Here is a 56718-nt window from a genome sequence, read left to right as displayed (position 1 = left end):
ACATCCCCGGCATCCCGCAGAACATGCTGAAGTTCAACGCTTCCGTGACCATTATGGAAGGACTCACCGCCGGCACCGAGATCATCTACAACAGCGGACAGTATCTGCGCGGCGACGAAGCCAATCTGACCGCGCCGCTGGAGGACTACACCATCGTAATGCTGCACGGCGAGTACCGTTACGACGAGCACTTCTCGATGTTCTTCCGCGTCAACAACCTGTTCGACGCGCAGTACCAGACGTTCGGCATGTACGGCAATCCTCAGGAAGTGCTGGGGCCTGACTACACCAACAACCGCTTCGTCGGGCCGGGTTCGCCCAGGGCGGCCTGGGCCGGCGTCAAGCTGGCGTTCTGAAGGAAAACCGGCGGGAGGCCGGTATAATCCCCGGAGAACCACATCTCCCCGGAATCGGCATGGACTCGATCACGCTGGCGACACCCGACGACTGGCATCTGCACCTGCGCGACGGCGCGGCCATGGCGGACATAGTGGACCATAGCGCCCGTCAGTTCGGCCGGGCGGTCGTCATGCCCAACCTGAAACCGCCGGTGACGACGGTGGCGGCCGCGTTGGAATACCGTGGCCGCATCCTGGCGGCCCTGCCCGAAAATGCGCGCTTCGAGCCGCTGATGGCGCTTTATCTGACGGATGCCACGCCGGCCGACGAGATCCGGCGCGCGGCCGAAACGCCGGAGATCATCGGATTCAAGCTCTACCCGGCCGGCGCCACCACCCACTCCGAGGCCGGAGTCACCGGTATCGAAAAGGTCCACCGGGCGCTCGAAGCCCTGGAACGGCATGGCGTACCGCTGCTCATCCACGGCGAAGTCACCGACGCGGAAGTCGACATTTTCGACCGGGAAGCGCGTTTCATCGAATCGGTTCTGGAACCGCTGGTCAGGGGCTTCCCGGAATTGCGCATCGTCCTGGAACACGTGACGACGAAGGAGGGCGTGGAGTTCGTGCAGAGCCGCGGTCCCCGCGTCGGAGCCACCATCACGGCCCACCATCTGCTGTACAACCGCAACGCCTTGCTGGCCGGCGGCATCCGTCCCCACCATTACTGCCTGCCGGTGCTCAAGCGCGAATCCCATCGGCGGGCGCTGGTGGCGGCTGCGACCAGCGGCGACGCCCACTTCTTCCTCGGCACCGACAGCGCCCCCCACCCCAGGCCGCAAAAGGAGAGCGCCTGCGGCTGCGCCGGCTGCTACACGGCGTTGACGGCCATGGAGCTCTACGCCATCGCGTTCGAGCGGGCGGGCGCGCTGCACATGCTCGAGCGGTTCGCCAGCCACAACGGCGCCGATTTCTACGGGCGCCCCAGGAACCGCGGAACCCTTACCCTGCACCGGACGCCGTGGCAGATTCCGGACGCGCTGCCGTTCGGAGCGGAAAGCCTGGTTCCTGCCATGGCCGGAGAACCCCTCGCCTGGCGGGCATCTCGCCACACGGGCTAACAACCGGCCATGAAAAAGCCCGCTTCGTGAGCGGGCTTTTTCATGCAACTGCGGAAAAAACCGTCAGGGTGAAGCCGGCTCTGCCTTTTCCTTCTCTTTGGCTTCGTTGGCGCGGTCTTCGATGCCCTGCAGCTCCAATTCCATCTCCACGCCTTCGCCGCCGCCGAAATCCTCTTCGAGCGGTGGATTGCCATCGTGAATCAGATAGTTCCGCTGCTGGAAATAGGCGTTTCGGATGAACTCGTAACGGTCCACCGAAGCCTCGTCGGCGATCTTGGTCGCGCTCAGCATGTCGGCCCGGACGTCCACGTACCGCCCGGCTCCGGCACCCCAGGGAACCGCTGCCGGCGTGACGTAGTTGATGGGGTTGGCCGCGGTATCGCCGGCGAAGCCGACCACGCCGCGCGGCGAACCCGGCCCGATGACGGGCAGCACGAGATACGGACCGGAAGGCACGCCCCAGATCGCCAAGGTCTGATCGAAGTCCTCGTAGTGTTTGGGCAGATCGAGCTTGTCTGCCACGTCGATGAATCCCGCCATGCCGATCGTCGAGTTGACGATGAAGCGCCCCAAATCCTGTCCCGTCTGCAGCAGTTTGAACTGGAGCAGATCATTCGCAATCACCGAAACGTCGTCGACATTACTGAAAAAATTCGTGACCCCCTTGTCGACGAATTTGGGAGCGGCCCATTGATAGCCCTTTGCCACGGGCTTCATGAAGTAGTCGTCCAGTCCGTCGTTGAAGGACTGCACGCCGCGGTTCCACCCCTCCCAAGGGTCACGCGAATCGACATGCGTCTGGGGAGTGCCCGCCTTGACCGGCTCCTCCTGTTTGACGTTATCCGACGCACAGCCGGCCGCCCCCGCCGCGACTAGAAAGACCAGCACAAGCCGGTCGGGCATGATTCGAGAATTTTCCATACTGTTCTTATACCCTTGATCTCGTGATTCCAGGGGAGCTTGACGCGTGTGCGTATTCTAAACGCTATGCCGCAATCCGCAATGCAATCGGCCCCGAAATCGCCTTACAATGGGTGCTAATGCACCGCAAACCCGCGATCGGCACTCTTTATGACTTCCCGCAAATCCCCCCTGGCCAGGCGCTTCCGGAGTTACCTGCCGGTCGTCGTGGACGTCGAGACCTCCGGTTTCGATCCGCATGCCAACGCCCTCCTCGAAATCGCCGCCGTCCACCTGGACATGGATGAATCGGGAAATCTTCACCCCGTCCGCACCCATCAGTTGCATGTGAAGCCTTTCGAAGGCGCCAAGCTGGATGAGGCCGCGCTGAGCTTCAACAAGATCAATCCATTTCATCCCTTCCGGTTCGCGGTGGACGAACGCGATGCGCTGTCGCAGATTTTCGACGCCATCCAGCAATCCATCCGGCAGCACGGCTGCACACGGGCGATCCTCGTGGGCCACAACCCGGCTTTCGACATCGCCTTCCTCAACGCCGCATCGAGCCGCGCCAGGATCAAGAAGAATCCCTTCCACCCCTTCAGCACGTTCGATACCGCGACCCTGGGCGGCCTCGCCTACGGCCAGACCGTCCTGGCGCGAGCGGCGCAAGCGGCGGGGCTCAGCTGGGACCATCAGGAAGCCCATTCGGCGGCCTACGACGCCAACCAGACCGCTCGCCTCTTTTGCACCATCGTCAACCGCTGGAAGCGGATGACCGAACTCCTGCCGCCGGAATGACCGTCCGGGTTCAGGCTTGCCGCTCCCCGGCCTTTTTTGCTCCGGCAAGCAGTTTCTGCAGTTCGCCGCTCTCGTAAAGCTCCATCATGATGTCGCTGCCGCCGACCAGTTCGCCGCCGATGAACAACTGAGGAAAAGTCGGCCAGTTGGAAACCAGCTTCAGGTTCTCACGAATGCCGGGCGCCTCGAAAACGTTGACGAAGGCGTACTCCGCTCCGCACTTGTCGAGAATCTGCACAGCCCGTCCGGAAAATCCGCACTGCGGGAAATCCGGCGTTCCCTTCATGTACAGGATGACGGGATTGTCTGCGATCTGGCGCTTGATACTTTCGATCACGTCCACGGTTTGCCTCTTCATTTGCTCCGGGTGAAATTTTTTGATTGTTCGATACCGAACCCAGGACGTCAAGCGGAATGGCCGAGTGGCCGACACCGGCCGGCCTGGCTGAAACGGCCTGCCGTATCGGGTCGATGAAGTTCTTGTGCTGCTCCTTCTTTTCCGTTAACCTTCCTCCCCTCCTAGGCAGTCTGGCTCGACTGCCTTTTGTTTTTTTCGGGTTTTTCCGCACATCGATGACGAGCAACATCATGCCGACTTACGCCCGGCAACCCGTGACGTTCACCCAAGGTGAGGGCGCATGGCTTTTCGACACCGAAGGCAAGCGTTACCTCGACGCCGTTTCCGGCGTCGCCGTTTGCAGCCTGGGCCACGCCCATCCGGCAGTGGCGAAGGCTTTGTGCGATCAGGCCGGGCGGCTGGTCCACAGCTCCAACCTGTACCGCATCGGGCTGCAGGAAGAACTGGCCGGACGCCTCTGCGGCCTGAGCGGAATGGACAACGCCTTCTTTTGCAACTCGGGCGCCGAGGCCAATGAGGCCGCGATCAAGATCGCGCGGCGTTACGGACATCACCGCGGCATCGACGATCCGAAGATCGTCGTCATGGATGGAAGTTTCCACGGCCGCACGCTGGCAACGCTGAGCGCCACCGGCAACCCGAAGGTCCAGGAAGGATTTGCGCCCCTGGTCGGCGGCTTCGTGCGCCTGCCCTACGGCGACGCGGAGGCCGTCGCCGCCGTCGACGATCCCGACGTCGTCGCCGTTCTGGTCGAACCGGTGCAGGGCGAAGGCGGGGTCCGCATTCCACCTCACGGTTACCTGGCGCGTCTCAAGTCGCTGTGCGAGCGCCGCGGCTGGCTGCTGATGCTCGATGAAGTTCAAACGGGCATGGGCCGGACCGGCCGGATGTTCGGCCACCAGCATGCCGCAATCGTCCCGGACGTGATGGCGCTGGCGAAGGCGCTCGGCAATGGCGTGCCGATCGGCGCGTGTCTTGCGCGCGGCGTCGCCGCGGAAATGCTCACGCCCGGCAAGCACGGCTCCACCTTCGGCGGCAATCCGCTGGCCTGCGCCGCGGCCCTGGCGGTGATGGACACCCTGGAACAGCAGGCCTTGGTGACGCGGGCGGAGAGCCTTGGCCAGCGGTTGCTGGGCGGCCTCCTGGCCCGCCTTGGCGAACATCCCGGCGTAACCGAAATCCGGGGCCTGGGCCTCATGATCGGTATCGAATTCGAGCGGCCCTGTACCGAGCTCGTCGGGATCGCCCTGGAGCAGGGCTTGCTCATCAACGTCACCGCGGAGCGGACCGTGCGTCTGCTCCCGCCCCTGATACTGACGGACGCCCAGGCCGACGACCTGGTGGAGCGATTGAGTTCCATCGTGGAAAGCCATCTCGGCACCGTTGGTTGATATCACCGATCCAGCAGATTCGCCATGAAACCGCGTCACCTCGTCACCTTGCGCGACCTCAGTTCCGCCGAATTCCGGGAGCTGATCGCCCGCGCGATCGAACTCAAGGCACGGAAAGAAACCTACGAACCCCTGAAAAACAAGGTCCTGGGGATGGTGTTCGAAAAATCCTCGACCCGTACCCGGGTGTCGTTCGAAGTCGGCATGGCCCAGTTCGGCGGCAGTTCCATCTTCCTGTCCCCGCGTGACACGCAGCTCGGACGCGGCGAGCCGATCGAGGATTCGGCACGGGTGCTGTCCCGCATGGTGGACTGCGTCATGCTCCGCACCCATTCGCACCGCACGGTGGAAATCTTCGCCGAGTACTCCAGGGTACCCGTCATCAACGGGCTCACCGACCGTTTCCATCCCTGCCAGCTTCTGGCGGACATGCAGACTTATTTCGAACACCGCGGGGACATCGCCGGCAAAACCGTCGCCTGGATCGGCGACGGCAACAATATGTGCCAAACCTACGTCCACGCCGCCGAACTGCTGGATTTCGAATTGCGCATCGCCTGCCCTCCGGGCTACGAACCCGAGACCGATCTGGTCGAAGCGGCGGGAAAGCGCGTCGAGGTCGGCCAGGACGTCAGAACCGCGGTGGCCGGCGTCGATCTGGTCGTGACCGACGTCTGGGCCAGCATGGGACAGGAGAGCGAGCAGGCCGAGCGCACCGGCGCGTTCCAGAGCTACCAGGTGGATTCCTCCATCATGGCCCTGGCGCGCCCCGACGCGCTGTTCATGCACTGCCTCCCCGCCCATCGCGGCGAGGAAGTTTCCGCCGAGGTGCTGGAAGGTCCGCAGAGCGTGGTCTGGGACGAAGCCGAAAATCGGCTGCACGCCCAGAAAGCTTTGCTGGAATTTCTGCTGGCGGCTTGAAGCGGGTCCAGGCCGCGTTGGTGAATCCGCAGTCGGCGTTATAATCGGTATCCATTGCCGGGATACGGCGTGTCCCGCCATCCCTAACCGCATTCGTCCGTTTTTTTCATTGGTATTTCGGCCCGAGATGAAAAGAACCCTAGCCTGCCTTCTGCTTGCCGCGGCTTCGGGAGCGAGCGCCGCACCGGAACGCGGCCGTGTGCCGGCCGAGTCCGCCCCGCCGCCGGCCCAGGCCCCGAAACCGCGCGGCGCCCAGGTCGTTCTCCTGAAGGACTTCAACGAGGTAAAGCAGAAAAACCTCGAGCTCAAGCAGAAACTCGCCGAACTCGAAAACCAGCGCAAATCGCTCGAAGCCGAGCTCGCCGACCTGCGGTCCGGCCGGGAGGCGGCGGAATCGAACTCCCGCAATCTCGGCTCGGAAAACGAGCGTCTGACGGAGGAACTGGCCTCGATCCGACAGACCGCGGCCAACGCCCTTCAGATCGAAGCGGAACGCAACCATCTACGCGAAACGCTGGCGACAGTCGAGCGCGATCTCGAAGCCAAGCGCCTGGAAAACCAGGCGCTGGCGGAGGACGCCCGGCAACGCTGGTTCCTGATCGGCGCCGGCGTGCTGGCCGGCGGCTTCGTGCTGGGCCTGATCGTTCCACAGCTCGGCTGGCGCAAACGCAGCAGCTGGGACTCGTTCTGACGTCTCTCATCCTCGCCATCCAGGGCGAACCGGACATTCCCGAAGGAAACGCAACATGACCGACAAGCACCCCCGTCCCTTTTCGTCCCAGGTCGTCGACGGCATGGAGCGCGCGCCGAGCCGCGCCATGCTGCACGCCGTCGGCTTCGGCGATGCCGATTTCGCCAAGCCGCAGATCGGCATCGCCTCCACCTGGGCGATGGTGACGCCGTGCAACATGCACATCAACAAGCTGGCCGAGGATGCGGCGCGCGGCGTCGACGGCAGCGGCGGCAAAGCGGTGATCTTCAACACCATCACCATCTCGGACGGCATCTCCATGGGCACCGAGGGCATGAAATATTCCCTGGTGTCGCGCGAAGTGATCGCCGATTCGATCGAAACCGTGGTCGGCTGCCAGGGTTATGACGGCGTGGTCGCCATCGGCGGCTGCGACAAGAACATGCCCGGCTGCATGATCGCCCTGGCCCGCCTGAATCGTCCGGCGGTGTTCGTCTACGGCGGCACCATCCTGCCCGGCTGCCACGGCGGCAAGAAGCTGGACGTGGTGTCGGTGTTCGAGGCGGTAGGCGCCCGTGCCAACAACCGCATCGACGACGCCGAACTGCACGCCATCGAGTCCAACGCCATCCCCGGCCCGGGCTCCTGCGGCGGCATGTACACCGCCAACACCATGGCCTCCGCCATCGAGGCGCTGGGGATGAGCCTGCCGGGGAGTTCGGCCCAGGTAGCGATTTCCAGGGATAAGGAGGTGGATTGCGAACGCGCCGGCATGCAGGTGCTCAAGCTCCTGGACCTGGGGCTCAAGCCCCGCGACATCATGACCAAGCCGGCGTTCGAAAACGCCATCACCGTGGTGATCGCCCTGGGCGGCTCCACCAACGCGGTGCTGCATCTGCTGGCCATGGCCAACGCCTGCGGCGTCGACCTGAAGCTCGACGATTTCACCCGCATCGGCCGGAAGGTGCCGATGCTGGCCGACCTGAAACCCAGCGGCAGATACTCCATGGCCGAACTGGTGGAAATCGGCGGCATTCAGCCGTTGATGAAGGAATTGCTCAAAGCCGGCCTGCTGCATGGCGACTGCATCACCGTGACCGGCAAGACCCTGGCGGAGAACCTGGCCGAAGCGCCCGACTACCCGCCCGGACAGGACATGATCCGGCCGCTGGACAACCCCATCAAGAAGGACAGCCATCTGGTGATCCTCAGGGGCAACCTGGCGCCGGCAGGCGCGGTCGCCAAGATCACCGGGAAGGAAGGACTGAGCTTCACCGGCACCGCCCGCGTGTTCGACTGCGAGGAACAGGCGCTCAAGGCCATCCTCGACGGCACGGTGGTGAAGGGCGACGTCATCGTCATCCGCTACGAAGGTCCCAAGGGCGGACCCGGCATGCGCGAGATGCTCTCGCCCACCTCGGCGGTCATGGGCAAGGGCCTGGGCAAGGAGGTCGCGCTCATCACCGACGGCCGCTTCTCCGGCGGCACCCACGGCTTCGTGGTCGGCCACATCACGCCGGAAGCCTACACCGGCGGGCCGCTGGCGGTCGTCCGGGACGGCGACACCATCACCATCGACGCCGAGACCCGCGAACTGACCCTGCACGTCGCCGACGACGAAATCGGACGGCGCCTGGCGCAGTGGAGCCAGCCGGCGCCGCGCTATACCAAAGGCGTGCTGGCCAAGTACGCCAAGCTGGTGGGCTCGGCCTCGGAAGGCGCCGTCACCGACAACGATCTCTAGCCTCGCACGGCAACCATGGCCCGGCGCCTGCCGCCCCTGTGCGAGATGATCCGGGCGCTGATCGCCCGGCCCTCGGTCAGTTGCACCGACCCACGCTTCGACCAGTCCAACCGGGCCGTGGTCGACCTGCTGGCCGAATGGGCCGAAGCGCTGGACTTCCGCGTCGCAATCCAGCCTCTGGAGCACGGCAAGGCCAACCTGATCGCCAGCCTCGGGCCGGCGGAAGGCGGCGAAGGTCTGGCGCTATCCGGCCATACCGACACGGTGCCCTGCGATCCCGACCGCTGGCACAGCGACCCGTTCACGGCGATCGAGAAGGAAGGGCGGATCTACGGGCTCGGCAGCGCCGACATGAAGTCCTTCTTCGCCCTGGCGCTGGCCGCCGCGAGTGAAATCGATCCCACCGCACTGCGAAGGCCCCTGCTGCTGGTCGCCACGGCGGACGAGGAGAGTTCCATGGCCGGCGCCAAGGCGCTCCTGCCGGAACAGCTCGCGCCGGCCCGCTGCTGCGTGATCGGGGAGCCTACCGGCCTCAAGCCCATCCGCATGCACAAGGGCGTCATGATGGAATCGATCCGCGTCCGCGGCCAGGCCGGGCACTCCAGCGATCCCTCCCTGGGTGCGAACGCCATCGAGGGCATGCACCGGGTGATTTCCGAACTGCTGGCCATCCGCGAGGAGTTGCAAGAGCGCTACCGCAATCCGGCCTTCGCCGTGCCGGTGCCGACCCTGAACCTCGGCGCCATCCACGGCGGCGACAACCCCAACCGCATCTGCGGCCATTGCGAACTGAGCATCGACCTGCGGCCTTTGCCCGGCATGGACATCGAGGATCTCCGCAGCCTGCTGAAGCGACGGCTGGGACAGGCCCTGCTTGCTTCGCCCCGGCTCGAGCTTTCCGTCGAATCCCTGTTCGGCGGCGTGCCGGCTTTCGAAACCCGGGCGGACGCCGGGCTGGTGCGCTGCTGCGAGCATCTGAGCCACGCCCGGGCCGGCGCGGTTTCCTTCGGTACCGAGGCCCCCTTCCTTTCCCGGCTCGGCGTGGAAACCGTGGTCCTGGGCGCCGGCCACATCGAGCAAGCCCATCAGCCCGACGAATACCTGCCGCTGGAACACGTCGAGCCGGCGACGGCGATTCTCCGCGGCCTCATCGAGCGCTACTGCATCGCGCCGGTTCCTGCGCCCTGACGGAGGACGCCTCGGGATGAATTCAGGCATCGCCCCCCAGACCTTCGTACGCTGGTTCCGCGGCGCCGCCCCTTACATCCATGCGCACCGGAACCGCACCTTCGTCGTCAGTTTCGGCGGCGAAGCCCTTACCGAGGGGCGCTTCGCCGAACTGGTCCACGACTTCGCCCTGCTCCACAGCTTAGGGATCAAGCTGGTGCTGGTGCACGGCACCCGCCCTCAGGTGGAGCGGCGCCTGCGTGGCCGCGGCGCGGAACTGCGCTACCACCGGGGCCTGCGGATCACGGACGCGGCCGCGCTGGAATGCGTGCAGGAGGCCGCCGGCGCCGTGCGGGTGGAGATCGAGGCCTTGCTGTCGATGGGCGCCGCCAATTCACCCATGGCCGGAGCGCGGATCCGGGTCGCTTCGGGCAACTTCGTGGTCGCCAAGCCCTTGGGCGTACGCGACGGCGTGGATTTCGGCTATACCGGCGACGTGCGCCGCGTCGACGCCGGCGCGATGCGCCGGCTGCTGGATGAAGGCAGCATCGTTCTGGTGTCTCCGCTCGGCTATTCGCCCACCGGGGATATCTTCAATCTCAGCGCCGAGGAGGTGGCAACCGCCGTGGCCGGCGCCCTTGGCGCCGACAAGCTCCTGTTGCTGATGGAACAGCCCTGCGCCGGCCCCGACGGCCGGATGATCCACCAGATCACGGTGCAGGAGGCCGAGCGCCTGCTGGAACGGGCCGGTTCGCTGGAATCAGGCGTGGCCGCGCACCTGGCCGCCGCCATCAAGGCCTGCCGGTCCGGCGTGGCCCGCGCCCATCTACTCGATCGCCACATCGACGGCGCCCTGCTGCTGGAGCTGTTCACCCGCGACGGCGTCGGCACCCTCGTCAGCGCCAATCCGTTCGAAGAATTGCGCCCGGCCCGCATCAACGACGTGGTCGGCATCCTGGACCTGATCCGGCCGCTCGAACAAACCGGCGCCCTGGTGAACCGCTCCCGCGAACGCCTGGAGACCGAAATCGAAGATTATGTCGTCATCGAGCGCGACGGACTGATCGTAGGCTGCGCCGCCCTGCACGAATTTCCGGCCGAGGCCCTGGGCGAATTCGCCTGCCTCGCCCTGCACCCCGATTACCGCGGCGAAAGCCGGGGCGAAAGGCTGCTGGAATTCGTCGAGCAGCGGGCGCGCAAGCTCGGCCTGACACGGCTCTTCGCGCTGACCACCCAGGCCATGCAGTGGTTCCGCGAACGTGGCTTCGAACCCGCCTCGGCCGCGGACCTGCCCGCGCAGCGGCGTGCGAGCTACAGCCCCGAACGCAATTCCCAGGTGCTGATCAAGACGATCAGACCGGCCGAAATTCCCAGGAAAAGCTGACACCATGCCGGACTCAGGAACGCTGCGCCTCCTCCAGATCACCGATTCGCACATCCTGCCCGATCCGGAAGCCAGGTTTTACGGCATCGACAGCGCAGCCAGCCTGCGAGCCGTCATCGACCATGCGAACCGCAACCGCTTCGACCTGGTCCTGTTCACCGGCGATCTGGCGCAGGAGCCGTCGACGGAAAGCTACCGGCGTCTGGCCGAACTTTGTGCCGGCCTGCCGGCCCCCTGCTACTGGCTGCCGGGGAATCACGACGAACCCGCGCTCGCCCGCCGCATCCTGAGCCAAACGCCGCTGCTGCACGAACCCGTGATCCGGAAGGGCCGCTGGCTCATCGTCTGCCTGGACAGCACCGTGCCCGGCTCCGCCGGCGGCTCCTTGTCGGAAGAACGGCTCGACCTGCTGGAACGGACGCTGAGCGGCCATCCGTCGCTCCACACCCTCATCGCCCTGCACCATCATCCCGTCCCCTCAGGGAGCGCCTGGATGGACACGATGATCCTGGACAATGCCGGCGAGTTTTTCGCCGTGCTGGGCCGGCACCCTCAGGTGAGGGCCGTCCTGCACGGCCACACGCACCAGGTTTCGGACATGGAAATCGAGGGAAAGCGCGTGCTCGGCACGCCCTCGACCTGCATCCAGTTCCGGCCCGCCAGCCGGAGCTTCGCACTGGACGAGGAACGGCCGGGCTACCGCTGGCTCGAGCTGGGGCCGGAGGGCTCGCTGGAAACTGGGATCTGCCGGGTCGCGGTGCCGCCGGCGTCGGACGACGCCTGAGTACCCGCCGGCCGGCCTGCCTGCAACGCCCGCTGCAGTTCGCTCAGGGCCTGGCGGTAGACTTCCCGTTTGAAGTAGACGACGTCGCTCAGGGGATGCCAATAATCGACCCAGCACCAGCGGTCGAACTCCGGGCGCTCGGAGCAGTCCAATCGGATATTGGCTTCGGCACCGGTAAGACGCAGGATGTACCAGATCTGTTTCTGGCCGATGCAAAGAGGATAGGAGCGGCGGCGGATGAAGCGCTCCGGAAGCTGGTAGCGCAACCAGCCCTTGGTACGGGCGATGATCTCGACGTACTGGCGCTCCAGCCCGACCTCCTCGTAGAGCTCGCGGAACATCGCGGCATCCGGGTCTTCATCGACCTTGATGCCCCCCTGGGGGAACTGCCATGAACGCATGCCCGCCCGGCGCGCCCAGAACACCCGGCCCTCGTCGTTGCTGAGGATGATGCCGACATTCAGGCGATAGCCCTCGGCATCGATCATATCTCCCGCTAATCCGCCCATTGTCTCCAACTGGTATACTGCTCCCGGTCGCAAGTGACTTAGCGTCGTTTCGCCCGCCATCGACCCCACCCCGCACCGGCCCTACGAGCCCAGTGGGAAAGCCTCGAAGGCTGCGAGCAGTACACCGATGCGAAATTCCGTTAATGTATCTGGAATGTAAAGGAAACCCGTGACTCTGGCAATATTCGACCTCGACAACACGTTGCTCGCCGGCGACAGCGACTACCTTTGGGGCCGCTTCCTGGTGGACAGGGGCATCGTCGATCCGGAGGCCTATGAAGCGGCCAATACCCGATTCTACGAAGCATACAAGAACGGCACGCTGGATATCGGCGAATTCCTGGCGTTCGCCTTGCGGCCGCTGGCGGAAAACGAACCCGAGCAGTTGTTTCGCTGGCGCGAGTCGTTCGTCGAAGAAAAAATCCTGCCGATCGTGCAGACCGCGGCCCGGGAACTGGTCGAACGGCACCGTGCCGCCGGCCACACGCTGCTGGTCATCACTGCCACCAACCGTTTCGTGACCGAACCCATCGTGCGGCTGTACGGCATCGACAACCTCATCGCCACCGAGCCCGAGTTCCGCGAAGGCCGCTATACGGGCGGGGTCGAAGGCATCCCCTCCTTCCACGAGGGCAAGGTCCACCGGCTGTCGGCCTGGCTGGCGGACAACGATGGCTACGATCTGGAAGACACCTGGTTCTACAGCGATTCCCACAACGACATTCCCTTGCTCTCGCGCGTCGCCCATCCGGTGGCGGTGGATCCCGACCCTGCGCTGCGCCGCACGGCCGAGGAGCGGGGCTGGCCGGTCATCAGCCTGCGAGCGGCCTGAAGGCCCCTTCAGCCTTTCCGGATCAGGAAGAGGTGCGCCCCGGCCTCTTCGGCATATTCGACGAGATCATGGCCCGCCTGTTCGAGATAGACTCCGAAATCGAGGACGGACGCGGGATCGGTTGCCCGCACACGCACGGTCTGGCCGCTGCCCATGAGCTGCAGGGCTTTTTTCAGGCGCAGCAGCGGCAGCGGACACATCAGTCCGCTGGTATCCAGCTCCTGGTCTATGAACATCATGCTTTGACTCCGTTGTACGTGGCCGCATTCTAACAAAAGCCCCCTCCATGGATTACCTCCCGATTTTCCTGAAGCTTCGCGACACCCCCTGCCTGATCGTGGGAGGCGGCGAAGTCGCCGTCCGCAAGCTCGGCCTGCTACTCGATGCGGGTGCGGAGGTCACCGTGATCGCCTCCGCCGCCGACGAGGCCATCGTCGAACTTGCCGGCCGCGGCCTCGTCCGGCTGCGCGCGAAAGCCTTCGAGGCGGCCGACAGCGAAGGTTTTCGGCTGGTCATCGCGGCAACCGACGATCGCGAGGTCAACGCGAGCGTCGCAGCCGCCGCCAACCGGCGTGGCATCCCGGTCAACGTGGTCGATTGCCCCGATCTGTGCGACTTCATCTTCCCGGCCATCATCGACCGCTCCCCGGTGGTGATCGCGGTATCCACCGGAGGCGCCTCACCCGTCCTGGCCCGGCAACTTCGGACCCGCATCGAGGCTTGTATTCCGTCCCGTTTCGGTACTCTGGCCCGGATCGCTGCCGGCTTGCGGGAACGGGTCAGGCAGGCGATTCCCGAACCGCGCGCCCGCCGGCATTTCTGGGAGCGGACACTGCAAGGACCGGCCGGTGAGCTGGCGCTGCAGGGGCGCGAGGAGGAAGCCGAGAGCCTGCTACTGGGAGAAGCGGACGCCGCCACCCGGCAAGACGTGCCGGAGCGGGGATCGGTCGCGCTGGTCGGCGCGGGCCCTGGCGATCCGGACCTTTTGACCCTGCGCGCCTTGCGCCTGGTCCAGGAGGCCGACGTCGTCGTCTACGACCGTCTGGTCTCGCCCGAGATACTGGAGCTGGTGCGCCGGGACGCACGGCGCGTCTATGCGGGCAAGGAACGCAGCCGCCATAGCATTCCCCAGGACAGCCTCAACGAGCTGCTGGCAAATCTGGCCGCGGAAGGCAACCGCGTGGTCCGCCTCAAAGGCGGCGATCCGTTCATTTTCGGCCGGGGCGGCGAGGAGATCGAAACCCTGATGGCGCGCGGCATTCCATTCCAGGTAGTCCCAGGGATCACGGCGGCGGCAGGATGCGCCGCCTATGCCGGCATTCCCCTTACCCACCGCGACCATGCTCACGCCTGCGTGTTCGTCGCCGGCCACCTGAAGGATGGAACCCTGCAGGGCCTCGACTGGCCCCAGCTCGCCCGGCCCCGTCAGACCGTAGTGGTTTACATGGGCTTGCAGGGACTGCCCCAGATCTGTGCCGAACTGATCCGCCACGGCGCGCCGCCGTCCCGGCCGGCGGCGCTGGTCCAGCAAGGCACCACCCGCGACCAGAAGGTGGTGACCGCCACGCTGGAAACACTCCCCGCCCGGGTCGCGGACGCGGAGGTCAAGGCGCCCACCCTCGTCATCATCGGAGAGGTAGTGAAGTTGCGGGAAAAACTCAGTTGGTACCGCAGCCGGCACGGAGAGGAAGGAGCGGCCGGAAACGGCCGATAGGCGCCGAGTCTCAGCCGGCGGGAGGCTCTTCCCCGCCGTTCCGATCTTCGGACGGCTCCCCGGTGTCGGCCGGTTCTCCGGGAATGGCGTAGTCCTCGTTGGCCCAGCCGCCCAGATCGATCAGCCGGCAGCGTTCGCTGCAAAACGGCTTGAACTTCTGCCCCTCGGTCCAGGGCACCGGCTTGCCGCATCGGGGGCAACGCACGACGGTGTAAACGCGCGACATCGGGGGAGCTTCAGAGCAGGCAGGCGGTCAACTGGAAAGGCACGTCCTCGCTGCACTGCACGGGACGCTCGTTCGGAAGGCCGGTGAGGAAGCGGACGGTGAAGCGGTGCTTGCCGCCACTGATTTCCGCGAAATAGGGCAGCTCGATGGGCACCGCAACGCGAAGCAATTGTACTGCCGCGGCATGATCCAGATTCTTCTGGAAGAATCCGCCATGGGCGGTTTCCCAGATGCCTGCGGCACTGTCACGAAGCAGGCCGAGGATGAGCCCGATCCCCTCCTGTACGGGACGGAAGCTGTCCAGCCATTCGGCAGCCTCGTTCCGCCGCCGTTCGGCATCCCGCTCCAGCCAGAAATGGTAGCCTGGCAAATCGAACGAACAGGTGCCGCCCGGAATCGCCGTCCGCTGCGCGACCGATTTGAACAGCTCGTTCTCCATCACCTGAAAGCCGATCCGTCCGCTATGGCCGTAGATGCGCTGGCCGGCGGAATCGAGCTGGCCGAGAACCGAAGCCAACGCCGCCTGGTCGATGTGCTGGTTGCCCTGCATCTTGCCCAATGCCCCGCCGAGCCGGTCGAGCTCCTTGAGCATCTCCGACTTGATGTCGTTCCGGCTGAGCAGCGCGACGATCTCGTTCAAGGTCGCCACGACCGCGCGGCAATCCCAGACCGAACCGCCCTGGGCGAAATGTCTCGCCTGACGGAACAATTGCTCCAGGCGCAGAAACAAGCGCATCCGTTCGTTCAACGGAAACTCATAAACGATTTGATTCTTCAAGTTCGGGAAACCGGTCGGATTGGGGATACGGGGTAAGCCCGCGAGATCGTCGGGCCGGACGATCGGTCGACGGCGTCATTGTCAACTTTGGCCCCCATTAGTCAAGCCGCGGCGAGAACGCTGTAGCGCCGGTGCAAGGCATCCACTTCCGCCTCCAGGCTGGCCGGGTCGGCGGCGTTGACGATGACGTCGTCCGCCGCCGCCAGCCGCTCGCTACGGGATACCTGGGCGGCCATGATGGCACGCACCTCCTCGGGCTGCAGACCGCTCCGCCGAACCACCCGCTCGATCTGCACGGTCTCCGGGCAATCCACGACCAGAAGGCGGTCCACGAACCGGCGCCGGCCGGTCTCCAACAGCAGCGGAACGCACAGCAGGCAGTAGCTGCCCGCCGCCCCCAGCACCAGACGCGCGAGTTCGGCATAGACCAGGGGATGCACGATCCCTTCCAGGCGCCTGCGGGACTTCGGTTCGGCGAAGACGCGGCGCCTCAGCGCCGCCCGGTCCAGTCCGCCGTCCGCATCGAGGATTCCGCTGCCGAATGCCCGGACGACGGCCTTGAACGCCGGCTGCCCCGGCTCCAGCAGCCGGTGCGCCACTGCGTCCGCGTCGAACACCTCGATGCCGCGCGCGGCGAACATGCGGGCGACCGTGGACTTGCCGGCACCGATGCCGCCCGTCAAACCGACCACAAGCATCCTTAGGCTAACCTCCGACACTGGCCCAGCGCCAGTAGGCGTCGTTGAGCACGTTTCCCCACAGCAGGGCGATCCAGCCGCCAGCCGCCAGAAACGGCCCGAACGGAATCGGGGTATCCCTCTCCTTTCCGCCCACCGCCAGCGCAATCGAACCGATCACCGCCCCGGAGATCGATGAGAACAGGATGATCACCGGCAGCATCGGCCAGCCCATCCAGGCACCCAGCATCGCGAGCAGCTTGAAGTCGCCGAACCCCATCCCCTCGCGTCCGGTCAGCAGCAGAAAACCGCGATGCACCGTCCACAGGAGGAGATAGCCGGTTACGGCGCCGTACAGCGCCGTCTCCAGGCTGCAGAAGAAGCCCTGGGCGTTCAGCAGCAGGCCCAGCCAAAGCAGGGGGAGGGTGATGTCGTCCGGGAGCACAAGATGGTCGAGGTCGATGAAAGCCAGGGCGATCAGGCCCGCCGTCAGGCCGGACGCGGCCAGGGTTTGCCAGGACGCGCCGAAATGCCAGGCCACCGTTGCGAACAGCACGCCCGTGAGCATCTCGACCAGAGGATAACGCCGGGAGATCGCGGCGCCGCAGGCGGCGCAACGGCCGCGAAGCCACAGGTAGCTGAGCAGCGGGACATTCTGCCAGAACCGGACCGGCGCCCGGCAATGCGGACACTGCGATCCCGGCCTCCACAGGTTGTATTCGGGCTCCCCGGAAGGCGGCTCGCTGCCGGGCTCGAGAAATTCCCGGCATTCCCTGCGCCATGCCCGCTCCATCATGAGCGGCAGGCGATGGATGACCACGTTGAGAAAACTGCCGATGATCAGTCCGAACAGGCCGCAGATGGCGATCAGCGCTGGACCCTCCGGAAACAAAATAAAGTCGTTCAAGACCACCCCTTCAGACGACGGAACCCAGCTTGAAAATCGGCAGATACATGGCGATCACGAGCCCTCCGACCAACACGCCCAGAACCACCATGATCAAAGGCTCGAGGAGGCTGCTCAACGAGTCCACCGCATTGTCCACTTCCTCTTCGTAGAAATCGGCGACTTTGGACAGCATGCTGTCGAGCGCGCCCGATTCCTCTCCGATCGCCACCATCTGCATCACCATATTGGGGAACAGGTTGGCCTGGCGCATCGACATCTGGAGCTGCTGGCCGGTGGATACATCGTCGCGCATCCTCATGACCGCCTCGCCGTAAATGATGTTTCCGGTCGCGCCCGCCACCGACTGCAATGCCTCGACCAGGGGTACGCCTGCCGCGGACATGGTGGACAAGGTCCTGGCGAAGCGGGCGACGGCGGCCTTGTGCAGAATGGCGCCGACGACCGGGACTCCCAAGACCAGCCGGTCCAGCAGATGATTGAACGCCGGCGAACGCTGCCGAGCCTTCACGAACGCCGTCGCCGCGACGCCCAGCGAGCCGAACGCCACGTACCACCAGTCCCGCAGCCAGCGCGAAAGATCGATCACCAGCTGGGTGAAGGCGGGCAGATCGGCGCCGAAGCTCTTGAACAGGTCCTCGAAGGTCGGCACCACGAAAATCAACAGAATCGAAGTCACGATCACCGCGACGACGACGACCGCGATCGGATAGGTCAAAGCCTTCTTGATCTTGCCCTTGAGGGACTCGGTTTTTTCCTTGTAATCGGCCACCTTGTGCAACAGGGTTTCCAGCACACCGGCCTGTTCGCCGGCCCGGACCAAATTGCAGAACAGCTCGTCGAAATGGACCGGGCGCTTCGATAGCGCATCCGCCAGGGTCGTGCCGCTCTCGACGTCGGCCTTGATGCCCAGGAGGAGATCCTGCATGGCCGGATTATCGTGGCCGCGGCCCACGATGTCGAATGCCTGCACCAGCGGGACCCCGGCCGACAGCATGGTCGCGAGCTGGCGGCTGAACACCGCGATGTGCTTCGGCGTGATCTTCTTGCGCGGACCGCCGAACAGCGGCTTGGGCTTCTTCTTGATCTTGACGACGCGGATGCCCTGCCGCCTCAGCTCCGCGCGCGCGGTGATCTCCGAGCGGGCGCTGACTTCGCCCTTGGTCCGGCTGCCGTTCCTGTCCAAGCCCTCCCAGACGAACGATGCGGTTTCCTGGTTCGCCACCCTCTCAGTCCCTCGTCACGCGGTCGATTTCCTCGAGGCTGGTGATGCCCGCCCTCACTTTCTTCAAGCCGGACTCCCTCAGATCGGCGATGCCTTCCGCATGCGCCTGCTCGGTCAGGGCCATCACGTGCCCGCCTTCCAGGATGATGCGGTTGATTTCCTCCGAAATCGGCATGACCTGGTAGATGCCGACCCGCCCCTTGTAGCCTTTCACGCACTGCTCGCAGCCCCCCGGTCCGTAAAGCGTGAAATTGCCGATATCTTCCTCCCGGAATCCGGACGCGAGCAGAACCTCGGGCGGCAGCTTCTCCTCCCGCTTGCAGTGCGGACAAAGCCTGCGGGCCAGCCGCTGCGCCATGATCAGGAGGACGGAGGAGGCGATGTTGAACGCCGGGATGCCCATCTGCATCAGACGGTTCAAGGTCTGAGGGGCATCGTTGGTATGCAGGGTCGAAAGCACCAGATGGCCGGTCTGGGCCGCCTTGACGGCGATCTCGGCGGTCTCCAGGTCGCGGATCTCGCCCACCATGATGATGTCGGGGTCCTGGCGCAGAAATGCGCGCAGCGCCTCGGCGAACGTGAGGCCGGTCTTGTAGTTGACGTTGACCTGATTGATCCCCGGGACCGTGATTTCGACCGGGTCCTCCACCGTGGAGATGTTGGCTTCGACGCGATTGAGCAGGTTCAGGCCGGTGTAGAGGGTGACGGTCTTGCCGCTGCCGGTGGGCCCGGTGACCAGAATCATGCCGTAGGGTTTTTCCAGGGCACGCAGGAAATAGTCCCGCTGCTCCGGTTCGAATCCCAGCATTTCGACGCCGATCTGGGCTGAACCCGGATCGAGGATACGCAGAACGATCTTTTCCCCGAACAGCGTCGGGCAGGTATTGACACGGAAATCGATGGCGCGGGAACGCGACAACGTCATCTTGATGCGGCCGTCCTGGGGTATCCGGTGTTCCGCGATGTCCATGCGCGACATCACCTTGATGCGGGCGCAGATCTTGATTCCCAGCGCCGCCGGCGGGTTCGCCACCTCGTGCAGGATGCCGTCGTGCCGGAACCGGATGCGCAGGAATTTTTCGTAGGGCTCGATATGGATGTCCGACGCCCCTTTTCGCACCGCGTCCAGCAGGAGCCGGTTGACGAAACGCACGATCGGCGCATCGTCGATGCCGGAAATTTCCGGTTCGGCATGCGAGCCTTCGTCGTCCCCGGCGGTGATCTGGAGACTGTCCAGGTCCTCCTCGAGCAGTTGCTTGAGGCTGGTGTCGGCCGCGTCCAGGACCGCTTCGATGCAGCGGGAGAGTTTGTTCTCCTCGACCAGGATGCAATCGGTGACGAGACGGGTCTGGAAGGTGATTTCGTCCAGCCCCAGAAAATTGGTCGGATCCGAGACCGCGACGAACAGATGGTTGCCCCGCCGCAGCAAGGGCAGGATGTGATGGCGCCGTATCAGCTTCTCGCTGACCCACTGGGTCGGGGGAATATCGAAGACGACCGCGTCCAGATCGAGCAGCGGCAGCCCGAACTCCTGGTGGGCGACCTGGGCGATCTGGAGACCGTCGAGGATCTTGTTGGAGACGAGATAGCTGACGAAAGGGGTCTTCTTCCGGCGCGCATCCTCGAAATGTGCCTGGGCATCCGCCTCGGAAAGCATCCCGGCCTTGACCAGGCTTTTCGCCAGGCCGCTCAGTTGCTGGACGCCGGAAACCGCGGCCATGTTCAGGCCGCTCCCCCGAGCCCGCCCCGTTGTGAAGTAGGCGGGAGCGTCACAGGGCCTGAATGCGTTCTTTCTGGGCGATGAGCGATGCAAGGCCGGCCTGCAAGTCGGCGAGACGGGCCTTCTCCTTTTCCACCACCGGCGGCGGTGCTTTGCCCAGGAAGCCGGCATCGCCGAGCTTGCCTTCCAGCCGCGGCAGTTCCTTGCTCAGGCGCTGGATTTCCTTGTCCAGCCGTGCCAGCTCGGCCTCCTTGTCGATCAGGCCGCGCATCGGAATGAGGACGCGCAGGTCCCCCACCAGGGCGATCGCCGATTCCGGCTCGGCCTGGCCCGGCGCCAGCCAGCTCAGGCTTTCCAGCCGTGCCAGTTTCTCCAGCAGGGGGGCCGAACGCTCCGACCAGGCGCGGTCCAGATCGGTCCCGTTGCTCAGCAGCACCGGCAGCGGCTTGGCCGGGGCGAGGTTCATTTCCGCCCGGATGCGCCGCACCCCCAGGATCACCTCCATCACCCAGGCCATTTCGCGTTCGGCCTCGGGATCGGCCTGCGCCGGGTCGATTTCCGGATAGTCCCGCCGCATGACGGTGGGCGCGGATGCCCCCGTCAGCGGCGCCACCCTGGCCCAGATTTCCTCGGTGATGAACGGCATGAACGGATGTGCCAGCCGCAGCAGGGCCTCCAGCACGCCCACCAGGGTGCGGCGGGTGCCGCGGGCGGCGGCCTCGTCGCCGGACTGGAGCACGACCTTCGCCAGCTCCAGGTACCAGTCGCAGTACTCGTTCCAGACGAACTCGTAGATGGCCTGCGCCGCCAGGTCGAAGCGGTACTGGCCCACCGCTTCCGTCACGGCGCCGACGGTCGCCTGGAAGCGGCTCCTGATCCAGCGGTCCGGCAGGCTGTAGTGGCAGACGCCGCCCAGGCCGCAATCCTGGCCTTCGGTGTTCATCAGCACGTAGCGCGCCGCGTTCCACAGCTTGTTGCAGAAGTTGCGGTAACCCTCGACCCGCTTCAGGTCGAAGCGGATGTCGCGGCCGGTGGACGCCAGCGAGGCGAAGGTGAAACGCAGGGCGTCGGTCCCGTAGGACGGGATGCCCTCGGGGAAATCCTGGCGGGTGCGCTTCTCGATCCGCGCCGCCATCTGCGGCTGCATCAGCCCCTGGGTCCTTTTCGCGACCAGATCCTCCAGGGCGATGCCGTCGATCAGATCGATCGGGTCCAGCACGTTGCCCTTCGATTTGGACATTTTCTGGCCTTCGGCGTCGCGCACCAGGCCGTGGATGTAGACCTCACGGAACGGCACGTCGCCCATGAACTTCAAGCCCATCATGATCATCCGGGCCACCCAGAAGAAGATGATGTCGAAGCCGGTGACCAGGACGCTGGTGGGATAGAAGGTGTCGAGCTCCGGCGTGCGCTCGGGCCAGCCCAGGGTGGAGAACGGCCACAAGGCGGAGGAGAACCAGGTGTCCAGCACGTCTTCGTCCTGGCGCAGCGCGACGGACGCACCGAGGCCGTGCCTCGCCCGGACTTCGTCCTCGGAGCGGCCGACGTAGACTCGGCCCTCGCCGTCGTACCAGGCCGGGATGCGGTGTCCCCACCAGATCTGCCGGCTGATGCACCAGTCCTGGATGTTGTACATCCACTGGTAATAGGTGTTGCTCCAGTTCTCCGGCACGAAGCGGATACGCCCTTCCTCCACCGCCTTGATCGCCGGCTCGGCCAGGGGACCCGCCTTGACGAACCACTGGTCGGTCAGGAACGGTTCGACCACCACGCCGGTGCGGTCGCCGCGCGGCACCATCAGGCGGTGCTCGTCGATCTTCTCGATCAAACCGAGTTCGTTGAGATCGTGGACGATCAGGTCACGGGCCTCGTAGCGGTCGAGGCCGTGGTACTTGGCGGGGACGTCCGCCAGCGGCAGGATCGCCGCGCTCTTGTCGAACACGCTGATCATCGGCAGCGCGTGGCGCACGCCGATGGCATAGTCGTTGAAATCGTGGGCCGGGGTGATCTTGACGCAGCCGGAACCGAATTCGGGATCGACGTAGTCGTCGCCGATCACCGGAATCTCACGCCCGGTCAGCGGCAGCCGGATCGACTGGCCGATCAGGTGGCGGTAGCGCTCGTCCTCCGGATGCACCGCGACGGCGGTGTCGCCGAGCATGGTTTCCGGACGGGTGGTCGCCACCACCAGATGGCCGCTGCCCTCGGCCAGCGGGTAACGCATGTGCCAGAGATGGCCCTGCTCTTCCTCGGAGATCACCTCCAGGTCGGACACGGCGGTGTGCAGCACCGGGTCCCAGTTCACCAGGCGCTTGCCGCGGTAGATCAATCCTTCCTCGTACAGCCGGACGAATACCTCGCGTACGGCCTGCGACAGTCCCTCGTCCATGGTGAAGCGCTCTCGCGACCAGTCCAGCGAGGCGCCCATGCGGCGGAGCTGGCGGGTGATGGTGCCGCCGGAGGTCTCCTTCCATTGCCAAACCCGGTCGATGAACGCCTCGCGGCCCAGATCGTGGCGGGTCTGGCCGCCGGCGGCGAGTTGGCGCTCCACCACCATCTGGGTGGCGATGCCGGCATGGTCGGTGCCGGCCTGCCACAGGGTACGGTTGCCCTTCATGCGGTGATAGCGGATCAGGACGTCCATCACCGTGTCCTGGAAGGCGTGCCCCATGTGCAGGCTGCCGGTGACGTTGGGCGGCGGGATCATGATGCAGTAAGGTGCGCCCTCGCCCGCCGGGGCGAAGAAGCCGGATTCCTCCCAGAGCTGATACCAGCGCTGCTCGATGGCGTGGGGTTCGTAGACTTTGTCCATGGATTTCAAGAAAGATGAGCGAAACCGGCCGGCTCCGAAGCCGGCGTTTTCCGGCAATTATAATATGCCAACGATAGCGGACCCGCAGGGGCGGTCATGCGGCGGATTCGAGGTCGACCATTTCGGGACTCAGCCCCTGGCTGCGGTAATAACGGAAATGCTCGCGTCGGAGTGCCCGCGCCGCATCGTCCGGCTCGACCAGCTCGATCACGCGCCGGAACCGGCGGAACGCCTCCGGCACAGCGGAACCCAGATTGATCATCACGTCGTCGAAGCCGGCGGGCGGCACCCGGCCCACTGCCACCGGACAGGGGCCGGCATCCGTGTTTCCGGTGACCGCGCGGTGCGGGACGAAACTGCCCTGGCGGAAGGTCCACAGCAGCTCGTCCAGCCGCGCCGCCTCCTCGTCCGTGTCCGTCAAGAGGAATACCTTGTGCCCTTGCCGGTAAGCCTTCTCGGTCAACCGGCAGGCATAGGGAAAGACGCTTTCGTTGGCCGGCAGCAGATAGAAATCGACGCGGGTCATGCCGCCCGGTCGATGAGGTATTGCACCAGGAGCGGCACGGGACGGCCGGTGGCACCCTTGTCCGCCCCGGTCTTCCAGGCGGTCCCCGCGATGTCGAGATGCGCCCATTTGAAGTCCTTGGCGAACCGCGACAGGAAGCAGGCGGCGGTGATGCTGCCGCCGTCCGGGCCGCCGATGTTGGCGACGTCGGCGAAATTGGACTTGAGCTGCTCCTGGTAATCGTCCCAGATCGGCATGCGCCAGACCCGGTCCCAGGTGGCGTCGCCGGCACGGGTCAGCTGTTCGCACAGCGCGTCGTCGTTGCCCATCAAGCCGCTGGGATGACGCCCCAGCGCCACGATGCAGGCTCCGGTCAGGGTCGCCACGTCGATCACCGCCACGGGGTCGAAGCGCTTGGCGTAGGTCAGCGCATCGCACAGGATGAGGCGCCCTTCCGCATCGGTGTTGAGGATCTCGATGGTGATGCCGGCCATGCTCTTGACGATGTCGCCCGGCTTGTTGGCGTTGCCGTCCGGCAGGTTCTCCGACGCCGGCACGAGACCGACCACGTTCAGCGGCAGGCCGAGCTCCGCCACCGCCTGGATCGCGCCGATCACGCCGGCGCCGCCGCACATGTCGTACTTCATCTCATCCATGTTGGCGGCGGGCTTCAGGGAAATGCCGCCGGCGTCGAAAGTCAGCCCCTTGCCGACCAGGACATAGGGCTTGGCCTTGCCGCCGGCGCCCCGGTATTCCATGACGATCAGCTTGGCCGGCTGGCGGCTGCCGCGCGCCACCGACAGCAGGGCGCCCATCCCAAGCTCCTCCATATCGCTCTCCTCCAGCACCGAGACCTTCAGCTTCTTGTGCTCCTTGCCGATCTTCAGCGCCTGCTCGGCCAGGTAGGCGGGCGTGCAGACGTTCCCCGGAAGATTGCCCAGGTTGCGGGCCAGGGTCATGCCGTGGGCGATCGCCTGCCCCTCCCGGATTCCCGTTTCGGCCAGGGACTGATCCGCGTCGGACGCCACGAGGAATTGCAGCCTGGAAAGGCGCGGCGGATGGTCTTCGGCGGAATCCCCCTTCATTTCCTGGAACCGGTAGAGCCCGCTTTCCAGGAGCTCGACGGCCTGGCGAACCTTCCAGTCCGCCCCGCGCTGGCCGAACTCCACCTCGAGCAAAGCCGACGCCGCGTGCTTGGCGCCGCATTCCTTCAGCACCTTGAACGCCGCCGCCAGGCTCTTCCGATAGACGGCGACGTTCAGCTCCTCGCGTTTCCCCAGCCCCACCAGCAGCACGCGGTCGATCCGGCCGCCCGGCACGTGGTTGACCAGCAAGGTATCGCCGGCCTTGCCCTCCACATCGTCGCGCTTGAGCAGCTTGGCCAGCAGCCCGTCGAGCATCGCGTCCAGCGCTTCCGCCGTGGGCGCGAGCTTGCGCTTCTGGAACACGCCCACGATCAGACAATCGGTCGAAAGCCGTTCCAGCGCATCAGTTCTTGTCGAATACTCCATGCTATCATCCGCCTGCTTTGAGTCGCCCGGCACCGCCGCGTCCACACGCTGCCCAGCCGCCGGAAAAGCCGCTAGGTTAGTATGAATCCGCAGCCTTTTGAACCCAGAAAAGCACACCGCCCCTTCGGACTCCCGACGATCGACCGCCTGATTGCAGGCGAATTGGCCAAGACGCTGTTCGCGGTGCTGTTCGTTCTGGTGGCCATCGTGGTCAGCCGCAAGTTCCTGGCCATCCTGGCACGCGCCATCGAAGGCGAAGTCGCCACCGACACGATCTTCACTCTGCTGGGCCTGAAGGTCGTCGTCACCCTCGCCGCGCTGTTGCCGGCATCCATGTTCCTCAGCGTGCTGATGGTGCTCGGACGCATGTACCGCGACAACGAGATGACGGTGTTCGCCTGCGCGGGCGTCGGCCCCGTGCGGATTTACCGCTCCATCCTCCTATTCGCCGGGCCGGTCTGCGTTCTGGGCGCGTTCCTTTCCTTGCAGGCCATGCCATGGTCCGAACGCTTGAGCCAGGAACTCATCAGCAAGGACGAGAGAGGCGCCGACGTGCGCGGCATCAAGGCCGGCCGGTTCAACGAATTCAGCCAGGGCGACGTGGTGCTGTACGCCGAGGAGCTGAACACCGACAAGACCATGAGCAAGGTTTTTGCGCAAAGCCGCCGGGGCGAGGAAACCGGCATCGTCGTCGCCGAGAGCGGCCATATGGAAATCAATGACGCGGGCGATCATTTCGTGGTCCTGAACAACGGCCGCCGTTACCAGGGCGTGCCCGGACGCCCCGATTTCGTCCTCAACGAATTCCAGGCTTATGGCGTGCGGATCAACCCGCCCGAAGGCAGCCAGGCGGCGCTCAAGCGCGAAGCCGCGGACAGCCTGCATCTGTGGATTTCGGGCCGGCCCCGCGAACTCGCCGAACTCCAGCGCCGCCTGGCGGTGCCGCTGGGCACCCTCACCCTCACCCTCCTGGCGGTGCCGATCGCGCGGACCTCGCCGCGCGGCGGCGTATGGGGCAATCTGATCAGCGCCTTTCTGATCTACATCATTTACGAGAACCTGCAGAAAATCTCCCAGGGCCTGCTCGCCACCGGCAAGTTGTCACTGGGAACGAGCTACGGCGGCATCTATGCCGTGATGCTACTCGCCACCGCCCTGCTCCTGGCCCGCAACACCGGCTGGCGCTGGGTTCGCGACACGGCTCTTGGGCGCCGATGAATACGCTGAACCGCTACATCGGACGGGAAGTCGTCAAGGGGGCGGCATTCGCCGCCCTGGTCCTCCTCGCCCTCCTCAACTTCTTCACCTTCGCCGACGAACTGCGCGATCTGGGCGAAGGAAATTACGGGCTCGGCAGCATCTTCCTCTATCTGACGCTGACCTCCCCCCATAGCCTGTACGAACTCATTCCCTCCGGCGCGCTGATCGGCGGGCTGGTGGTGCTCGGCAACATGGCGAACAACCATGAACTGGTGGCGATGCAAACCGCCGGAGTTTCCCGGGGCCGCATCGTCTGGGCGGTCCTGCGGGCCGGCATCGTGATTTCCTTGGTATCGGTGGTCATCAGCGAATACGTCATCCCGCCGGCGGAACGGGCCGCCCAGATGCTCAAGGCCACCGAGACCCGCCAGCAGGTCGCGTCCCAGACCAAGTACGGGGTCTGGATCCGCGACGGCAACGTTTACGTCAATATCCGGGAAATCGAGAACCAGGAACAATTGGGCGACATCCACATCTTCGAAATCTCGCCCGATGGCCGACCTGCCGTGGCGATGCATGCGGCGCGCGCCAGTTTCGACCGCGGCATCTGGAAACTCAAGGACATCGGCGTCACCCGCTTCGATGCCGCGGGGAACGCCGCCGTCGCGGAACACAAGGAGCAGGAGGACTGGTCCTCCGTGCTGTCTCCGGACATGCTCGACGTGTTCATCGTCCGTCCGGAAAACCTGTCGGCGCAGGATCTCGCCAAATACATGGCCTATCAGACCGAAAATGCGCAGAGATCGCTGGCCGTGGAGCAGGCCTTCTGGGGACGTATGGTCAACCCGTTCATCACGCTGGCCATGCTGCTGCTGGCCATCCCCTTCGTACTCAACGTCCGCCGCGACGTCAGCAGCGGGCAGCGGATCGTGGTCGGCGTCACGATCGGCCTCGGCTTTTATCTGGCCAACAGGATGGTGTCCCATCTGGGACTGGTCTACGAACTGAATGCCCCGCTGACGATGGTCACGCCTCCCCTCGTCGTCCTCCTCGCCGCCCTGGCCGCCTTCAGGCGCAGACCCTAGCCCGCTTCAACCCGTCCGCAGCACCCTCGTACGGGACACGATATCCTGCAACGTCCGGCGCTTCGCGTCGAACCAGGCCCAGAGGGTACCCAAGCCCAGCGTCAGCATAGCGGTCAGCAACCGGAGCGCGACTTGGGACCAGCGGAGCGGCCCGGGGTCCACCGGACGCAGCCTGATGCGCCAGGCACGCATACCCGGCGTCTGCCCGCCATGCACCCAAAACCAGCCGAAGTAAAGGAAAACGAACGCCGCCAGGAGTCCCGAATAAACCGGCTGCCCGGGACGGAAAGCCTGACCCGCGTTCAAAGGCAGTGCCAGCGCCGTGACCGCGAACAGCAAGCCCGCCAGCATGACTGCGTCGTAAAGAAACGCGGCGAAGCGACGGAAGACCCCCGCCACCTCGCCGCGCCCTGGCGCGCTGCGGTCCGCGGAACCCGCAGCGGATGTCACAGGTTTCACCTGGGAAGAATCACTCCCGAGCCACCAGCTTTGCACCGAAATACATCGACAGATAAATCAGCCCGCCGACGAAGAGCATGTTGAGTACGACGGGGGGACGAACCAGCGGCATGAACATCAGGATGCCGATGTCGGCGACCAGCAGGCTGGTCAGGAGCGGATGACCGACGAACGTATTGAGATCGAACTTGAACGGCATAGAACCTCCTCCAAATTATCGCTATTGTTGTGGACCCGGAAGGCCGCGATTGACACTAATGTCCTCCCGGACCAAAAACACCGGGAAGACTGTGGGATTATAACCGTCGCTCGCGCGGCAACGCGCGTTGCGGAAGCGTTCCCACGACGCGGCGCCCAGGGCAGCCGGGAGCTGCCGGTCGGCAGGATCATAGCGTTTGTGGACTGCCTCGGTCCATTGCAATCAACGGGCTGCGAGTCGGGGAGGATGGGGCACGGGAAACGGGGAGCGCCCGGCGAAGAGCGGCGTCGCCCGAGAGAACGGGCGCGACGCGTTCGCCGAACAATCAAGAAGCCCTGCTTACGGAGAGGGGAATCCGTCGATCGGAAAGAGCCGGAACGGCTGGATGGGGGAAAACCCTCCCGTGAAGAGTGCCGGACGTTCCCTTGCCCGGCACCTCAGTGATCCCAGCTTCAGGGGGCCTTTTCTTTTTCCTTGACGTCCGACAGGGCCTTTTTGGCTTCGTCGGCGGCATCGCCCGCGACTTTCTTTTTCGCATCCTTCTCGGCTTTCTTCAGCTCCCGGAAGGCCTTGCGGTCGGCTTCCGCCTTCGGGGCGTCGCCGCTGATCTGTTTCATGGGTTCGGCGTAGGGATGCGCCTCGTTTTCCTTGATCAGATGCTTCTCGGCCTCGTCGAGCTCTTTCGCCGCTTTCGAAGTGGCACCTTTCGCGCTGTCCCGCGCCGCCTTCTCCAGATCCTCGATGGCTTCCTTTCCCTGCTCGTCCGCGAAGACCATCGATGGCGCCGCGCACGAAACGAGCATTGCGAGGGCCGCACCAATAATGCTCATATCATTTTTCATTTCAACAATCTCCTCGAAGAACCGACCCCGGTCAGACCAGGTCAGAAGCTGATGACCACGTCCGTCGAAAACAGGATCTGGTCGCCCCTGTCGCCGGCATAGCCCACCGATGCGCCGCCGTTGTTGAACGGCCTCGAACCGTCCGCCCAATCGTAACGCAGATTGGGACGCACCATCAGCCACTGCGACGGCTTCCAGTTCAGGCCCAGGGTGAACGCGTAGAAGCTCGATGCCGGCAGTCCGGAACCCAGACCGACACCACCGACCTGACGGCCGATCGAGAACACGCGGCCGAAGTTGGCGCCGGTCGGGTCGGACGACACGACCGCGTCGTCGTCGCGGAACCACTCGCCGCGCAGGCCGACCGACAGATCGTCCGTCAGGTCGTAGAAGACGTAGTTGTTGATGCCGTACCAGGTGGCGTCCTGCGGCTTGCCGTTGGCCCCCACGGAGGCCCCGTCGGCAAAACCATGATCATGCTGGAAGACATAGTGCAGGTCTTCCGTGAAATCGTGCTGGATCACCAGGCTATAGATGCTCCATTGGTTGGAGTTGGTCTCGGAGGTGGGGCCGGTAGTGCCGGAAATGTTGACCTTGGTGCCCTGGTCGTCGCTGGCCCAGCCGATGCCGCCGATGCCGGACCAGGCGCCCAGTCCCTGGTTGAAACCGCCGTCCCAGCCGCCGACCACGCTGCCGGTGACGACACCGCCGGTCAGGGTCCAATTGGAGTCGATCGGATAGCTGCCCAAGAGGCCGGTATGGGTAAAGGGCTCGCCGTACTGCATGGTGTAGGCGTGCGAATAGAAGAAATTGTCCGGCGCGGTGACGACTTCATAGCCGATGATGGTGTAGAAGTGGCCGAGCTTGAGGGTGAGGCCGTTGCCGATGGGCGCATAGACCGAGGCGTAGGCCTGGGGCAGCGCGGTACGGTAGTACTTGATGTTGCTGGCGTTCAGGTGCAGGTCCCAGTTGCCTTGCGGGGCGCCGTAGGCCTGGGTGAATCCCGCGTCGGTGCCGTACATGAAGTCGAAACGGCCGCCGAAGTCCCAGTCGTCTCCCGAGGTCGCCACGGCCCGCTCCAGATAGACGTAGAGCTGGTTCATCTGCAATTCGGCCGAGCGGTCGCCGAAGGTCACGGGCCCGTTCCACTTGCTGTTGTTGAAATTCGTCGATATCCCGGTATCGATCCAGCCACCCCACTTGACGCCCCATTCCTCGAAAGGCTGCACATTGGCGCCGTCGGTCGCCCAGTCCAGCAGCCCCGTCGTTTCTGCGAAGTCCTTCGCTTCCCCACCGGCGGAAAGTGTCGCCAGGATCCCGAACACCAGCGGTCTCAGCTTGGCTGTTTGAATCATCATCGTCTCCTGTTGGTTATGCAGCGTTGTCTTGGATCGCCACTCTCACCATGAGCCGAAGCACAGGGTATGCCATCTCAAAAACGTCAAGTAAACAATAGGTTGGAGCGGATGACAGCATCATGAGCCGCTAATGATTGCACCATTATGATGCGCTCGCGCTCCATGTTTGCACAGTTGCAACAGAAACCGGCATATCGCCAACACTGTTTTCCGGCGCGCATCCAGCCAGCCCATACCGCAACGTTCGGCATTGCGCTAAAGTGTGCCCCTGTGTCCCGCCTCACCGGCCAGCCGAAAAGCGACCCCGCCCCCAAAGCACACCCTGCGGAATCTTCCGGATAAGGCACTTTCAGACGACCGATTTACGATCTACGCGGCATCCTACGGCTATCGTCAGCATCGCGCTGCTTACAGGGACCGTCCTCGCCGGCTGCACGGCCATCAGAACCCGCACCCCGGAAGGCGGCGACGTCACCATGAACGAAAAGGAATTCGCAACCTACGTCGAATATGTTTTCCGCCATCACAACCAGGTATTGAACGAGCTGATCACCTCGGAGGAAACCACCATAGGGAATGGAGACGTCGACGCGGACGATCTGGAGGACGCCGAACTGGACATGATCCGGACCTGCGATCCCCTGAACGAAGTCGTCGCCGCGGAAGCCGAACAGCGCCATGCAAGCTTTTCCACTCTGATGAAGCTCGCGGACGTGGTGCCGGAGTGTGAGTCCCTGACCCGTGAGCTGGAAGCCCTGTTGCACCCCACGCCCGCCGGCCTCACCGACACGAACGTCGACAAGAGCGGCGGCGAAACCTCCGGTGCCGCCGGCGGTCCGGCTAGTGATACTGCGCCTTGATCGCCTGCGCCAGCTCGTGCACGGCCATGGCGTAGTAGGTGCTGTTGTTGTAACGGGTAATCACGTAGAAATTCGGCAGGCCCAGCCAATATTCGTCTCCCGCCTGCGCGCGCAGGCGCAGCAGGCTGACGGCCGTCTCCGCGCCCAGGTTTCGTCGGGGCGCGATCCCGTTGCGGACGAGCTCAGCCACCGAGTAGCGGGTGTTGTATCCGGTCTCCAGCTCGCAAGCCGCTCCCGGCTTCAAGGCCGCCGGCATCACGACGCTCTCCCCGTTCCGCCAGCCGTGCGCGGCGAAATAGTTGGCGATGCTGCCGATGGCGTCCGCCGGCCGCCAGAGGTCTTTCCTTCCGTCGCCGTCGAAATCCACCGCCCAGTTCAGGAAACTGCTCGGCATGAACTGCCCCAGCCCCATGGCGCCGGCGAAAGACCCTTTCGGCTGCGCGGGGTCGATCCGCTCCTGCCTCGCCATCAGCAGAAACTTCTCCAGTTCCTCCGCGAAATAATCGGCACGCCGCGGCGAATCGAACGCCAGGGTCGTCAAAGCGTCCAATACCCGGTGGCTGCCGAGGTTGGCCCCGTAAACGGTCTCCACCCCCATGATGCCGAGGATGTATTCCGGAGGCACGCCGTAGCGCTCGCTGGCCTGCCGCAAGGTACCGGCATGCCGGCGCCAGAAATCGACCCCGCGGGAGACGTGCAGATTGTCCAGGAACTGGGCGCGATACCTGGACCACCCGCCCGGACTGGGCGGCCCCGGCTTGGATTCCTTGCGCATGTAGTTGATCGTCCAGGTTTTGCGCTGCGCCTGGGAAAACAGACCGTTCAGGTAGTCGCGGGGAAACCCGTGCTGCTGCGCCATCCTGGCGATGAACCGGTCGAGCGCCGGATAGCCGGCATAATCGCCCGACACCGTTCGCGCCGAATACCCTCCTTTCAGCGGCGCGCCTGATTCGGCCACGGTGGCGCGGGACGTCTCCGCGGCCGCGGGCTGAGACACGGCGGCACCGACCGCAACGGCGCCGCGCCGGGCGGGCGGATCGGAAGCGCAGCCCGACAGCAGGGCGAGCCCGATGAATATCGCAGGGGAAACAGTAAATCGATGATGCATGGCGAAAGGGGTGTCCGTGATCACGCCCCGCCGGCCGGGGCCAGGCCGGCATTCTAATCCATCGGCCGGCCGATGGCTGGCGCGCCGCCCTGTCCGAGCGGTATCCTTCGTCCGGATAATCCATGCAGCCGCCAGCCCCGGATCAGATGCAGCCTCCGCCGATGGAACCCGATTCCGCGCCGACACCGCCGGACCCGCCCGCCCCCAAGCCCCGGCCGAAACGGCAATCCAAGCCGCGGCGCCGCAAGAAGAAGAAAAAGAGCGTTCCGGCCTGGAAGCGCACGGCCATGATCGGCACCGAGGCGGGGGCTCTGACGGCCGCGTCGCTGGTGGCGATCATCGCCGTCCTGGGCCATTCGGCGGACTGGTTTTCCGGAACCGGTTTCTGGGCGCATCTGCTGCCCTTCGCGGCGACGGTGCTCGCCCTGGCCCTCGCTCACGCCCTGGTGCTCCGCCTCTGGTTCCTCATCCGGCCCTGGCTCGCCGGTAAGGCCGAAATCCTGCCGGCCATCCTGGCCGTTCTCGTCGCCGCCGGCGCCGGCACCCACGCTTCCCGCGAGCAATTCCGGCACGAACTCGGCAGCCTGCGGACCCTGGTCGGCGGCAAGGAGGAGGCCGAACGCATCACCCTCTCCCACCAGGTCTTCGCGGCCTACCGGCGCTCCAATCTGGCCGACCTGCAGCGGCTGATCGAGCGGAGCCAGCTCTTCCGGCCCGCGATCCAGGAGGCCGCCGCGAGCTTCGACGTCGACACGGAGCTCCTGCTCGGCGTCGCTTCCACGGAATCCTCGTTTCTCCCTCGCGACAGCAAGGACGGCGGCCGCGGCCTGTTCCAGATCACCGCGGCTCCGGCACCGGCCGTGGAAGCCGCCCGGAAAAGGCTGGACGCCGCCAGGCTGGACTTGGCGAATCCGCGCCACAACGCCTACGTCGGGGCGGCCACTTTCCGGCACTACCTGGCCGAAATGCGCGGCGACCTGTTCCTCGCGCTGCTGGCCTACAACATCGGCCCCAAGAACGGCGGCCTCCAGTCGATCATGAGCCAGTACGGCGCCCGCGACTTCGTCACCATCCAGCCCTACCTGCAAAACCTGCCGCGCGATTATCCGATCCGGGTATTGAGTTCAGCCCTCGCCTTCCGGCTCTGGCGGCTGGACGGCAAGCTGCCGCGCTACGAGGAAGGCGGCAACGCCATGCACATCCAGAACGTCGGCATTCCCGGCCTGGAACCCGGCAGGCCGGCCGGATCGCCGCTGAGCGCCGCGCTGCTGCGCTGAACGGTCACCCCCCTGCCAGCCGCGCCCGGACCACCTCGCGCACCTCTTCCACCGGGTCGTCGAGCAGCTCCCGCAGGGCTTCCGTCGGCGCCTTGACGGCGGCGAGGTAGCGGATCAGCCATTCGCGGTCGCGCAGCAGCAGCGTCGCGCTGTCCGGATCCATCCGCTCGGCGACGATCTGGCGGACCTGCAGGTTCTCGTCGTAAGCCATCAGGGCGAGGCTCTGCGGCGGCAGCCGCCGCGCCACTTCCTTGCGCACCTGCTCGTCCGGGTCGGCGATCATGCGGAACAGCCGGCCCGCCGGCATCCGCCGCGCCACGTAGACCCGCACCAGGTAATCCGTATCCCCGACCATCGCCTCCAGCCGCTCCGCGGGCAGGCGGTCGGCCACGGTGATCCGGACCTCCCGGTCGACGTCGTGCATCAGGGCCTCCAGCCAGTCCACCGGCACGCGATAGGCCACGGTGCGCCTGACCGCCTCGTCGTCGTCGAACAAGAGCGGCTTGAGCGCGCTCTGGGCGGCATAACGGGCGGCGACGGCCCGGCGCTCCCATTGGGAGTCGAAGAGATAGCGCTCGGCGAGTGCCGGATTGCGCTTCAGGAAGCCGTCGATCCGCCGGCTGTTCAGAACCTGGATGCAGGCCTCGGCCGGATCGCAGCGGCCCGCCGCCAGCAGATCCTTTTCGAATTCGCAGCCGCCGCAGTCCGGCGCCGAGGCGGGACCGGCGCCCGTCCCGGCTGTCGCGGCATGGTCGGGGACGGGCTCAGGCATGGCTTTCGCGCCGTTCCGCGCGCCGCAGCAGACGGAGGGTCTCGATGTTAGCCGCAAGATCCAGGGCCGTGAAATCGTCCTCCGTCCGGATGCCGGGATCGGCGCCGCGGTCGAGCAGGAGCGAAACGGCTTCGGTCCTGCCGGACGAAGCGGCGAAAATGAGGGCGGTCGCGCCTGAAGGGTTGCGGCGGTCCGGATCGACGCCGGCGTCGAGCAGGGCCGCAATGGTCGGAAGATCCCCGCTGTAGCACGCAGCCCACAGGGCGTCGTTGCCGTAGGCGTCGGTCACCGTGAGGTCCGCCCCGGCGGCGGCAAGCGCCTCGACGACATCGGCCCTTCCCAACTGGCAGGCCTTGATGAGGGGCCATGTCCCGCCGGCCTGCCGGTTCGGCTCGCCCGGCTCGAAGCCGTGCTCGCGCAGCCAGCCGGCCAGCGAATCGGCCGGCGCCTGGGCGGTATCGGCGTACCAGGCCTCGAAACCGCCGTCCAGGCTGTATACTTCGCCGAAACCGAAATCGGCGAACATCTGGGCGACGTCCTGGCTGGCGATGCCGTGATAGCAGTACACGAGCAAAGGCTTGTCGCGCGGCAGACTCCTGCGCAGTTCCAGCGGATTGAGATCGGAGAACAGCAGCGCGCCGGGTATGTGGCCGCCGCGGTAGGCGGCGGCATCGCGGACGTCGAGCAGCAGCGGCTCTTTCGTCGCGATCACTTCGCGCGCTTCACGTGTCGATATGCGTCGGAACATCGTACAGTGTCGGATCGGTTGTAGGGTTCGGGACAACGGCCGCGGCGGCCCAAGGCCGCGCCCCGCCCGGCGGGAGCCGGGACCTGCGGCCTTGATCGTTCCGGCGGCGCCAATGTCTCAACCACTATCGAGCAAATAGTCTGCCAAACCGCCCATCCACGACGAAAACGACGTTATCCGGAGTCCAGCGACGATGACCATCCACCATGCCCTGGTGCTGAACCTGCACCAGCCTCCCGGCAACCTGGAACACCTGCTCGACCATCAGGACTGGGAGGCCAAGGAAATCCTGTTCGCCTACGACCGCATCGCCCGCTCGCTGTGGGACTTTTCCGACGTCGGCCGGGTGCATCTGTCGGTCTCCGGCGCCCTGCTGGAAACCCTCTCCAGCCCGGGCTTCCAGGAACGGGTTTACGGCATCGTCGACTGCGGCTCGCTGCTCTGGCACTGGCAGAACCAGTCCATCATCGACATCCTCGGCACCGGCTACTACCACCCGGTGCTGCCGCTGATTCCCGAGCGCGACCGGCTCGAACACCTCAAACGCTGGCAGGGCATCGCCGGCCATGTGTTCTGGCGCCAGCGCTTCAACGGCTTCTGGCCGCCGGAAATGGGCTTCTCCATGGAGCTGATCCCCCTCCTGCGCAAATGCGGCTACCGTTACGTGATCGTCGACAGCGAACACGTGGAGCCGGTCACCCCCATGGCTTGGCAGGAAATCCGCTACCGTCCCCACATCGCCCGCCACGGCAGCATGGAGATCATCGTCATCGTGCGCGACCGCGACCTGTCGGATGCCCAGGAAGCGGGGATGGAGCCGGGCTGGTTCGAGAACGAGCTGAAGGAGCGCACCAAGTGGTGCAATTTCGAGCCGCTGGTCACCACCTGCACCGACGGCGAGAACGGCGGCTGGTTCCGCAACACCACCCACGAGGCCAATTTCTGGGGGGCGTTCTACCAGCCGCTGCTGGCGGCGGCGCGCAAGGGCGGCGATATCCAGCCGGCCTTCATCCACGACTACCTGGACCGCTACGGGGTGTTCGGCGAGGTCAAGGTCAAGACCGGCGCCTGGAACACCGGCTGGCACCACGGCCGCGACTTCACCCAGTGGACGGGATCGGAAGCGCAAAAGCGCGGACTGGCCGAACTCCAAGCCTTGAGCGACGCCCTGCACGCCGAATTCGACAAGGCCGGTGCACAGCGGGCCGGACACGAACTGGACACGGCGCTCTGGCGGTTGCTGCGGGCGGAAACGAGCTGCAACTTCTATTGGGGAGAGGATTGGGTCGGACGCGCCCGCGCCGATCTGGAGGAAGCCCAAGCCGCCCTGGCACGTCACCTCGCCGCCCGCCCGTCAGCGGATTCTGAAACGGGCATCGTGGCGCTGGAAACTCGGCGTCAACCGGAAACGCCCAAATAGCCCGCGGGCGGACACCAATCCGGCGCAACCGCTTGTGTATCATTACCGGACGTTACTTGCATTCCCCCGCCCCAATTCGAGGAGTTGTTCATGACTGAGATAGCGGAATACGTGGACGGCCTGCCCAACATCTGCGGCAGCGAAAACCGGATCGAAGAGGCGCTGAAGCATCGCCCGGCAGAGGTCTTCAGGCCCTCGAGCCCGATCGCTTTCGATCGCGTCCGCGGCGCCTGCGCCATCGCCCTGCACATGCACCAGCCGCTCATACCGGCCGGCGGCGGCGACCTCGCCAGCGCCGAGATCATCAGCAACCTCCAGTACATGATGGAGAACCAGCACATCGGCGACAACCACAATGCGCCCGTGTTCCACTGGTGCTACAAGCGCATGGGCGAATTCATCCCCCAGCTCATGCAGGAAGGCAAGGAACCGCGGGTGATGCTGGAATACTCGGGCACGCTGTTCCACGGCCTGCGCAAGATGGGCCTGGACGACGTCTTCGACAGCCTGAAGACCATCACCTGCCATCCGGAATACCGCCGCGCCGTGGAGTGGCTGGGCTGCCCCTGGGGGCACGCGGTCGCGCCGTCCACCCCGAGCCAGGACTTCCGGCTGCACGTCAAGGCCTGGCAGCAGCATTTCGCCGGCATCTTCGGCCTGGAGGCCCTGGAGCGGGTGCGCGGCTTCTCACCTTCCGAGATGGCGCTGCCCAATCATCCCGACGTCGCCTACGAATACATCAAGACCCTCAAGGACTGCGGCTACCTGTGGGTGCTGGTGCAGGAGCACACGGTGGAGCGTCCCGAGAACGGCTGGGGGCCGGAGCTGAAGCACCTGCCCCACCGGCTGGTGTGCCGCAATTCCGCCGGCGAGAGCGTCAGCATCATCGCCATCGTCAAGACCCAGGGCAGCGACACCAAGCTGGTCGCGCAGATGCAGCCCTATTACGAAGCGAAAAGCCTGTCGCGCTGTGAACTTGCCGGCAAGAGCGTGCCGCCCCTGGTCACCCAGATCGCCGACGGCGAGAACGGCGGGGTGATGATGAACGAATTCCCGCCCAAGTTCATGGAAGTGGTGCACGAAGCCAGCGGCAGCGACACCCCGCTGATGAACGCCACCGAATACCTGGAATTCCTGTTCGGTCTGGGCATCCGGGAATCCGACCTGCCCGAGCTCCAGCCGATCCACCAGAAAAAGATCTGGGAACGCTTCCAGCCGGGCGACGGCCCGGAGAAGCTGGCCCACACCATCGAGAAATTGAAGAAGGAAGACCACCGCTTCCACATGGAGGGCGGGAGCTGGACCAACGACATCTCCTGGGTGCGCGGCTACGAGAACGTGCTGGGGCCGATGGAGGAAGCCAGCGTGGCGTTCAACGCCAAGGCCATCGCAACCGGCGTGAGCCCCGCCGAAGCGCGCTACCGCAAGGCCCTGTTCCACCTGCTGACTGCGCAGACGAGCTGCTACCGTTACTGGGGACAGGGGCTGTGGACCGACTACGGCCGGGAGCTTTGCCGCCGCACCCTGTCCATCCTCCAGCACGATTTCTGAGAAAACCGCAAAATATCCCGACCGGAAGGCGCTCTGAGGCGGCTTCCGGATGTTATCCTTGCGCTTTTCGCCGCCGGCGTCCTGCAAAGCGGGTCCATCGCTTCGTCAAGGATAAGGAAACGGCCGGGACCAGCCAGACCTGACATGGAACACCAGCCCAACGTCTCCCAAAAACTCCGCGTCACCTGTACCAACTGCAGCCTCAATTCGCTCTGCATACCGCGCGGCCTCGCCCAGGAAGACGTCGACCGGATCGCCGACATCGTCGGACGCAGGAAGACCCTGGCACGCGGCGAATACCTGTACCGGCGCGGCGATTCCTTCCGCGGCATCATCGCGATCAAGGCCGGCACCGCCAAGCTGATCGCCCAGGACCGGCGCGGCGAGGAATTCGTCTCCGCATTCCTGCTGCCGGGCGAACTGCTCGGGTTCGACGGCCTGTCCACGGACATCCACCAGTGCTCCGCCATCGCGCTGGAAACCTTCAGCTATTGCGAGCTACCCGCCGCCCAGCTGGACTCCCTGTGCCGGGAAGTGCCCAAACTCCTGCGCGAGCTGTTCCGGCATGCGGGCAAGAGCATCGACAGCGCCACCGATCTGGCCCTGCTCGCCAAGCGGCCTGCCGAGGCGCGTGTCGCCGCCTTTCTCGCCGATCTGTCCGAACGCCTGCAGCAGCGCGGATTTTCCGGCGCCGAGTTCCGCCTGAGCCTGACCCGGCAGGAGATCGGCGAATACTTGGGGATGGCGCTGGAAACCGTGAGCCGCATTCTCAGCCAGTTCGCCAAGGAGGGCGTGATCACCATCAACAGCCGCAACGTCCAGATCCTCGACACCGCCGCCTTGAAACGGATCGCCAGGGGCGACCAGTTGCTCAAGCCTTGAGGCCCGTTCCCCGCCGCAGCAGGATCAGCGCCGCCAGCGCCAGACCCAGGATCAATATCCCCACCATGGCGAAGGCCAGTGTGACCGGCACGTCGGAAATCCCCAGGAAGCCGTAGCGGAAGGCGTTGATCATGTACAGGATGGGGTTGAAGCGCGAAGCCTCCCGCCAGAAATCCGGCAGCAGTTCGATCGAGTAGAACACCCCGCCCAGGTAGACCAGCGGCGTGAGCACGAAATTCGGGACGATGGAAATGTCGTCGAAGCTGTTGGCGAATATCGCGTTCAGGAAACCCGCCAGGGAAAACAGGGTCGCCGTCAGCACGAACATGGCCGCCACCGCCCAGGGATGCGCCGGGTGGAAATCGGCGAACAGCGCCGAGATCGCGAGCACCACCCCGCCGACCACCAGCCCCCGCACCACCCCGCCGCCGACGTAGCCCGCCAGAATCACACCATCGGGCACCGGCGCGACCAGCAGTTCCTCGATGTTGTGCTGGAACTTGGTGGAATAGAACGAGGACACGACGTTCATGTACGAGTTGGTGATGACCGACATCAGGACCACGCCGGGGACGATGTAGTCGATATAGCTGAAACCGCCCATTTCGCCGATCCGGGCGCCGACCACCGTGCCGAAGATCAGGAAATATAGCCCCGTGGTCACCGCGGGCGGCAGCACGGTCTGCGGCCAGATCCGCAGGAACCGGTAGATTTCCTTGAACAGGATGGTCTGGAGGGCGACGCGGTATGTCATATCGGCTCAGATGTCGTCTTCGGAAGTCTCGAGCATGTCCACGAAAAGCTGTTCCAGCCGGTTCGCCGCGTTGCGCAAGCTCGCCACCTCGATGCCGGCTTGGCCGAGCGCGTCGAACAGGCCGTGGACCCCCAGTTCCGTCGGCACCGTGGCCAGGACGCTGCGCTCGCCCCGCAGCTCCAGCCGGTAGCCGGGAACCTCGGGCAGCGCCGATACGGGGTGGCGCAGTTCCAGGATGAAGGCGTTCGCCTCCAGCTTGGCCAGCAGACTGGCCATGTCGCTGTGCTCCACGATCCGCCCGTGATTGATGATGGCGATGTGGCGGCAGAGGTTTTCGGCTTCTTCCAGGTAATGGGTGGTCAGGATGATGGTCGTGCCTTCCCGGTTGATGCGGCGCAGCAGTGCCCACATCGAACGGCGGATCTCGATGTCGACCCCCGCTGTCGGCTCATCGAGGATCAGCAGCCGCGGCCGGTGCACCAGCGCACGGGCGATCATCAGGCGCCGCTTCATGCCGCCGGACAACTGGCGGGAGACGGAATTGCGCTTGTCCCAGAGCCCCAACTGGGTGATGCACTCCTCGGCGCGGCGACGGGCCTCGCGGCGGGGAATGCCGTAATAGCCCGCCTGGTTGACCACGACGTCGATGACTTTCTCGAACTGGTTGAAATTGACTTCCTGCGGGACCAGCCCCAGGCAGCGCTTGGCGGCTTCCCGCTCGCGGTCGAGATCGTGGCCGAAGATGCGCACGGTTCCCGCGGTCTTGGTCACCAGGGAACTCAGGATGCCGATGGTGGTGGACTTGCCGGCGCCGTTCGGCCCCAGCAGGGCGAAGAAGTCCCCCGCCGCCACATCCAGGTCGATGCCCTTGAGAGCCTCGTGTCCGTTGCGGTAGGTCTTGCGGAGATTGCGGATGGAGAGGGCCGGCGTCACGGAAATTTAACGGCTCGATTGATTACAATGGAGGCATCCGTTCCCCCGCATTCAAGGCCAACCATTGTATCAGAACCCTCCCGCCGCCTCGTCCCCGGTTTCCAGCGCAAACCGCGGGCCGCAAGGCCGCCGCCCCCCGCCGGAACTCGTCGCCGCCGTCGACCTCGGTTCCAACAGCTTCCACATGATCGTCGCCAGCCTTCGCGGCAGCGAACTGGTCGTGGTCGACCGCCTGCGCGAAATGGTCCGCCTGGCCGCAGGCCTCACGCCGGCGCGCAATCTGAGTCCGGAGGTCCAGCTGCGCGCGCTGGAATGCCTGGAACGCTTCGGCCAGCGGGTACGCGACATGCCGCCCGGCACCGTCCGCGCCGTGGGCACCAATACACTCCGGGCCGCCCGCAACGCCCAGGCTTTCCTGATCATGGCGGAACAGGCGCTGGGTCATCCCATCGAGATCATTTCCGGCATCGAGGAAGCCCGCCTCACCTATCTGGGCGTCGCGCAAAGCCTGGCCGCCAACGGCCGGCGCCGGATGGTCATGGACATCGGCGGCGGCAGCACCGAATTCATCATCGGCGTGGACAACGCCCCACGCGACAAGGAAAGCCTGCGCCTGGGCTGCGTCTCCATGAGCCTCGCCCATTTCGGAGACGGCAAGATCACGCCCAAGCGCTTCCGGCGCGCGGTCCTCCACGCCGAACAGGAACTCGAACCGATCGAGCATGTCTTCAACCGCGACCGCTGGGACGAAGCGGTCGGCTCATCCGGCACCTTGCGCGTAATCCAGCGCATCATCCAGGCCGCGGGCTGGAGCCGGGACGGCATCACCCCGGAAGGACTGAACCGCCTGGCGGACGCGATCCTTGCGGCTGGCCACGTCGACCGCTTGACGCTTCCCGAACTCAGTCCCGAGCGCCGGCCCATCATCGTTGGCGGGGCAGCGATCGTCCATGCCGCCTTCAACGTGCTGCGCGTCCCCCTCATGAAGGTCGCGGACGGCGCCCTGCGCGAGGGACTGCTGTACGATCTGCTGGGCCGCCTGTTCGACGACGACGTCCGCGGCCGCAGCGTGTCGGCCCTGGCGGCGCGCTACCACGTCGACGCCACCCATGCCGGCCGGGTACGCGACACCGCCCGCCATCTGTTGGAACAATGGCCCTGGACCGGCACCATCGACCGCGACGTCGCCCGGCTCTGGCTGGACTGGGCGGCGGAACTGCACGAAATCGGCCTGGACATCGCCCACAGCCAGTATCAGAAACACGGCGCCTACATCGCCGCCAACGCCGATCTGGCGGGATTCTCACGCCACGAGCAGAACATCCTCGCCGCGCTGATCCGCGCCCACCGGCGAAAGTTCCAGGCCAAGCTATTCCGCGAACTGCCCGCGCCTTGGAATGAGACGGGAAAAACCCTCGCGGTGATACTGCGGCTCGCCGTCGTCCTCAACCGCAGCCGCCACAACGTCCCGCCGCACACGACGCTGGAGCGCCGAGGCAATGCCATCGCCTTGCGCTTTCCCGAAGGCTGGCTCAACGACCACCCCCTCACCAGCGCCGACCTGGAACAGGAAGCCGAATACCTGCGGGGAGCGGACCTGGTGCTGAATTTCGCCTGAATTCGTGTCCTCAGGCGGGAAAATCCCAGGCAAACACGACCCGAAGTACCGTAACGAAGGCGCCTGGGCATGGAGCCAGCGCCATCGAGACCGAGAGGCCCAAGGAACCGGCGACAGCAGAAGCGACGGACGGCGGAAACCCCGCCCCCAAAGCAGGATCGCCAGGAGACGGACTCAACGGCACCTCTAACGCACGGGCTCGAAGCACCATTGCTCTACCGGCCATGTCCGGCGCTCTCCATGACCTTAACCCAGAACCCCTGTTTCTTCACTCCACCGGCCGGGCCGTTTTCCGCGAGGTTGAATCGCTAACGCCAAGCTCAGCTACCCCGAGCGCGCGTTCTCTTTCCGGTGAAGGTCAACGGAAAGAAAAGCGGTCGTGAGAAAGTCGCGCGAGGCGGCTAGGGGTTAACTGCAGCGTCTTGTTCGGTGCTATTGGTCCTGCTTGAAATAGGGGTGGAGCCTCAATTTCAGCATTATGATTGGAGAAGCCATCAGTACGGATCCAACGATGAAGGAAAGGATCAGTGTAAATGCAGATAAAACTCCATCAAGATATGCTCCGTAATATGCCCAGATCGAGATAGGGTAGAACAAAAGAACGGCAGTTCCAAGTCCCGGCGAGAACCTGCCATTGGTAGTCACAAAAGGTAAGACATGAAAAAGTGTCGCATTAATCAGCATCAAGGCGGGGAGGCTGAGAGCATAGGCTGGCAACGACCAAGCCACCGACGAACAAGAAACGCCTAAAACGATCACTACGCCATTTACGACTGCGAAGTGAGCCCAGTTAACGGGTAATTTTAGGACATTTGTGGCCCAGCCTTTCCAGTCAAACGTGTATTCCTCTACGATGTGCAGAGCATAGGCGAAGGTTGCTATCCAAAGAACGTAGCCGTGATTCATTTTTTATTATCACCGAACAGTTGATTAAACAGAATCATTTATAACGGTGTTATGCCGATTTCGCATTCAATGTTAATCAGGTAATCAGGGGTCAGGTCTTGCAAAGAAATACTACCCATTTGTTGCGGATGCCACTACCGCTCGACTTACTGTAGTGTAATGCACGCAAAATATATATGCGATAGTTTTCGTTGAGTAATCAACGGAAAGATAAGCTAAGGTCATGCCCGTGCGAGGATCATCAGCAAATTCTTCGCGATTCGGACAGATAGACATCCTCGCGCCGGTCGCCACAACGTGACGTGATACAGGCCGCCGCACAGTTCTATGCGTAATGGTCTTGCCACGGGGACAGAGTCTATGGGGTTGTCTTGCTTCGCAAGACCTGACCCCGCAACGTTACGAGGATATTGCGAAAGCCGCTGATCTCCCGCCAGGGAATATTGGGGAAGGCCAATTTCCTGTCGTCCGGCAATAATTGCGTGGCTTCGGAAAGCGTCTGCAAATTCCGCAGCGCAGCGTCGTACAGCACTTCATCGCTGGCAATGTCGCCGCGCATCTGGATGCGCCGGATTTTTGCGATGGCGTCCAGGATATGCCGCGCATACGGCTGCCACGACTTGCTCATAACTCCACGGCCTCGTTCATCACCCGCTCGCGGATATGCCGGTTGAGCTCATGCTCCGGTACCAGTTCCACCTTGCGGCGCAGCAGGTTTTCCAGTCCGGCGGTCAGCGGCAAGCGCTGGCGGAACAGGTCGTAACCGCGCGGAAGATCAACCAGAAAATCCACGTCGCTGTCGGGCCGCTCCTCGCGCCGCGCCACAGAGCCAAACACCCGGATATGCCGTGCGCCATACCGCCGCGCCAGTGCCTCGATCCGGTTTTTATTCAGCCACAATTCGTCCAGTAACATTCTTGTCCCGATTGATCATGGCAACATTGGCGCGATTATACTTCTCAGTGATCCGTTCATCCCTGCCTTCGACAAAGACCGGCTGGTCGGATGGGTGTGTCACATCCCCGACGATTATTCAGTGTCCCGCGCCAACAAGCTGCCGATAAATCTCCGCCAGACGCCGCCCTTGTATCGCCGCGTCGTATTCCGTCTCGATGCGCCGCCTTCCCGCGGCGAGGATGCCATCCCATCCGGGCGCCGCGGCGAGGCACAGGCGCAGGCAGTCCAACAGGCCGTCCACATCGCGCTCCCCGGCCAGCCAGCCGGTCCGGCCGTCCAGCACGATCTCGGGGATGTCGCAATGCCGGCTGCTGACGATGGGCATGCCGCTGGCCGCCAGCTCGATGATGGCGACCGGGGCGCCGCCTTCGGTATCGCCGTCGTGCCCGGTGATGCTGGGCGAGAGGAAGACGTGGTTGGCGTAGGCTTCGCGCCAGAACACCTCGTGCGGCTGGAACCCCAGCATCCGTGTCGCCGGTCCGAGATTCGTCCGCTCGATGACATCCAGGATCTTACGCTTTTCCTCCCGGCTTTCCTCCGAGGCGCCGGCATCGCCGATCACGGTGATTTCCACCGGCAGCTCGCGATTCAGCCGGGCCAGCGCTTCCAGGGCATAGGGAATGCCCTTGCGCTCGTGGAAGCTCGCGGCGATCAGCACTTTCAACGGCGTACCCGGACTCCAGGCCCTGGGCTGGTAGCGGATCGTCTCCACCGGCACGCCGAGATGCTGGACCCGGATGCGTTCTGCTGGGCAGCCAAGGCCGGCCAGGGCCTTGGCCATGGCGTCGCCCTCGCACAGATAGAGCGTGCCCTCGTCGGCGAACATCTCCCGGTAGCGATCCCGCCAGATGGGGTGGACCGCCGGCATCCGCGACACGTCCTGGCCGTAGAAGGTCACGACATGGGGTACGCCTAAGCGCCGCACGGCCTTGTGCACGGTCCAACCGTTGTTGCCGAAATGGGAATGGACGAGGTCGGGCCGGATTCGGGCGGCGACCTTGTCGAAAAAGCCGAATCCTTCCCGGAATCCCGCCAGGAACAGGGCACGGTGCAGCAGATAGCCGGCCGGGCTTTCCCGTTTGAGGCAATGGATGTTGGGCACCTCGAACTGGTGCAGGTTCTTGACGCTGCGGCAGACGACGTGGTTTTCGATCGTGGCGGGCAGGTGGCGGACCTGGCTGTACAGCCAGGTTTCGGTCAGCGGCAGCCAGACCGGCGAGTAATGAAGGACCTTGAGCGGCTTATCTGTCATGGTTCCGAGCGAAAGAAGTGGGCGATCAGCGCAGTACGATGGCGCGGACGGCGTCGATGACGTAGGCGACGTCGCTGTCGCTCAAGCCGGGCGACAGTGGCAGGCTCACGGTCTGGCGGCCGATACGCTGGCCGTGGGGAAAATCCTCCGGCCGCCAGCCCAGCGCCTCGCGGTAGTACGGGTGCTCGGGCAGGCTGAGATAATGGACGCCGACCCCGACCCTGCGCGCCGTCATCGCATCCAGGAACCGGTCGCGGCTCACGCCGGTCTCCTTTTCGTCGATCAGCAGCGTGTAGAGGTGATAGGCATGGCGGGAATCCGGCGCCGCCTCGGCCGGCCGGGTCACCGGCAGGTCGGCGAAGGCCTCCTGGTAGCGCGCCCAGATCTCGCGGCGGCGGCGCCAGCTCTCCTCCACCCTGGCGAGTTGATGGATGCCGAGCGCCGCCTGCAAATCCATCATGTTGTACTTGAATCCGCATTCGACGACCTGGTAATGCTTGAAACCCTCGTCGCCAAAGCGCTTCCAGGCGTCCCGGCTCATGCCGTGCAGCGCCAGGGTCTTGACTCGGCCGACGCTGTCGGCGTCCCTGCCGATCACCATGCCGCCTTCGCCGGTGACGACGTTCTTGGTCACGTAGAAGCTGAAGCAGGCGAAATCGCCGAAGCTGCCGGCGGGCCGCCCGCGGAATTCGGTTTCGATGGCGTGGGCGCAGTCCTCGACCATGCGCAGGCCGTGGCGGGAAGCGATGGCGCCCAGGGCGGCCATGTCGCAGGGATGGCCGGCGAAATGCATTGGCAGGATGGCCCGGGTCCGCTCGCCGACGGCGGCTTCCACCGCCCGCGGATCGAGATTCATCGTCGCCGGATCGACGTCCACCAGCACCGGCTCGAGCCCGGCGTGAAGAATGGCGTTGACGGTGGCACAGAAGGTCAGCGGCGTGGTGATGACCTCGTCGCCCGGCTCCAGCCCCAGCGCCAGGAGGCTCAGGTGCAGGGCCGCGGTACAGGAATTCACGGCGGCGACGCGCTGTTCCGGCACGCCCTTGTAGCGGGCGAAATCCGACTCGAACCGGGCCACCCGCGGCCCCGTCCCTATCCATCCGGATTCGAGGCAGGCGACGACTTCGTCGATCTCCGCGCGGGAAATGGCGGGCGCGCCGAAAACCAGGAAATCGTCCCTGAGCGCCGGGCTGGTCTGCTTGTTCATGTGATGTGGTATCTGCTGCGGATTGGAGCCGTGGCCCGGCGCCGCGAGGCCCGGTCCCCCATGCCTTGGTGTAAACTTCGAGGTTCTTTTGACGGCCTCTCGGAGAGCCTCCCGATCATGCCCTGCGCGTATCGCATCCCCCCGGTTCGTTCCCTGGCCCGAAACAGCGGGATTATAGCCGCCGCCAAGACCTTCGTCCTGCCCCTACAGGAGGACCGCCGATGAAGGTGCTGCACGTCGAGGGCGGCAGAAACCTCTACGGCGGCGCCCGCCAGGTGCTGTACCTGCTGGAAGGGCTCGAGCGGCGCGGCATCGACAACGTGCTGGTCTGCCCGGCGGGCAGCGATCTCGCCCGGGAAGCCGCAGCCCATGCCGAGGTGCGCGCCATCCCGATGGCGGGTGACCTCGATTTCCGCCTGATCGGCCGGCTGTACCGTATCATCGGGCGGGTCCGGCCGGACCTCGTGCACCTGCACAGCCGGATCGGGGCGGATGTCATGGGCGGCATCGCCACCCGTCTGGCCGGCGTGCCGGTGGTGCATTCCCGGCGCCAGGACAATCCCGAGATGCGCTGGGCCGTCGCCGTGAAATACCGTCTTCACGACCGGGTGGTGGCGATCTCCGAAGGCATCGGGCAGGTGCTGGCGTCGGAAGGCATGCCCGCGTCCAAGCTGCGCTGCGTGCGCAGCGCCATCGACCCGGCCCCCTTCCGCCGCGCCGGCGACCGCGCCTGGTTCCGCGCCGAATTCGGACTGCCCGAGAACTGCACGGCGATCGGCGTGATCGCCCAGCTCATCGAGCGCAAGGGCCACCGCTTCCTGCTCGAAGCCCTCCCCGAATTGGCCGGGCGCTATCCGGGGCTGCATGTCCTCATTTTCGGCAAGGGGCCGTTGGAATCCTCCCTGGCCGAAACCGCCCGCAGGCTGGATCTTACCGATCGCGTCCATTTCGCCGGCTTCCGGGACGATCTGCCGCGCATCCTGCCCTGCCTGGACCTGGTGGTACATCCGGCCTCGCGCGAAGGGCTGGGCATCTCGCTGCTGCAGGCCGCCGCGGCCGGCATCCCCATCGTGGCGTCGCGCGCCGGCGGAATTCCCGAAGCCGTGCGCGACGGCGAAAACGGTCTGCTGGTCCCGCCGGGCGATGCCGCGGCCCTGGCTGCCGCCATCCGCCGCCTGCTCGATGACCCGGAACTGGCGCGGGAAATGGGCAAGCGCGGCCAGGCGCTGATCGACCGCGAATTCTCGGTCGAAGGCATGGTGGAAGGCAACCTGGCGGTCTACCGGGAACTGCTGGCCGAAAGAGACGCTCCGCTCAGCTGATCCAGTCGAGCGGGTCCTCGTCGGGCGACGGCTTGAGCCCCGGCCGCTCGAGAAATAGCCGGTGCCAGATCGCAAACTGCATCAGGCAGAAGATTTCCCGGCTGGCATTGCCCTTCTTGCGCTGCGCCTGGAACAGGGCTGGAAAATGCCGGGTGTCGAACCACTCGGCAATCGCCGGGTTGGCCGAGAGCTTGCCTTCCAGCCGGTCCAGCGCCTCGCCGCCCAGCCATTCCCGCACCGGCACGGTGAAGCCGCGTTTCTTGGTGTAGAGATGATCCTTAGGGACATGGCGCTCGGCCCAGCGGCGCAGGAACACCTTGGGCTGCTCGCCGTCGGTCTTGAGCGCATCGGGCAACCCCAGGCCGAATTCGACGACCCGGTGATCGAGGAAGGGCACCCGCCCTTCCAGGCCGAAACCCATCATCATCCGGTCCACCTTGACCAGCAGACTGTCCGGCAGGTCCGTGACCAGATCGGTGTACTGGCAATGCTGCAGATGGCTCCAGGCCGCGGGCGCCTCGCCCCAGGCTTTGAGGTAAGGCGCACGGAAGTTCCGCCGCTCGGCCGCCAGCGCCGGCCCGAACAGGCGCTGCGAGCGCTTGCGCCACCATTCGCTGCGGGTGCGGAAGCCGCCCGTCCCCGGCGCCAGGAGGTTCTTGGCGAGCCAGACCAGCCGGGGCTGGCGGTAGCGCCGGTAGCCGCCGAAGGCCTCGTCGCCGCCTTCGCCGGTGAACACCACCTTGAGCTCCTTCGCCGCCGCCTCGGACAGCGCCGAGGTCGGAAAGCTGGCGTAGTCCCGCATCAGGTCGTCGGCGGCCCACACCGTGTGGGGAATCCGCCGGAACAGGTCTTCGCGGCGCAACCGGATCGACGTGTGCCGGCTGCCGAACACCTGCGCGATCCGCTCGGCATCCCCCAGCTCGTCCTTCATCGCCGCATCGACGTAGCCGATCGAGAACGTCCGCACCGGCTGCGCCTGCAGGCGGCTGAGCATCGCCAGCAGGATCGCCGAATCGTTGCCGCCGGACAGGAACAAGCCGTAGGGCACGTCGGAGCGGACGTGCTCCTTCATCACCTGTTCGAACAGCCCCTCGAACTCGGCCTCGGCCTCGGCGAAATCCAGCGGCCGGGTCGTCACATCGAGCGGCGTCCAGTAGCGCCGCTTGCGCAGGTTCAGCTCCGCGTCGACTTCGAGGATCTCGCCCGGCCCGAGGCGCCGGATGCCGGCAAACAGGGTGTGCTCTCCGGTCGAGCAATGCGCGTGCAGGAACTGGGAAAAGGCGCCGGCGTCGATCGTGGGCGCGTTCGGCAGCAGCGGCAGAATCGCCTTCAGCTCGGAAGCGAACACCAGGCGGTCGGGCAGCGCGGCGTAGAACAAGGGCTTGATGCCTAAACGGTCGCGCCCCAGCACCAGCCGCCGGCGGAAGCCGTCGTACAGCGCGAATGCGAACATGCCGTGGAGGCGCTCGGCGAATCCCTCCGGGTCGAGCGAGTAAGCGTGCGGGATGGTTTCGCTGTCGGAATGGGTGGCGAAGCGGCGCCCTTCCCGCTCCAGCGCCTCGCGGAGCTCGACGTAGTTGTAGATTTCGCCGTTGGCGACCACGGCGAGCCTGCCGTCGTCGGCCAGAATGGGCTGACGGCCGCCGCTGAGATCGATGATCGACAGACGGGTATGGGCCAGACCGAATCCACCCTCGATGAACACCCCATGACCGTCCGGCCCGCGATGGGCCAGGCGCTCGATCATGGGCTGGAGCATGTCTGCCTGGACGCTCCGCCCTTTCAGGACGAGCCCCGCAATTCCGCACATGTTCTGTGGTCGACGAAACGGTTCGCAAGAAAAAAGGCGCCTTCCTCGAAGACGCCTTCCCCTCGGGGTACGAGATCCCCTGTCCGGCCCGCTATTTCTTCTTGCCGCGAGCCGAGTGCATCAGCCGGCTGATGAGGCCGAGCGTGATGTCGATCATGTGGCCGAGGAAACCGCCGACCATGGCCAGCACGTCGCCGCCCGTCATGCCACTCAGGCGCTCGCGGCCCACCCGCAAGGCAATCGGAGTTCCGAACACGCCGAGCACGATCCCCAGCACCAGGCTGCCGGAGAACCAGGAACCGGACGGCGCCGCCGCGGTCTGTTCAGGCTTTTTCACCGTGGACTCACCGGGTTTCTCCGCACCGGCGGTCGGTGGCGCCACCGCCGGCTGCACCTTGCCGTCGGGACCCGGCGTGTAATTGTCCGGGATCGCGGCGTCGGTCACGCCGGGAATGGTCGGGAAGGTGCCGCTGCCCTTGCCCACGATCAGTTCACCCTTCATGCCCTTTTCCATGTGCTGGGCGATGTCGCAGTGCACCAGGTAGGTCCGGTCCTCCTTGGGCAGGATCAGCGTGCCGCTGATCTTCGCGGGGCCCGTGACCTCCAGATGGAACATACCCTTGTCGTACAGGTACTTGGGCAAGCCGTGCATCATCCACTGGTGGCGGATGTTGTCCTCGTTGATGAAATGGACGGTGAGCCGTGTGCAAGGCTTGAAGCGCCACTCGTGCTCGCTGAATCCGTACATGGTGCCCGGAAAGTCCTTCGCGTACTTGTGGCCTGCACGAACGGTGATTTCCGCGTCTTCGGCGATCCTGCTGCAGCCGCCCGGCAGCTTGTCCTTGTTCTGCCCCATGATCATGCCGCCGTCCATGTCCATCAGGTGGCCGTCGCCATGGTCCATGAGCCGGGTGTGTTCCTTGATTTCGGTCTTCTCCGCGGCCGCGGCGCCAACGCTGACGGCGAACAGCCCGGCCGAACAAAGGTAACTCAAACGGGTCGTGATCGACTTGGTATTCATGTCTATTTATTCCGTACGGCGGCGATCCACTCGGATGCGGTTTCCAGCAGCTTCACCCGGTTCAGATAGGCGAAATAGGCGGCGATACCCAGCAGAAGTCCCAGAAACAGGTTGCGGCCGGTGTTGCCCGGCGCCGCCGGCTCGGCCGCGGGAGCCGCCGGCTTGGCGGCAGCGGCTGGCTTGGCCTCCTCCTTGACGAAAGTCTCGGGATCGCCGAGGCTGGCGTCGAACACTTCCTGCCAGGGCGAAATCTTCCGCTCCCAGTATTTCTTGGTGAAATACTGGGCCAGACTCATGCCGTGGGTATGGGGCGTACCGTTTTCGTCGAGATACTGCTTATAGGCGATTAAGTTGAGACTGCCGCCCTCGCCCATGCCATCGGTCGTGAACGCCCGCTCGACGTGATCGTGCATCATCCAAAGACCGGGGCCGAAGCTGCGTAGGCCGTCGTCGACGGTTTCCAGCTCCAAGTCCAGGCGCTGGGCCGGCGCGAGGGTGTACACATCGCGCCGCACCCGAGCTTCCGGCCGCTGTTCGACACCATCGTAATGCGTCTCCACGGCCTTGTGGCCATGCGTGTGCAGCGCGAGAACCTCGGTGTGGCCGTTGAGCACCCGCAGCTTGATCTTCTGGTTGGGCTCCACTACCACCAGGGATTCCCGGAGGGTATACGGGAAGGCCCGGCCGTTGAGGAGGTAATAGTCGTCGGTCGCGTCGGTGATGTCGTATTCCTGATTGATGGCGCGGGCGATCAGCCGCGGATCGTTGAACGACTGCGGCAGCTCGTGCAACTCCTTGTCGACCGACTGGTAGTGCAGGTCGTACTCGGCATCGTACTTTTCCGCCACCGCCTTGGAGGGATGCCGCACCTGCCCTGCACCGACATTGAAGACCTGCACCCAGTTGTTCGGACGGTTTTCCTCAACGATGAACATGCCCGCCAGCCCCAGCGGAATATGGGTATGCGGCTGGACATGGCAGTGGTAGTACTGAGTGCCGGCCTGGCGCGGCTTGATCACGTAGGTCTTGCTCTGACCCGGCATCACGTCCATCGCGCTGGTCTGCCCGACGCCGTCGTTGCCCTCGCCGCTGAAATCCATGTAAGGGTGATCCACCCCGTGGAGATGGATGGAGTGCGGGAAATAATGGGTGTTCTCCAGGACCAGCCAGATGACGTCGCCCTGCTCGACGCGAATGACCGGCGCCGGCATGCGCAACATGGGATTGGCTTCGGCGCTGGCGAAGCTGCGGGTGGACATGTCGCGGGTCTTGGGCGCGAACACCCAGAACGCCGGCTCGATGCCGGGCGCGATGTCGTAGGTCGGCACGACGCCGGCGAAATCCGGCGAGTGGCCGTTCAGCTCCATGACTTCGAGCTTGATGATGTAATGGTCCGGGTCGCCGTCGTTGTCCATGTCGTTCGACAGGATGAGGGCATCGGCGGCCAGGTTGGTGTCCATCAGCGTCTGCATGGAGATGTTGTTCGTGCCCTTCACGAACGCCGCGATTTCGGCGGGGCTGTCGGGATTGCACAGCCTGGACTCCCGGATTTCCACCCCTTCCAGCACCTGGGCCTTGCGCCAGTCCGCCGGCGCTCCACTGTTGCAGAACGGCTCGACTTCGCCGAGCTCGACTTTCTTGGTTTCGGGTATGGCGGTCACGGCCGGCGCACTTGCGGACCAGGCCAGAAAGGCAGACCCCAGCGCTGCCGACAAAGAGCGTTTGATCATGATCATGTTAACCAAGGCACGGTGACTGGAAAATGCAAAAGCAGACTCGAAGCGCCCATCACCCGGCCAGCCGGGCGATGGGCCGGTACCTTTAGGTTTTCTTCTTGATCAGCAGCAGCGAATCCACGACTTTCTTGAAGCCCGCATTCGAGAGATAGAGGATGTAGCCGAGCGCGACGACGATCACCAGGATGATGATCCAGGTGGTCCCGGAAAGGCTGGTCTGGTTGACGCCCACCTTGAAGGGAATGTGCGCGTCGATCTTCTGGCTGTCGTTCACCAGCGTTACGTGCGCCAGATAGTTGGAAGGCTCGGTGAAATTGATGGTGGCGTTCACGGTACCGGTGGGATACGCCGCCGGCGCCTGGTAGAACACGCGGCTGCCTTCGGGCTCCTTGGTGATTTCGAACTCGACGGTCATGTTGCGGAGCGCCTTGCCTTCATAGTCGAAGACCAGGGTGGTGGATCCGGTTTCCGGGATCTTGTCGCAGTATTCGGTGGTGCCGGTGAGCTGCGGCTGATAAGCGGTGAAATGGACCCAGAAGCCGCCTACCGGGATACGGCAGGAGTCCACGTCGACGCCGGAACCGCCGCCATGCGCCCACAGGGTCGCCGGAATCAGGGCGCCAAGGCCCAGAACCGCAGCCAACAGGCCGCACTTAAGAAATTTCGTTCTTATCATTGGAGACGTCCCTCGCTGAATGTAGTGATTTATTCTAATAATCGCCGGAGCCCGCACTCGTTAAGCCCCGCGAGCACACCACGTCCGTAACGGCGCGGCGGCATGGCATTGCGCGCGGGCAGACTAACATAGACAACCCTTGAATTAAAGGCCGCCAGCCGGGCGCGCAGTACCACTCTAGACCACGCCGGCCGCCCTTTCGTTCCCCTCGTCCGGCGCCTTCGGCGGCCTGGACAGCAGGGTGTAAACGGCCGGGATGATGAACACCGTGAACACCGTGCCGATGAGCAGTCCGCCGACGATGACCCAGCCGATCTGCCGCCGGCTCTCGGCCCCGGCGCCCGACGACAGGGCCAACGGCAGGGCGCCCAGAATCATGGTCAGGGAGGTCATCAGGATCGGCCGGAAGCGCAGCACCGAAGCTTCGACCACGGCCTGCAGGGCGCCGCGCCCTTCCCTCCTGAGCTGGTTGGCGAATTCGACGATCAGGATGCCGTTCTTGGTCACCAGGCCGATCAGCATGATCATGCCGATCTGGCTGTAGACGTTCAGGGTGCCGCCGGTCCATTTCAAAGAAAGCAGCGCACCGGTGACGGCCAGTGGCACGGTGAGCATGATGATGAAGGGATCGGAGAAACTCTCGAACTGCGCCGCGAGCACCAGATAAATGAACAGCAGCGCGAACACGAAGGTCAGGTAGAGCGTGCGGCTGGATTCGGCGAACTCGCGTGACTGGCCGTCGAGGTCGGTCTTGAAATCCGCCGGCAGAATCTCCTTCGCCGCCGCGCCGAGATAGGCCAGGGCCTCGCCCAAAGTGAAGCCGGGCGCGACGCTGGCGGACAGGACCGCCGAACGCAGCCGGTTGAAATGGTTGAGTTCCTTCGCCGCCCCTTTTTCCCGGGTTTCCACCAGGTTGGCGAGCTGAACCAGCCCGCCGCCGGCGCTGCGCAGGTAGATCGAGCCCACGTCGTTCACGGTCGTCCGCGCGGCGTCCTCCAGTTCGACGATCACGTCGTACTGCTCGCCGCCCTTCTTGAAGCGCGTCACCTGGCGCCCGCCGAGCAGGGTCTGCAGCGTCCGGCCGATCTCGTCGACGTCGACCCCGACGTCGGCGGCCTTTTCCCGGTTCACCTGCACGCTGATCTGCGGCTTGTCGAGCTTGAGGTCGGAATCGGCATTGACCATGCCGGCGTACTGGCGGGCCCGGTCGACGAGCTGCGCCGCTACGCCGTCGAGCTTTTCGTAGGTCGGGCCCTGGATCACGAACTGCACCGGCGGACTGCGGAAGCTCTGCCCCAGGGAAGGAGGATTGATGGCGAAAGCCATCACTCCCGGCAAGGCCATCAGCTTCGGCAACAGGGTCGCCGCAATCTCCTGCTGGGAGCGCTTGCGCTGGTCCCAGGGCTTCAGGCGCACGAAGCCGATCGCGGAATTCACCGGGTTCGGCCGGTCCAGACCCGGCGCCACCACCATGAAATAGCTCCTGACTTCCGGGATCGGCTGGACCATCGCCTCGATTTCGCGGGCGTAGCGGTCGGTGTACTCCACGGTCGCACCCTCCGGGGCCGCGATCACGATGATGATGTTGCCGCGGTCCTCCAGCGGCGACAGCTCGGCGTTGAGGGCGCCGAACAGGAAAACCGCGCCCGCGCCGATGCCCAGCATCACCCCGATCACGGCCCAGCGGCGCCGCAAGGCGGCTTCGAGCCGCTTCCGGTAGAGCCCCGCGAATCCAGATGCCTCACCCGATTCGACATGCCCGGCCCCTCCGCCGGCGGGTGGCTTCAGCAAGCGTGAGCACATCATCGGAGTCAGCGTCAGCGCCACGAAACCGGAAACCAGCACCGCGCAGGACACCGCCAGGGCGAACTCGGAGAACAGGCGGCCGGTGTTGCCGCTCATGAACGCCAGCGGCGCGAATACGGACGCCAGCGTCAGCGTCATGGCGATCACGGCGAAGGCGATTTCCCGGCTGCCCTCGACCGCCGCCCGGAAGGGGTGCGCGCCGCGTTCGATGCGCCGGTAGATGTTCTCCATCATCACGATGGCGTCGTCCACCACCAGGCCGATGGCGAGCACCAGCGCCAGCAGGGTCAGGATGTTGACCGAAAACCCCAGCGCATAAATAAAGATGAAGGCGCCGATCAAGGAGACCGGGATGGTCACGAACGGGATCAGGGTCGCGCGCACCGAGCGCAGGAACAGCCAGGTGACCAGCGTCACCAGCCCCAGGGACTCGGCCAGCGTCTCGTAGACGGAATGGATGGATTCGTCGATGAACTGGGACGTGTCGAAGGAAACCTCCAGCTCCATCCCTTCCGGCAGGGTTTCCAGGATCTTCGGCAGTTCCGCCCGAACCGACCGAGCCACCTCCAGGGTGTTGGCCGTGGCCTGCTTGACCACGCCCAGCGCCACCGCCGGGTTGCCGTTCACCCGCACGATGTTCCGCTCGTCCGCCGCCCCCAGATCGGCCCGGCCGATGTCCGACAACCGCACCGGAAAGCCGTTCACTTCGCGCACGATCAAGGCGTTGAATTCTTCGACCGTCTTCAGGTCGGTCTCGCTGAACACGGTGAACTCGCGCTGGGCGCTCTCGATGCGTCCGCCCGGCAGTTCGACGTTGCGCTTCTGCAGCGCGGCCTCGACGTCCTGCACCGTCACCCCGTGGGCCGCCATCCGCTCCCGGTTCAGCCACAGCCGCATAGCATAGCGGCGTTCGCCGCCGATGATCACGCTGGCGACGCCGGACAGCGTCTGCAGCCGGTCCTGCACGTAACGGTCGGCGAAATCGGTGATTTCCAGGGGACCGTGGCGGTCGCTGGAGAAGGCGAGCCACAGGATCGGCTGGGCGTCGGCGTCGATCTTGCTGATGACGGGCTCGTCGATCTCGCGCGGCAGCCGGGCCCTCACCCGCGACACCCGGTCGCGCACGTCGGCCGCCGCCGAATCCTGGTCGCGGCTGATGTTGAACTCGATGGTGATCTGGCTGACCTCTTCGCGGCTGACCGACTTCATGGTCCGGATGCCTTCGATGCCGGACAGCGAATCCTCCAGCGGCCGCGTCACCTGGCTCTCGATCACCTCCGAACTGGCGCCCTTGTAAACGCTGCGGACCGAGACCACGGGCGCGTCGATGTTGGGGTATTCCCGCACCGGCAGGCGCTGGAAGCACATCAGCCCCACCAGCACCAAGGCGAGGCTCATCACCGTCGCCAGGACCGGCCGCCGGATGGAAACGTCGCTCAGCATCATGGGGCGGGCGGATTTTTCTTCGCTTCCAGAACCGCGACCGGAGCGCCGTCCCGGAGCTTGACCTGGCCTTCGGTCACGACGCTGTCGCCCTCGGCGAGGCCCTGCACGATCTCGACCTTGCCCTTGTAGCGCGCGCCGATCGCCACCGGGGTCGCGACCGCTGTGCCGGAAACCACCCGGAACACCGAAGCCGAGCTGCCCTTCACCACCAGGGCGGATTCCGGCACGAACAGCGCCCGGCGCGCCGCCCCCAGCGCCAGATGGATACGGGCGAACATGCCCGGACGCAGCGCCTGGTCCCGGTTCGGCAGGCGCGCCCTCACCCGCAAGGTACGGCTTTCCTCTTCGAGGCGCGGGTCCACGGCGTAGACTTCGCCGGGGAAGGCACGGCCGGGATAGGCCGCCACCTCGGCGGTCAGGGCGAGGCCCTTCACCACGGTCCCCGCGTATTTCTCCGGCACCTTGAAGTCGAGCTTGACCGGGTCCAGCGCCTCCAG

Annotated in this window: 54 protein-coding genes (2 of these 54 running past the window's edge); 21 read left to right on the top strand and 33 right to left on the bottom strand. The window is 65.0% G+C overall.

The window, feature by feature from the left end; translation table 11 throughout:
- Positions 1–356, top strand: partial view of a TonB-dependent receptor gene (locus tag ABZN20_RS00555; protein WP_367026439.1) — the final stretch only. It extends 1996 nt beyond the left edge of the window; 356 of the gene's 2352 nt are visible here — the last part of the coding sequence; its start codon lies beyond the left edge, outside the window; its stop codon occupies positions 354–356.
- Between the two features lie 59 nt (positions 357–415).
- Positions 416–1459, top strand: coding sequence for a dihydroorotase (gene pyrC / locus ABZN20_RS00550; RefSeq protein WP_218806215.1), 1044 nt, complete (start codon positions 416–418; stop codon positions 1457–1459).
- 63 nt (positions 1460–1522) lie between these two features.
- On the opposite strand, the gene ABZN20_RS00545 is transcribed toward pyrC, so the two are convergent.
- Positions 1523–2380: an MlaA family lipoprotein gene (locus ABZN20_RS00545; RefSeq protein ID WP_218806214.1), complete on the bottom strand. Its 858-nt coding sequence runs from the start codon at positions 2378–2380 to the stop codon at positions 1523–1525.
- A gap of 150 nt (positions 2381–2530) precedes the next feature.
- Between ABZN20_RS00545 and rnt the strand changes: the two genes are divergently transcribed.
- Complete coding sequence (gene rnt / locus ABZN20_RS00540; RefSeq protein WP_218806213.1) at positions 2531–3160, top strand: ribonuclease T; 630 nt, start codon at positions 2531–2533, stop codon at positions 3158–3160.
- 10 nt (positions 3161–3170) lie between these two features.
- Here the strand turns inward: rnt and grxD are convergent, their stop codons facing one another.
- Complete coding sequence (grxD, locus tag ABZN20_RS00535; protein ID WP_305080271.1) at positions 3171–3503, bottom strand: Grx4 family monothiol glutaredoxin; 333 nt, start codon at positions 3501–3503, stop codon at positions 3171–3173.
- Between the two features lie 230 nt (positions 3504–3733).
- On the opposite strand from grxD, the gene ABZN20_RS00530 reads away from it, so the two are divergent.
- The 7 genes from ABZN20_RS00530 to cpdA all read left to right on the top strand — a co-directional run bounded on the left by ABZN20_RS00530 (position 3734) and on the right by cpdA (position 11600).
- Positions 3734–4909 (top strand): aspartate aminotransferase family protein, encoded by a 1176-nt coding sequence (locus ABZN20_RS00530; protein WP_218806211.1) that lies wholly within the window; start codon positions 3734–3736, stop codon positions 4907–4909.
- Positions 4910–4933: 24 nt separating this feature from the next.
- A complete protein-coding gene (argF, locus tag ABZN20_RS00525) occupies positions 4934–5830 on the top strand; it encodes an ornithine carbamoyltransferase (RefSeq protein WP_367026438.1) in 897 nt (298 codons plus the stop codon).
- 127 nt (positions 5831–5957) lie between these two features.
- Complete coding sequence (locus ABZN20_RS00520; RefSeq protein WP_367026437.1) at positions 5958–6521, top strand: TIGR04211 family SH3 domain-containing protein; 564 nt, start codon at positions 5958–5960, stop codon at positions 6519–6521.
- A 55-nt stretch (positions 6522–6576) separates the two neighbouring features.
- Positions 6577–8265, top strand: coding sequence for a dihydroxy-acid dehydratase (gene ilvD / locus ABZN20_RS00515; protein WP_367026436.1), 1689 nt, complete (start codon positions 6577–6579; stop codon positions 8263–8265).
- Positions 8266–8280: 15 nt separating this feature from the next.
- Complete coding sequence (gene argE, locus ABZN20_RS00510) at positions 8281–9453, top strand: acetylornithine deacetylase (RefSeq protein WP_367026435.1); 1173 nt, start codon at positions 8281–8283, stop codon at positions 9451–9453.
- Positions 9454–9469: 16 nt separating this feature from the next.
- Positions 9470–10816, top strand: coding sequence for an amino-acid N-acetyltransferase (argA, locus tag ABZN20_RS00505; RefSeq protein ID WP_218806206.1), 1347 nt, complete (start codon positions 9470–9472; stop codon positions 10814–10816).
- 4 nt (positions 10817–10820) lie between these two features.
- Complete coding sequence (gene cpdA, locus ABZN20_RS00500) at positions 10821–11600, top strand: 3',5'-cyclic-AMP phosphodiesterase (protein ID WP_367026434.1); 780 nt, start codon at positions 10821–10823, stop codon at positions 11598–11600.
- Here the strand turns inward: cpdA and ABZN20_RS00495 are convergent.
- The gene (locus ABZN20_RS00495; protein WP_367026433.1) at positions 11513–12088 is read right to left on the bottom strand and encodes an RNA pyrophosphohydrolase; all 576 of its coding nucleotides are present in this window, start codon (positions 12086–12088) and stop codon (positions 11513–11515) included. The two genes, cpdA and ABZN20_RS00495, sit on opposite strands and share 88 nt — an antisense overlap.
- Before the next feature lie 190 nt (positions 12089–12278).
- Here ABZN20_RS00495 and ABZN20_RS00490 point away from each other — a divergent pair, with 190 nt between their 5' ends.
- Positions 12279–12941, top strand: a complete 663-nt coding sequence (locus ABZN20_RS00490) for an HAD family hydrolase (RefSeq protein ID WP_218806203.1) — start codon at positions 12279–12281, stop codon at positions 12939–12941.
- Positions 12942–12949: 8 nt separating this feature from the next.
- On the opposite strand, the gene ABZN20_RS00485 is transcribed toward ABZN20_RS00490, so the two are convergent.
- Complete coding sequence (locus ABZN20_RS00485) at positions 12950–13180, bottom strand: sulfurtransferase TusA family protein (RefSeq protein WP_218806202.1); 231 nt, start codon at positions 13178–13180, stop codon at positions 12950–12952.
- A gap of 47 nt (positions 13181–13227) precedes the next feature.
- Between ABZN20_RS00485 and cysG the strand changes: the two genes are divergently transcribed.
- Positions 13228–14655 (top strand): siroheme synthase CysG, encoded by a 1428-nt coding sequence (gene cysG, locus ABZN20_RS00480; RefSeq protein ID WP_218806201.1) that lies wholly within the window; start codon positions 13228–13230, stop codon positions 14653–14655.
- A gap of 10 nt (positions 14656–14665) precedes the next feature.
- Here cysG and yacG read toward each other — a convergent pair whose 3' ends face one another.
- The 9 genes from yacG to ABZN20_RS00435 form a co-directional block, all read right to left on the bottom strand.
- Entirely contained in the window at positions 14666–14881 is a 216-nt protein-coding gene (gene yacG / locus ABZN20_RS00475; protein ID WP_218806200.1) for a DNA gyrase inhibitor YacG, read from the bottom strand.
- Between the two features lie 10 nt (positions 14882–14891).
- Positions 14892–15659 (bottom strand): cell division protein ZapD, encoded by a 768-nt coding sequence (gene zapD / locus ABZN20_RS00470; RefSeq protein WP_218806199.1) that lies wholly within the window; start codon positions 15657–15659, stop codon positions 14892–14894.
- Between the two features lie 101 nt (positions 15660–15760).
- Positions 15761–16357 carry a dephospho-CoA kinase gene (gene coaE / locus ABZN20_RS00465; RefSeq protein WP_367026431.1) on the bottom strand — a complete coding sequence of 199 codons (597 nt, stop codon included), beginning with the start codon at positions 16355–16357 and terminating at the stop codon, positions 15761–15763.
- A 7-nt stretch (positions 16358–16364) separates the two neighbouring features.
- The gene (locus ABZN20_RS00460; protein ID WP_218806197.1) at positions 16365–17243 is read right to left on the bottom strand and encodes a prepilin peptidase; all 879 of its coding nucleotides are present in this window, start codon (positions 17241–17243) and stop codon (positions 16365–16367) included.
- 10 nt (positions 17244–17253) lie between these two features.
- Complete coding sequence (locus ABZN20_RS00455) at positions 17254–18468, bottom strand: type II secretion system F family protein (protein ID WP_218806196.1); 1215 nt, start codon at positions 18466–18468, stop codon at positions 17254–17256.
- Positions 18469–18472: 4 nt separating this feature from the next.
- Complete coding sequence (pilB, locus tag ABZN20_RS00450; RefSeq protein WP_367026430.1) at positions 18473–20188, bottom strand: type IV-A pilus assembly ATPase PilB; 1716 nt, start codon at positions 20186–20188, stop codon at positions 18473–18475.
- Between the two features lie 49 nt (positions 20189–20237).
- Positions 20238–23000, bottom strand: coding sequence for a valine--tRNA ligase (locus tag ABZN20_RS00445; protein WP_367026429.1), 2763 nt, complete (start codon positions 22998–23000; stop codon positions 20238–20240).
- A 94-nt stretch (positions 23001–23094) separates the two neighbouring features.
- Complete coding sequence (locus tag ABZN20_RS00440; protein ID WP_218806193.1) at positions 23095–23526, bottom strand: DNA polymerase III subunit chi; 432 nt, start codon at positions 23524–23526, stop codon at positions 23095–23097.
- Entirely contained in the window at positions 23523–25016 is a 1494-nt protein-coding gene (locus tag ABZN20_RS00435; protein ID WP_218806192.1) for a leucyl aminopeptidase, read from the bottom strand. Before ABZN20_RS00435 ends, ABZN20_RS00440 begins: the two co-directional genes overlap by 4 nt.
- Positions 25017–25097: 81 nt before the next feature.
- Here ABZN20_RS00435 and lptF point away from each other — a divergent pair, with 81 nt between their 5' ends.
- Both lptF and lptG read left to right on the top strand, forming a co-directional pair.
- Positions 25098–26234: an LPS export ABC transporter permease LptF gene (gene lptF / locus ABZN20_RS00430; protein ID WP_367026428.1), complete on the top strand. Its 1137-nt coding sequence runs from the start codon at positions 25098–25100 to the stop codon at positions 26232–26234.
- Positions 26231–27301 carry an LPS export ABC transporter permease LptG gene (lptG, locus tag ABZN20_RS00425; protein ID WP_367026427.1) on the top strand — a complete coding sequence of 357 codons (1071 nt, stop codon included), beginning with the start codon at positions 26231–26233 and terminating at the stop codon, positions 27299–27301. Before lptF ends, lptG begins: the two co-directional genes overlap by 4 nt.
- 6 nt (positions 27302–27307) lie before the next feature.
- On the opposite strand, the gene ABZN20_RS00420 is transcribed toward lptG, so the two are convergent.
- The 4 genes from ABZN20_RS00420 to ABZN20_RS00405 all read right to left on the bottom strand — a co-directional run bounded on the left by ABZN20_RS00420 (position 27308) and on the right by ABZN20_RS00405 (position 30156).
- Positions 27308–27751: an RDD family protein gene (locus ABZN20_RS00420; RefSeq protein ID WP_367026426.1), complete on the bottom strand. Its 444-nt coding sequence runs from the start codon at positions 27749–27751 to the stop codon at positions 27308–27310.
- Positions 27752–27770: 19 nt separating this feature from the next.
- Complete coding sequence (locus tag ABZN20_RS00415) at positions 27771–27959, bottom strand: hypothetical protein (protein ID WP_218806188.1); 189 nt, start codon at positions 27957–27959, stop codon at positions 27771–27773.
- A gap of 452 nt (positions 27960–28411) precedes the next feature.
- Entirely contained in the window at positions 28412–28789 is a 378-nt protein-coding gene (locus ABZN20_RS00410; RefSeq protein ID WP_367026425.1) for a small metal-binding protein SmbP, read from the bottom strand.
- A 53-nt stretch (positions 28790–28842) separates the two neighbouring features.
- Entirely contained in the window at positions 28843–30156 is a 1314-nt protein-coding gene (locus ABZN20_RS00405) for a porin (RefSeq protein WP_218809088.1), read from the bottom strand.
- Between the two features lie 479 nt (positions 30157–30635).
- Between ABZN20_RS00405 and ABZN20_RS00400 the strand changes: the two genes are divergently transcribed.
- The gene (locus ABZN20_RS00400; RefSeq protein WP_218809087.1) at positions 30636–31019 is read left to right on the top strand and encodes a hypothetical protein; all 384 of its coding nucleotides are present in this window, start codon (positions 30636–30638) and stop codon (positions 31017–31019) included.
- Here ABZN20_RS00400 and mltB read toward each other — a convergent pair.
- Positions 31000–32127, bottom strand: coding sequence for a lytic murein transglycosylase B (mltB, locus tag ABZN20_RS00395; protein ID WP_367026424.1), 1128 nt, complete (start codon positions 32125–32127; stop codon positions 31000–31002). The two genes, ABZN20_RS00400 and mltB, sit on opposite strands and share 20 nt — an antisense overlap.
- Before the next feature lie 122 nt (positions 32128–32249).
- Here mltB and ABZN20_RS00390 point away from each other — a divergent pair, with 122 nt between their 5' ends.
- The gene (locus tag ABZN20_RS00390) at positions 32250–33404 is read left to right on the top strand and encodes a transglycosylase SLT domain-containing protein (protein WP_255556334.1); all 1155 of its coding nucleotides are present in this window, start codon (positions 32250–32252) and stop codon (positions 33402–33404) included.
- A 4-nt stretch (positions 33405–33408) separates the two neighbouring features.
- On the opposite strand, the gene ABZN20_RS00385 is transcribed toward ABZN20_RS00390, so the two are convergent.
- Both ABZN20_RS00385 and ABZN20_RS00380 read right to left on the bottom strand, forming a co-directional pair.
- A complete protein-coding gene (locus tag ABZN20_RS00385; protein ID WP_367026423.1) occupies positions 33409–34176 on the bottom strand; it encodes a 4Fe4S-binding leucine-rich repeat protein in 768 nt (255 codons plus the stop codon).
- On the bottom strand, positions 34169–34924 hold the full coding sequence (locus ABZN20_RS00380) for an ankyrin repeat domain-containing protein (RefSeq protein WP_218806184.1): 756 nt from the start codon (positions 34922–34924) through the stop codon (positions 34169–34171). The genes ABZN20_RS00385 and ABZN20_RS00380 overlap by 8 nt, the downstream gene beginning before the upstream one ends.
- A gap of 193 nt (positions 34925–35117) precedes the next feature.
- Between ABZN20_RS00380 and ABZN20_RS00375 the strand changes: the two genes are divergently transcribed.
- The 3 genes from ABZN20_RS00375 to ABZN20_RS00365 all read left to right on the top strand — a co-directional run bounded on the left by ABZN20_RS00375 (position 35118) and on the right by ABZN20_RS00365 (position 38777).
- Complete coding sequence (locus tag ABZN20_RS00375) at positions 35118–36344, top strand: glycoside hydrolase family 57 (RefSeq protein ID WP_367026422.1); 1227 nt, start codon at positions 35118–35120, stop codon at positions 36342–36344.
- Between the two features lie 90 nt (positions 36345–36434).
- Entirely contained in the window at positions 36435–37895 is a 1461-nt protein-coding gene (locus ABZN20_RS00370; RefSeq protein WP_367026421.1) for a glycosyl hydrolase family 57, read from the top strand.
- Between the two features lie 144 nt (positions 37896–38039).
- Positions 38040–38777 carry a helix-turn-helix domain-containing protein gene (locus ABZN20_RS00365; protein ID WP_218806181.1) on the top strand — a complete coding sequence of 246 codons (738 nt, stop codon included), beginning with the start codon at positions 38040–38042 and terminating at the stop codon, positions 38775–38777.
- Here ABZN20_RS00365 and ABZN20_RS00360 read toward each other — a convergent pair.
- Positions 38767–39531 (bottom strand): ABC transporter permease, encoded by a 765-nt coding sequence (locus tag ABZN20_RS00360; RefSeq protein WP_218806180.1) that lies wholly within the window; start codon positions 39529–39531, stop codon positions 38767–38769. The genes ABZN20_RS00365 and ABZN20_RS00360 overlap by 11 nt on opposite strands.
- A 6-nt stretch (positions 39532–39537) precedes the next feature.
- Positions 39538–40464 (bottom strand): ABC transporter ATP-binding protein, encoded by a 927-nt coding sequence (locus tag ABZN20_RS00355; protein ID WP_218806179.1) that lies wholly within the window; start codon positions 40462–40464, stop codon positions 39538–39540.
- A 184-nt stretch (positions 40465–40648) separates the two neighbouring features.
- Between ABZN20_RS00355 and ABZN20_RS00350 the strand changes: the two genes are divergently transcribed.
- A complete protein-coding gene (locus tag ABZN20_RS00350) occupies positions 40649–42082 on the top strand; it encodes a Ppx/GppA phosphatase family protein (protein WP_218809086.1) in 1434 nt (477 codons plus the stop codon).
- A 432-nt stretch (positions 42083–42514) separates the two neighbouring features.
- On the opposite strand, the gene ABZN20_RS00345 is transcribed toward ABZN20_RS00350, so the two are convergent.
- From ABZN20_RS00345 to ABZN20_RS00325, 5 genes are all read right to left on the bottom strand, one after another.
- On the bottom strand, positions 42515–42988 hold the full coding sequence (locus tag ABZN20_RS00345; protein WP_218806178.1) for an HXXEE domain-containing protein: 474 nt from the start codon (positions 42986–42988) through the stop codon (positions 42515–42517).
- 358 nt (positions 42989–43346) lie between these two features.
- Complete coding sequence (locus ABZN20_RS00340) at positions 43347–43616, bottom strand: DUF86 domain-containing protein (protein ID WP_367026420.1); 270 nt, start codon at positions 43614–43616, stop codon at positions 43347–43349.
- Complete coding sequence (locus ABZN20_RS00335; RefSeq protein ID WP_367026419.1) at positions 43613–43903, bottom strand: nucleotidyltransferase family protein; 291 nt, start codon at positions 43901–43903, stop codon at positions 43613–43615. The genes ABZN20_RS00340 and ABZN20_RS00335 overlap by 4 nt, the downstream gene beginning before the upstream one ends.
- 118 nt (positions 43904–44021) lie before the next feature.
- Positions 44022–45197 (bottom strand): glycosyltransferase, encoded by a 1176-nt coding sequence (locus ABZN20_RS00330; RefSeq protein WP_367026418.1) that lies wholly within the window; start codon positions 45195–45197, stop codon positions 44022–44024.
- 25 nt (positions 45198–45222) lie between these two features.
- Positions 45223–46404, bottom strand: a complete 1182-nt coding sequence (locus ABZN20_RS00325) for a DegT/DnrJ/EryC1/StrS family aminotransferase (protein WP_367026417.1) — start codon at positions 46402–46404, stop codon at positions 45223–45225.
- A gap of 221 nt (positions 46405–46625) precedes the next feature.
- Here ABZN20_RS00325 and ABZN20_RS00320 point away from each other — a divergent pair, with 221 nt between their 5' ends.
- Positions 46626–47726 (top strand): glycosyltransferase, encoded by a 1101-nt coding sequence (locus ABZN20_RS00320; protein WP_367026416.1) that lies wholly within the window; start codon positions 46626–46628, stop codon positions 47724–47726.
- Here the strand turns inward: ABZN20_RS00320 and asnB are convergent.
- The 6 genes from asnB to ABZN20_RS00290 form a co-directional block, all read right to left on the bottom strand.
- A complete protein-coding gene (gene asnB / locus ABZN20_RS00315; RefSeq protein ID WP_367026415.1) occupies positions 47719–49536 on the bottom strand; it encodes an asparagine synthase (glutamine-hydrolyzing) in 1818 nt (605 codons plus the stop codon). The two genes, ABZN20_RS00320 and asnB, sit on opposite strands and share 8 nt — an antisense overlap.
- Before the next feature lie 91 nt (positions 49537–49627).
- A complete protein-coding gene (locus ABZN20_RS00310; protein ID WP_255556332.1) occupies positions 49628–50557 on the bottom strand; it encodes a copper oxidase in 930 nt (309 codons plus the stop codon).
- 2 nt (positions 50558–50559) lie between these two features.
- Positions 50560–52287: a multicopper oxidase domain-containing protein gene (locus ABZN20_RS00305; RefSeq protein WP_367026414.1), complete on the bottom strand. Its 1728-nt coding sequence runs from the start codon at positions 52285–52287 to the stop codon at positions 50560–50562.
- Positions 52288–52378: 91 nt separating this feature from the next.
- Positions 52379–52936 (bottom strand): hypothetical protein, encoded by a 558-nt coding sequence (locus tag ABZN20_RS00300; protein WP_367026413.1) that lies wholly within the window; start codon positions 52934–52936, stop codon positions 52379–52381.
- A 210-nt stretch (positions 52937–53146) separates the two neighbouring features.
- Complete coding sequence (locus ABZN20_RS00295; protein ID WP_367026412.1) at positions 53147–56221, bottom strand: efflux RND transporter permease subunit; 3075 nt, start codon at positions 56219–56221, stop codon at positions 53147–53149.
- On the bottom strand, positions 56218–56718 hold the 3' end of the coding sequence (locus ABZN20_RS00290) for an efflux RND transporter periplasmic adaptor subunit (RefSeq protein ID WP_218806167.1). Its footprint extends 582 nt past the window's final position; the window shows 501 of its 1083 coding nt (coding positions 583–1083); its start codon lies beyond the right edge, outside the window; its stop codon occupies positions 56218–56220. The genes ABZN20_RS00295 and ABZN20_RS00290 overlap by 4 nt, the downstream gene beginning before the upstream one ends.

Origin of the sequence: Methylococcus sp. ANG (assembly GCF_040730495.1) — a bacterium.
GTDB lineage: Bacteria > Pseudomonadota > Gammaproteobacteria > Methylococcales > Methylococcaceae > Methylococcus.
This window is presented reverse-complemented; position numbering and strand designations above follow the sequence as displayed.

Coding starts and splice junctions, on each gene's coding strand:
- pyrC (WP_218806215.1), top strand. CDS start 416: ATGGACTCGATCACGCTGGCGACACCCGACGACTGGCATCTGCACCTG.
- ABZN20_RS00545 (WP_218806214.1), bottom strand. CDS start 2,380: ATGGAAAATTCTCGAATCATGCCCGACCGGCTTGTGCTGGTCTTTCTA.
- rnt (WP_218806213.1), top strand. CDS start 2,531: ATGACTTCCCGCAAATCCCCCCTGGCCAGGCGCTTCCGGAGTTACCTG.
- ABZN20_RS00530 (WP_218806211.1), top strand. CDS start 3,734: ATGACGAGCAACATCATGCCGACTTACGCCCGGCAACCCGTGACGTTC.
- argF (WP_367026438.1), top strand. CDS start 4,934: ATGAAACCGCGTCACCTCGTCACCTTGCGCGACCTCAGTTCCGCCGAA.
- ABZN20_RS00520 (WP_367026437.1), top strand. CDS start 5,958: ATGAAAAGAACCCTAGCCTGCCTTCTGCTTGCCGCGGCTTCGGGAGCG.
- ilvD (WP_367026436.1), top strand. CDS start 6,577: ATGACCGACAAGCACCCCCGTCCCTTTTCGTCCCAGGTCGTCGACGGC.
- argE (WP_367026435.1), top strand. CDS start 8,281: ATGGCCCGGCGCCTGCCGCCCCTGTGCGAGATGATCCGGGCGCTGATC.
- argA (WP_218806206.1), top strand. CDS start 9,470: ATGAATTCAGGCATCGCCCCCCAGACCTTCGTACGCTGGTTCCGCGGC.
- cpdA (WP_367026434.1), top strand. CDS start 10,821: ATGCCGGACTCAGGAACGCTGCGCCTCCTCCAGATCACCGATTCGCAC.
- ABZN20_RS00495 (WP_367026433.1), bottom strand. CDS start 12,088: ATGATCGATGCCGAGGGCTATCGCCTGAATGTCGGCATCATCCTCAGC.
- ABZN20_RS00485 (WP_218806202.1), bottom strand. CDS start 13,180: ATGATGTTCATAGACCAGGAGCTGGATACCAGCGGACTGATGTGTCCG.
- cysG (WP_218806201.1), top strand. CDS start 13,228: ATGGATTACCTCCCGATTTTCCTGAAGCTTCGCGACACCCCCTGCCTG.
- yacG (WP_218806200.1), bottom strand. CDS start 14,881: ATGTCGCGCGTTTACACCGTCGTGCGTTGCCCCCGATGCGGCAAGCCG.
- coaE (WP_367026431.1), bottom strand. CDS start 16,357: ATGCTTGTGGTCGGTTTGACGGGCGGCATCGGTGCCGGCAAGTCCACG.
- pilB (WP_367026430.1), bottom strand. CDS start 20,188: ATGGCCGCGGTTTCCGGCGTCCAGCAACTGAGCGGCCTGGCGAAAAGC.
- ABZN20_RS00445 (WP_367026429.1), bottom strand. CDS start 23,000: ATGGACAAAGTCTACGAACCCCACGCCATCGAGCAGCGCTGGTATCAG.
- ABZN20_RS00440 (WP_218806193.1), bottom strand. CDS start 23,526: ATGACCCGCGTCGATTTCTATCTGCTGCCGGCCAACGAAAGCGTCTTT.
- ABZN20_RS00435 (WP_218806192.1), bottom strand. CDS start 25,016: ATGGAGTATTCGACAAGAACTGATGCGCTGGAACGGCTTTCGACCGAT.
- lptF (WP_367026428.1), top strand. CDS start 25,098: ATGAATCCGCAGCCTTTTGAACCCAGAAAAGCACACCGCCCCTTCGGA.
- lptG (WP_367026427.1), top strand. CDS start 26,231: ATGAATACGCTGAACCGCTACATCGGACGGGAAGTCGTCAAGGGGGCG.
- ABZN20_RS00415 (WP_218806188.1), bottom strand. CDS start 27,959: ATGCCGTTCAAGTTCGATCTCAATACGTTCGTCGGTCATCCGCTCCTG.
- ABZN20_RS00410 (WP_367026425.1), bottom strand. CDS start 28,789: ATGAGCATTATTGGTGCGGCCCTCGCAATGCTCGTTTCGTGCGCGGCG.
- ABZN20_RS00405 (WP_218809088.1), bottom strand. CDS start 30,156: ATGATTCAAACAGCCAAGCTGAGACCGCTGGTGTTCGGGATCCTGGCG.
- ABZN20_RS00400 (WP_218809087.1), top strand. CDS start 30,636: ATGAACGAAAAGGAATTCGCAACCTACGTCGAATATGTTTTCCGCCAT.
- mltB (WP_367026424.1), bottom strand. CDS start 32,127: ATGCATCATCGATTTACTGTTTCCCCTGCGATATTCATCGGGCTCGCC.
- ABZN20_RS00390 (WP_255556334.1), top strand. CDS start 32,250: ATGCAGCCGCCAGCCCCGGATCAGATGCAGCCTCCGCCGATGGAACCC.
- ABZN20_RS00385 (WP_367026423.1), bottom strand. CDS start 34,176: ATGCCTGAGCCCGTCCCCGACCATGCCGCGACAGCCGGGACGGGCGCC.
- ABZN20_RS00380 (WP_218806184.1), bottom strand. CDS start 34,924: ATGTTCCGACGCATATCGACACGTGAAGCGCGCGAAGTGATCGCGACG.
- ABZN20_RS00375 (WP_367026422.1), top strand. CDS start 35,118: ATGACCATCCACCATGCCCTGGTGCTGAACCTGCACCAGCCTCCCGGC.
- ABZN20_RS00370 (WP_367026421.1), top strand. CDS start 36,435: ATGACTGAGATAGCGGAATACGTGGACGGCCTGCCCAACATCTGCGGC.
- ABZN20_RS00365 (WP_218806181.1), top strand. CDS start 38,040: ATGGAACACCAGCCCAACGTCTCCCAAAAACTCCGCGTCACCTGTACC.
- ABZN20_RS00360 (WP_218806180.1), bottom strand. CDS start 39,531: ATGACATACCGCGTCGCCCTCCAGACCATCCTGTTCAAGGAAATCTAC.
- ABZN20_RS00350 (WP_218809086.1), top strand. CDS start 40,649: ATGATCGTCGCCAGCCTTCGCGGCAGCGAACTGGTCGTGGTCGACCGC.
- ABZN20_RS00345 (WP_218806178.1), bottom strand. CDS start 42,988: ATGAATCACGGCTACGTTCTTTGGATAGCAACCTTCGCCTATGCTCTG.
- ABZN20_RS00340 (WP_367026420.1), bottom strand. CDS start 43,616: ATGAGCAAGTCGTGGCAGCCGTATGCGCGGCATATCCTGGACGCCATC.
- ABZN20_RS00335 (WP_367026419.1), bottom strand. CDS start 43,903: ATGTTACTGGACGAATTGTGGCTGAATAAAAACCGGATCGAGGCACTG.
- ABZN20_RS00330 (WP_367026418.1), bottom strand. CDS start 45,197: ATGACAGATAAGCCGCTCAAGGTCCTTCATTACTCGCCGGTCTGGCTG.
- ABZN20_RS00325 (WP_367026417.1), bottom strand. CDS start 46,404: ATGAACAAGCAGACCAGCCCGGCGCTCAGGGACGATTTCCTGGTTTTC.
- ABZN20_RS00320 (WP_367026416.1), top strand. CDS start 46,626: ATGAAGGTGCTGCACGTCGAGGGCGGCAGAAACCTCTACGGCGGCGCC.
- asnB (WP_367026415.1), bottom strand. CDS start 49,536: ATGTGCGGAATTGCGGGGCTCGTCCTGAAAGGGCGGAGCGTCCAGGCA.
- ABZN20_RS00310 (WP_255556332.1), bottom strand. CDS start 50,557: ATGAATACCAAGTCGATCACGACCCGTTTGAGTTACCTTTGTTCGGCC.
- ABZN20_RS00305 (WP_367026414.1), bottom strand. CDS start 52,287: ATGATCAAACGCTCTTTGTCGGCAGCGCTGGGGTCTGCCTTTCTGGCC.
- ABZN20_RS00295 (WP_367026412.1), bottom strand. CDS start 56,221: ATGATGCTGAGCGACGTTTCCATCCGGCGGCCGGTCCTGGCGACGGTG.